Raw genomic sequence first — 53639 nt, forward strand, 5'->3', positions numbered from 1 at the left:
CCGAATATGTGAACGACGTAGACGGGGCCGCCTACAACAAAGACGGCAGGCTCTACGTCCTCCCGTATGAAAACGTCCGCACGGCGTCGGACCCTGACAAGATGCTCCTTCGGTTTCTGCAATCCACCTATGAGGCGGCCGCGGAGACGGGACAGTGGGACCGCGCAGCGCTGGAGGCGGATCCGGCGCGTTGGCGGCGCGGAGGATGAGGTCACCATTCCTCCGGCGTGAAAAAGCCGGGGCGTAAAGTAGTGGGTGGTCTAAAGGCACTCGAATACGAGGGAAAGCCACGATGAATGCAAATCAAGGAATCGACGTTTCGATTCCACCCAGCGGACCGGGTTGCGTTGAATGCGAGGCCAACGGGGGCTGGTGGCTGCATCTGCGGCGGTGCGCCGAGTGCGGCCACATCGGCTGTTGCGACAACTCGCCGGGGCAACACGCCACAGCCCACGCGCACTACAGCGGCCACCCGGTCATCCGCAGCTTCGAACCCGGCGAGGATTGGTTCTTCAACTATCCCGACTCCGCATTTTTCGCCGGTCCGGAACTTGAGCCCCCGGCGCACCACCCGCTCGACCAAACTGTTCCGGGCCCAGCCTCACGTGTCCCGGCTGACTGGCAGCAGCGACTGCACTGACAGGCGCGCAAGGTCGCCGCGGACGCGGACGCTGACGTTCAGCCGTCGGCTTCTAGGATGCGTCGGTGATGCCGGCCAGAAACCAGTCCGGCGAGCGTAGATTCCGCTGTACATGGAAAGTACGCAATGCGGAGTCGGAGTTGAGGCGGACCTGTATCCGCCAGTTTTCAACGGATGCGAGGTGTTCGCTGTCGGTGGCGGCCGAGTCGCTGCCATCCCGCCCGCTTCTGCGCCCGAACCAGTGCGCGGCGCCGGCGTCGGGATCCACGGCCCAGATGCTGCCGTCATATCGGACCGCCAACGGGGCCCCGTCGGGGCTGAAGCGGACGGCGATCTCTTCCAGCGTGTGAATGGCCTCGGCAGTGAGTGTCATCGATGTGTTCTTTCCCGGGTTGTACGGCGCACCGTTGTCATGCAGCCTTCGCGAGGGTTAGCTCGGTATTGTCCTCACTCTTTTAATCGTTTGTGTCCACGGAATAGGTACGCTCGTTTGAAAAGTCTCCACTGACATTTCGCAGTCCCCCTTTGATTGCCGGCCTGCGGGTCCCCGTTACGGGTGCTTCCTGGGAGGCGATGAAATGGTTGCGGATCTCAGGCTTGAATCGCATGCAGAGGATATTCAGAAGGCGCCGAAGCGTGTTGAAGGCTTTCCCTGGGAGACCAGGGAGCGTGGCACTGGGCGGTGGCCGATCGGTGAGGGAACAATGCCGGCGCCCGGCTGAGACCCCGGCATTGTCCGGCTATCGCCTGGTTGCGCTACTTAGCGGGCGTGACGGTGGCTTCGTAGGTGAGGATTTCGGTGCCGTTGCCTTCGTCGCCGTTGTCGGGTGCGACCTTCATGGTGAGGTGGTTCCCGTCGGCGGTCAACTTGAACGGGTTGCGGGTGGCCACGTGCCCGGCCGTGGACCACTGCTGGAACGGAACATCGCGGATCACGCTGCGGGATTTGAGGTCAATCATCGCCATGCCGCCAAGTTCATAGGTGGCTCCGGTGCCCCCGGCCCCCGGAGTCTGCGGGAGATTGGTGATCCCTGCGCACAGCATCTTGGAGCTGGGCACGTACTGGCAGTCCTGATAGTCGATGAAGTAGTTCGGGTTCTGCCACGTCGAGAGCTGCTTGCCTTGGAGATCCCATTCGGCGAAACGGCGCGACCCCCATGTATTGCCTACCAAGTGGCCCGTCTGCTTGTCCATCACGATGCCACCGAAATGGTCTTTGACCTCGAACTGCTTGTGGACGTCGAGGGTGTTCGCATCGACTCGGTAGACGATGGCGCTGCTGCTGGGCCGGTACTGGGCCACAGGGACCCAGACGTTGGTGCCGTCGAAGTCGATGCCGCCCGGGTGGTACATGTCGCCCTCGCCCAGCACTATGTCCTTTTGCAGGTTGCCGGCCTTGTCCATGACGAAAAGGTGGCCAATGCCCTTTCCAGGGGTACGGTCGAACCCGTTCTGCGGAGTCGGGAATTTCTTGGTCGGCTCGATGATCTGGACGGCTGAGAGAAAGATGTGGTCCTGGCTGTAGGCGATTCCCTCGGTATGGAAGGTCGGGAAGTTCAGCTTCAGCTTCGAGGTCTGCTGCCAGTTGGTGCTGCGGTCAACACCGTTGAAGTCGTCGGCCAGGGCCGTGTTCGCTTCATTGTGGCTGCCGGAGTCGGCGTTGTTGCCCTGTTGCTGGTCATTGTTGCCGGCGGCCTGGGCGGCCGCCGTGCCGCCGATCGCGGACGCTGCCAAGATGACGGCAGCGGTGGCCGTGAGGATGCTTCGGGTGCGGTTCTTACTCATGGTGGAGCCTCTCAAAGGGTTGGGGCCTTACAAGAGCTCTCAAAGTTACTTGGCGGTAATTAACGCCCGCTGGCGGGATGATGAACGCTAAGTTGCGACACTGCAGTCCCGGCTCCTGCTCCTTCGTGCACAGCGCAGACACCCGTTGTAATCGACGTTTGCAGGCCGAAACGGTTTCTGCCGTTCAAACGGTTAGAACACGGGACGCCATGTCTCGACGGCGTCGTCACTGACTGCGACAACCTCGCGCCAGCGGTCGAACACCGAGCAGGGGTGGGAGATGCCAAGGTCCACGACGTCGCCGACCTGCAGGCCTTCGGCGTAGTCCACAATGGCATGGTGGTCGAAGAGGCGGGTCAGCGTGGCACCGGCGCCGGCAGACAGGGGGGCTCCATTACGGTACCGGGAAACGATCACGGGCATACCGGCGTCGTATGCCAACTCGCGCTTGCCCGCGTTCAGGACCACACGCCCGGCTTCCGGGGCAGAAATGACCAGCGCCCGAACCACGACGGCCGCGGTGAGGCCGGGGACTGGCGAGACGCCCTGGTAGGTGCCGTGATCGTGCACCACGTAGCAGCCTGAACGGAGCACGTTGACGGAGGAGCTGCGCGGCAGGAACGCGGCCGCACGGTCCTGGAACGCCGAGCCGCCGTTGCTGAAGACCGGAAGCTCCACCTCGAAATCGGGGTGCAGTTCATCGAAAATATCGCGGGCCAAGCGGCAGTGCGAATCGATCCCGGCCAGGTTTTCCTCCGTCCGGGCGTTCGGTGCCACGCCCTCGTAGGCGCTGACGCCGGCCAGGAGCAGGCCGCTGGCGGCACGAATCTCAGCTGCCAACGGCCCGGCCTCGGACTCGCTGCGGATTCCGGTGCGGCCGCCGGGGGTCCCGACGTCGAGCAGAACATTCAGCGGGCGGGGCGAGTCTTCGAACACCTCGGCCAAGGCCCGGACACCCGCCGCCGAATCGGCCAGGCAATAGATCTCCAGCTCAGGCGAGGCCGCCAGCCAGGCACGCAACTGCTCGAGGTGGCCGCGGAACAGCACCTCGTTCGCGATGAGGATCCGGATGGCGCCCCACTCGATGGCTTGGGCGGCCTGCGCCGTGGTCGCCACGGTCACGCCCCAGGAACCGGGCAACTGCCGGCGGACAATTTCACCCGTCATGGTGGTCTTGATGTGCGGGGCCAGCACCATGCCGCGCTCCCGTGTCCAGGCCTCTTTGATGCCGATATTGCGCTCCACGGCGGCAACGTCGAGGAGCATCTGCGGCAAGGTGTGGAGCGGGAGGGCGGCGTCAAGGTGCGGCATGCGGTGCGGTTCTTTCGGGATCGTTCGGAAGCTCGGTACCCGGAGATCCTACCCGGGTTCAGTAACTAGAGAACCTTGGACAGATCGCGGCGAATGACAAGTAGTGGCCACTCGGGCGGTTGCCGGGCGGAGTGAGTATGGTCTTTCACGTGTCGGACCGTTCATGCGCAGGGTTGTGTGGCCGGCTGCCACGAGCTGAGTCCAGGCCATAGGAGGTCAAATCATGTCAGTCATCATTGCCACCAAGGTTTCCGGTGACACGAGCGTTTTCGCCAAGTCCCTCGAGGAGCGGGCGGACGAGTACCGCCAGTGGGGCGAGCGCGGCCGGGCGGCGGGCGCGATCCACCATCAGTTCGCGGTCGGCGACGGGTTTGTCCTCGTGGTCGATGAATGGGAATCGACAGAAGCATTCCAGAAATTCTTCGGTGACCCCGAGATCCAGGCGTTCATCGGCTCGGTCGGCGGCGACCCGAACGTGGCCCCCGAAGTCACGGTCGGGGAATCCGTCGACTCCGCGGACAAGTACTAGCTCAAGATCAGGGCCCTTCCCGGCATGTCGGTCCCCGTCAACGTACAGATTGTTCGCCCGCGCATGCTGGCCGCCGTCCGGCGCGAGGTCGCGCCGGACGAAGTCGGCTCGGCATGGGGGCCTGCGGTGGGCAAGGTCTGGGACTTCATTCGGAGTCAGCCGGGCCTGTGGACGCACGGCCACAACATCTTCGTGTACCACCACCCGAACACGCCCGACGCGCCCCTTTTGTGCGACTTCGGCGTCGAAGTCACGCGCACCTTTCAAACGGCGGGCGAGGTCTACGCAACCGAAACCCCCGCGGGCCAGGCTGCCATAGCCGTCCATCGTGGGCCTTACCACCGCATGGACGCGGCATACAAGGCGATTGAGGAGTGGATGGCGGCGAATCATCGGGAGTCTGCCGGTCACTCCTGGGAGATCTATGGAGATCCGACACCCGATCCAGCCGACACCGAAACGACGATCGTGCACCTGCTGAAGTAGGGCAACGCTTCACCGCGACCACAGTTCGTCGAGCAGCTCGTGCACTTGATCGGGCTGCTCGATGTGGGCAAAGTGGCCGCAGTGCGGGATTATCGCCAGCCGGGTGTGGGGGACCATAACTGCCAACCGGTCCAGATCAGACTGAGGCGTGAACACATCGCTGCCGCCGCGGATCGCCAGCACCGGGCAGGGGATGCTGCGCCACCGGCTGAAATCGTAGTCCGCCGCGGCCCTGGCTGCAGCGGAGAAACTGGCCGGCCGGGCATCCTCGCCGAGGCCGCGGAACACCGCCGGTGGAATGGCTGCGGGGTCTTCGAAGAACGGGGACATCAACGGTCGCATCAGGCGTGTGCTGGCGATGGTGCGGACCAGTGCCGTCCCTGCCGGACCGAGCGCCGCCATGGAGCGCATAGCCAGTAGCATGCCCGCGAATGACGGGAATCTGTAAAGGCCTTGGAGTGGGGCGCGGCATGCGTCGGACACACTGAAGGTGGTGGCCGAAATGGCGGCCACGCTCGCGGTCTGTTCCGGCCATGCCGCTGCCATGTGCAAGGCCAGGAAACCTCCCATGGAATGGCCCACCAGGTTCCACCGCCGGTAACCGAGAGCACTTAGTACCCCGTTGACGGCGTGTGCCATCGCTTCGATGCTGAACCGTTCCAGCCGGGCACCTCTTGTGGATTCGCCCCAGCCCGGCAGATCAATCAGGACACGGTCGTTGGCCGGTGCCCCCGAAAGCGGCATCCCGGAAAGCAGTACCTGGAAGGTCGTCCAGGATCCCGCGGCGCCGTGGAGGTAGACCTCCGGCGTGCCGGAAGCGGCACGCCGTCCCCGGGTACCCTGCTGGACACGGACCATGCAGGGACCCAACTCCGTGGGAACGACATGCCGCTGCAGCGCGGCGGCGCTGTCCTGCTGAACACTCATGGTCACCTTTGCTCCTACTCTCTGAGACTGGTTCGTAGCCACAGAGGTGCCGGATGGGATGTGCCCGTTCCGGCGTCGGAATCCATAGAGGCAGCAGGCGGGACAGTTCAGGGAGTGAGCGGGCCTTGCAGAACGCGGACCGCAAGGGCTTTCTCGCCTTCGATGAATGCTGTTTCTGCGAGATCGGAGCGGCCCCAGAGACCCACGTACATCGCGTGCAGCGGGGCGGAAATGGAGGCCTCGGCTACCCCCAGGCCGAGTTTCCAGGTGCCGGCCCCGGGTACGCGGAAGGTCACTGCCCCTTCCGGCTCCGGCATCCGTCCCAGCCGAAGTTGGCGCGGGGTGAACATTGTCAGGATTTCGTCGATTCCGTCGAGCATGAAATCTGCTGCGAATGAGGGGACCGCCAACCCTGAAGCTTGGCACGCGTCGATGAGGTGGACGGCGTGTTCATGTGCCTGGCGCCGGCGCCAGAACCCGGCTTTGCGCGGCGGTGGGCCAAAGTTCCAGCACGGCTCTTCGGGATCGAGAGCCGACATTGTCCCGAGAAAGGCGTCCGAGCCTTCGAGGAACCATGTTGCGGCTCCGGTGGCCGGCGGTGCGGGTTCCTCGACGAACTTGCCCGAAACGACTACTTCGGCTGCCCAGCGTTCGATTGACCCAAGATGCCCGAAGAGATCCTCGAGCGTCCAGCCCGGACAGGCCGGCACAGGACGAGTCAGAATGTCCTCGGGCTGGCGTGCCAGGACACGTAGGTGGGCCAGGCTGCTGGCCAGCTCGGTAAGGTAGCGATCCGCCGACATATCCCGAGCATAGTGTGCGAGCCGCACATGGTCATGGGTCCACCCATTGCACAGAGGCATCGCGCGATTAGGAAGTAGGCTTACTATGGTGGGAGTATGCCGGACTTAAACGACTGGACGACTCCACGGTTGCTCTCAACTGCAGCGCGATTGGTCGAGCATGCCTGGAATGAGGAGCTTGCCGTCCTGGGCCTGACCCATGCGGGGGTCATAGCGCTGGAAGTTCTCGATGCGGAAGGGTCCATGGTGCAGGCCCGGCTTTCAGCCAAAGTCCGGGTGCAGGCGCAAACCATGGGACAGACACTTTCGAGGCTCGAGGCGCACGGGCACATTACCCGGGAACGAAGTCGCGTGGACGGGCGCTCGCAAAGGGTGGCTGTTTCCGAGTTGGGCAAAACGGCCCTTGCCCAGGCTCGGACGCTTGCCTGGAATCTGGCTCCCGGCGTCGAAATGGGCGTGGAGGACCTGCGCGAAAAGCTGGTGGCCGTTATCCGCCGGCTCGGGTCTGCCCGCTGGGGCGAAGAGGTGCCGGAGGCCGCGTCGACGCCAACAAACAAAAAGCAGTCGGAGCAGGGATAGCGGACCAGCCTGGGGTTCTGCGGTCAGGGAGGCCCGGTACACTGGCGGTGCTGCGGGAAACCCTGCAGCGGAAGATCCCTCTTTTAGGAGTCATCTTGGCTAAATTTCTGATCACCTATCACGGCGCCGGACATCCGGATCCGGCCGAAATGGAAGCTGCCCGGAAGGACTTCATGGCGTGGCTTGGCAATGCCGGTCCGGCGGTCGCAGATCCCGGTGCGCCGGTGGGCTTCGCGGGTCAGGTATCTACCGGGGAACCGGAGGCGGTTGCCGACATCCTCGGCTATTCCATCCTGGAAGCCGACTCGGCCGAGGCCGTGAGCGAACTGCTCGCTTCCCACCCGTTCGTCACTCGCGGCGGAACGCTGCAGATCAACCAGGCCATGGTCTGACCCGCGTCCCGACGCTCACCTAAGCTTCGAAAGGGCCCCTTGCCGATCTGCACTCAAAGCGGATGGCGAGGGGCCCGGCTACGCGATTGCATGCTGCTGCCGTCGCCTCACCACCGTGGCAAACACCACGAGCACGACGACGGCCCCTAGCCCGAGTCGCGCCGCCAACGGGCCGTAGGGTTCGGCGCCGCTGAAATACATCAGGGCCAGCACGGGAGCGATGGCGGTGAACTCGTAGCGACGGCTCAGCACGACGAACGGCAGAAGCAACAGCGCGTACCAGGGGTAGCTGGGCGAAACGATCAGCAGCATCCCTCCGACCATCAAGACCTGCCCGTCCCACGGCCGGGAGACGTCGGTGGTCCGCCACACGTAAATGGCGAGAGCAAGCAGCAACACGAGTGCGGCCGGCCCCGCCCAACTGGCAGGGAGCACCAGCTTCAACAAGGTGAAGCGCGGGCTGTCCTGCCCGTCGTACCCCTCCGAGCGAAGGTATTCGGGCAGATAGCCCAGTACTGCCCAGCCGCTGGCGAGGACATACGGCACGTACGCCACGGCAAACGTGGCCACGGCCACGGCGACGAAACGCACTGGCCGCCGGTACAACAGGGCGGGGGCGCTGATGGCCGGGATGAGTTTGGTGGCCACCGCCGCACCGAAGGCCACCCCGGAACCCAGGGTGCGCCCGCCCACCAGAAGCAGCGCCGCCGCCAAGGCCAGCGCGGTGCCCAACGCGTCCACGTGTGCACCGTTGATGGCTTCAAAGGCGACCAGCGGAGACCAAGCCCACCACACGGCTTGATGCGCGGGCCGTCCGGTGCGGCGGAGGAACGCCAGCAACGCCGCCGTGATGGCGAGGCTGAGCAGGAGCCCGGCCAGCTGGAAGGCGATGAACCCCACCTCGGAACCAGTACTGAGCCGCACTGCCAGAAAATACAACTCTGCGACCGCGGGATAGACGGTGGGCACGGCAGGCCTGTTGATGGCCGTGCACAGGGTGCTGCCGCCGGGAATGTTGGTGGTGGTCTCGGTACCCGTGGGGAAGGGATTGCTATGGCATGTTCCGTCCGGTCCGGCGTCCTGGAACAGCCAGGCCGGCCGCAGCGGCCGCAGCGCCTCGTCCGCCGGAACGTGGGCATATGGAGAGATTCCGGCTTTCTGGACGATGCCGTCCCACGCATAGCGTGCGGAATCGTTGCTGGTGGCCGGCGGTGCGGTGATGGCCGCGGCTCCCACCAGCAGGGAGCCCAGGAGTACGACGGCGGCCGCGTGGCGCGCCGGGATCCGGCGTGCCACCAGTGCCGCCGGGACGAAGACGGTCCACGCCGCCAGCGTGCCAAGGGGCGACACCCATTCCGCTGACGGATCGGTGGTGACGGTCCACCAGACGACGACGGCTAGCAAAGCCACCAGGGCGAGCGCCGCCACCGCAGCCGAAGTCCCAGACGCCCGCCGGGGTGTTGATTCGCTCACCCTTTGATCCTGCATCACTCGCGGGCCGGTAGGCCATGAACCCAAGGGACCGTTTGCGTTTCGTAAGGTCTGGACCGGGACGACGGAAGGGTCGTGGTGGTGTGATCAAGGTATGGACAGATTGACCACTTTCCTCCAACAGCGGATGGAAGCGGTGAACGGACGGTTCTCGTCGCCCTTGCGCAGCAGGCGGCTGACGGTGGTGCTGGGCCGTTGGCTCGGCCTTGCCTTCACTGTGTGTTTCTTGACCGGGCTGTTCAGCCACCTTCTGCAGGATCCGCCGCCTTGGATGCTTTTCCTCACCCGTCCCGCGTGGCTGTACGTGGCTACGCAGGGCATCCACGTCACAACCGGGATAGCGTCCATCCCGCTCCTGGCGGCCAAGCTATGGTCCGTGTATCCCGAACTCTTGCGCTGGCCTCCGCTGAAATCCTTGCTCCATGCACTCGAACGGGCATCGATTGCGCTCTTCGTGGCCGCTTCACTGGTGGAAGTCACCATCGGCTTGCTCAACACTTTCCAGTGGTACCCCTGGCCGTTTTCCTTCAGGGATGTCCACTATTGGCTGGCCTGGGTCATCATCGGATCTTTGGCGCTCCACATCGCTGTGAAGATGCCCCTCATCCTGGCCCATTGGAGCCGTCGATCGGACGCGTCCGCCATCGCCGCCACCACTGAGGGCGGAGTGCCGGACAGTAAAACGGTTCCGGCCGTAAGGCCGGGAACCGGGCACGGCTGGAGCCGCAGGGGTTTCCTGGCGGCGCTGACCGCCGGGACCGGCGTCGTCGTCTTGACGACGGCGGGCCAGTCCTTCGCCTGGCTGTCGGGCCTGAACCTCTTCGCGCCGCGCCGAATGGATACCGGACCGCAGGGAGTACCCATCAACAGGACCGCGGCCCAGGCCGGTGTGGCGGATGCTGCGCTGGCCCCTGACTGGGTGCTGACCGTGTCTTCGGGATTGGTGCAGAAGAAATTCACGCTGGCACAGCTGGCAGCCATGCCGCAGTACAGTTACGGATTGCCCATCGCCTGCGTGGAGGGCTGGAGCCAAGGGGCACAATGGCGCGGTGTCCGGATCCGTGACCTCATGGCAACGGTGGGCGCACCGCCTGATGCCGAATTGCAGATTTCCAGCATGGAGAAGGGCGGCGTCTATGGGCGCTCCTTCATGCCTGCCGCATACAGCCAGGACGAGCAGACACTGCTGGCACTAGAGCTGAACGGCGAACCCCTGGACCTCGACCATGGCTATCCGGCGCGGATCATCGCACCTGGACGCCCGGGGGTCCTGCAGACCAAATGGGTGCATAAAGTGGAGGTGATCTGATGCGGCTACCGTTGGTGCGTCCGCCGGCGCCGGCGGGTCGCAGGACCGTCTGGTGGGTGAGGGCGGCATTGGGCGCCCTGGGCCTTGCGGCCCTCGGTTATGCGCTCTTCGGATTCCTGGCCAATGTGCCACTCGTCCAGCTGATCGGCGTGGCGGCCTGGCTTGCCGTGGCGTTGTTGGTGCACGACGGCGTGCTGGTCCCGCTGACAACGTTGGCTGGCGGCGGATTGTCGCGGCTGACGTATGGGCTAGGCACCGTTCAACAAGGGATAGTGCGCGGCGCACTGCTGGTGGGGGCGCTCGTGACCTTGGTGGGAGGCCCGGTGATCCGCGCCCAGCAGGTGCTCCAGCCAAGCGGTCCGGGCAGCGGCGCCAACGGCACCGTCCTGCAGGGGGACTATGGGCTGGCCTTGGGCGTTTTCTGGGTGGTCCTGGTGGTGGCCGCGGCTGCGGTTGTGGCCGCCGTCGGGCTCTACGGCCGCCGTTCCAAGGTCAGAAAGAACCGGTCCTGAACCGTCCGGGTTGCCACGGCATCCAGCCCCGCCCGGGCCGCATGGGAAGCCAGCGCTTTCGACCCGGCGCGGGCCCAGGGAAAGGCCGCGCTGGCGCGTCCATCTGAATCTTCCAGCACCGCCGGATAGGCCACATCGAGAAAATCCGAGGCTTCGGCCTCTGCCAGCACTTGCCCGCCCGGCGCCAGCAGTGAGGCAACACGCTCCAGAAGCAACCGGATGTTCCCGCCGATGCCGATGTTCCCGTCCAGCAACAGGGCCGAACCCCAACTTCCTTCGTGCGGGACGGGGTCAAAGATGGAGCCAAGGATGGCCGCGCCCCCACGGTCGGTTGCCAGCCGCACGGCGGCGGGGCTCGAATCGACGCCCATGGACGCTAGCCCCAGTTCCCGGGCGGCCTCCAGCATCCGGCCAGGGCCGCAGCCCACATCGAGAACGGGCCCGCGGAGGGTGCGAAGCAGCTCGCGCTCGCCCGCCGTGGCCGGGCCAGACCAACCGAGCATGTTGAAGTGGACCGGCCCGATGGTTTCGCTCCAGGCAGGTTCCGGACGCAGCGTCAGGCAGCCCAGGCCGTGGGGCAGGCTACGGGCGTACGGTTCGTGTCCTCCCTGTCCAAATAGAGCCTGTCCAAATAGAGCTTGGCCAAACAGGGCCTGTCCAGAGAGGGCAAGCGGGCCGGTGCCCGCAGCAAAAGAGTCAGCCCGGGTGCCGGATCCCTTGGGGACTGCCTGGATGCTCATCGCAGGGCACCCCACGTGGGCACGACGCCGGACGGCACCACAAGCGGCATGGCCGCCGTCGGCAGTCCCATGCCCAGGCGCTCGACAGCGCGGGCAAAGGGAGTCCCGATGCATTGTTGCGCGGCAGCCAGGGCGTCGGCGAAGTAGTCCACATCCGTCAAGACGGGCAACAGCCCCACGTCCACGCCAGCGGCGGCCAGCCGGTCCAATTGCTGCGCCCCGGTCTGCGGTGTGGACATTTCCACTCCGCGGAGCAGGCCGCCGTCGGGCCTACACAGGCCCAACGCCCAGAAGCCGCCGTCCGACGCCGGGCCGAACCACGCGCCGCGATGCGGTGCCGGAGCGGAGGTTGCCCAGTCGGCCAGCACTGGGGCCAACTGGTCCCGGCATAGCTGGGGCGTGTCCATGCCCAGGATCAGCAACGGTCCGTCCGTGAGGCCGCAGATCGCCGCCAGCCGTTCGTCCAAGCCTCCGGCGCCTTGGGCGATTACTTCAAAACCCGCAGCGTCCGCATGCTGCGGAGTGCCGGCGAACACCAGCAATCGCCTGGCTGCGGGAAGGGACCGCACTGTTTCCAGCGTCTGGCTCAGGCTGGTCTGGGCCAGGGCTGCGGCCTGCTCCGGGGTGAGCGGGGGAGTGAGCCGGGTCTTTACCCTGCCGGGGACGCATTCTTTGGCAATGACGGCGATGGTGAAGTTCACGGCGTCGCTCCTTGGGCATCGGCCGGTGGCCGATCCGCCGGTCTGCCGTCCTTCGTCTCGGGTGTCCGCCTCGAAGCGGCGGCCAATTGGGTCGCCATGTCTTTGAGGGCCGTGACAGTTCCGCGGAGTGTCCCCGTGACCTTGGACTTCCCCAAGCGGGGCGCATAGTTGACCGGGATCTCGGCCACACGCCATCCGTCGCGGTGGGCCTTGAGGAACATCTCCAGCGGGTAGCCGCTGCGTCGGTCCTCGAGGTCCAGTCCCAGGAGAGCGCTGCGGCGGGCAAGGCGGAGGGGGCCAAGATCCGTGACAGGGATGCCGGTTAGCCGACGCAATTGCCGGCTCAGGGCCATGTTGGCCAAGCGGGCGTGGATCGGCCAGGCACCGCGGGCAGGTCGCCGCGCACCCAACACCAGGTCGGCACGACCAGTGCGGACAAGGTCCAGCATCGGGGCCAGTTGGGCGGGGTCCAGTGAACCATCGCAATCGCAGAAAGCGACGAACTCCGCCGTGGCGGCGAGCAGTCCGGCATGTGCTGCTGCGCCAAAGCCGCGCCTCGGTTCGTCGACGACGGTGGCCCCCAGGCTGGCGGCCAGGGCACCGGAACCGTCGGTTGATCCGTTGTCCACGACGATCGCGCGGTATCCGGGCGGCAAAGCCCCGAGCACCTTGGGAAGGGCCGAACGCTCGTTGAGGCACGGCAGCACCACGTCCACGAGCGTTGTGGGTTGACCGCCGTCGTCGTCACCCGGTCCGTTGGGGATACCGGCCATGCCGATTCCATCGTGCGGACCGCGTGAACCGCTTTGCTCTTTCTCCACCCTTTGACCGTAGAATCCCCAAGCCCGGCGCGACAGGCGGAAATCCTTACGGAACGGGGACGTTTGCCCTCCGGACGCCTAGCTTTGATCGCCGCGCAGCGGTGCCGTGGCGAACTCGCGCATTCCGTCCTCGAAACCCTGCTTGGGGATCCAACCCAGCTCGGCCCGGGCCCGTGCCGAGCTGGCGGTGATGTGCCGGACGTCGCCCAGCCGGAAGTCACCTGTGACCACCGGATCAGGCCCGCCGGCAATAGAACTCAATACTGCGGCCATCTGCCCTACGGTGTGGACCTCCGAGGCGCCGATGTTGTACGCCCTCAGGCTGCCAGGAGCAATCCGGCCTCCCGCCAACGCGTCAATGGACAACAGATTCGCCTCGGCAACGTCCCGGACATGGACGAAACTGCGCCGCTGCCCGCCATCCTCGAACACCCGCACGGCCTCTCCACGTGCAAGTGCAGAGCGGAACAGGCTGGCCACGCCCGCGTAGGGGGTGTTTTTGGGCATCCGAGGGCCGTACACATTGTGGTAACGGAGTGCGACGGCGGTGCCTCCGGTTGAGCGCGCCCACGCGGAAGCCAGGTTCTCCTGGGCCAATTTGGAGGCAGCATAGACGTTCCGTGGATCCATGACCGCGTCTTCGCTGACCAGTGCCGGGAGCAACAGCTCGCCGGTGGCAGGGTCGCGGGGGTCGAAGATTCCGTGCTCAAGATCCTCCACGCGGCGAGGGCCCGGGCGGACCGGCCTGCCGGCCGAGTCGGTATAAGCGCCCTCGCCGTAGACCACCATGGAGGAAGCCATGACAAGTTTGCCGATGCCTGAGGCTGCCATGCCTGCCAGAAGGACGGCCGTGGCCAGGTCATTGTTGCGGATGTAGTCCGGAGCATCGGAGAAGTCCACACCGAGGCCCACTTTGGCGCTCTGGTGCACCACGACGTCGACTCCCGCGAGCGCTTCTGCCACGGCGGAAGGGTCTCCGACGTCGCCTATCTGCAAGGGCACGCCGCGAATTCCCGGCGGTGGATCCGGGTGCACACCCGGATCCAAGGAGTCCAGGATCCGGACCTCCCAGCCGCGCGCCACGGCGGCGTCGACGATATGGCTGCCGATGAAACCGGCTCCGCCGGTGACTAGAATCCTCATGGCCCTGTTCGTTTCGTACCATGGCTGGCCGGGCCGGCGGCTCCCATCACGGTGGCCACCGCGGCGGGCGGCATGAGCGCCATCCGCCACATTCCGCCGTCGTTCGCTGGCTCAGCGCCGGCCAACCCCGCGGACACTGTCCGCACTGCGTCGGACAACACCGAGAGGATCCGCGGCTGCGCGGCCGCCAGCCGGCCCAGAACCAGTTCCGCCGTCACGGGTTCGGAACCGTCGTGCCCCGTGTCGGCATCAGTAATGAATGCCAGTGCGGCGAAGTGCATGTTCAACTCCGCCGCGAGCATCGGCTCCGGGTACTGGGTCATGCTGATCAGCTGCGCGCCGGACTGAACCAGGGCCGCGGACTCGGCCTTGGTGGAGAAACGCGGACCATTGATGACCGCCACGGTTCCCGCCCCGGCGAAGTCTTCGCTCCGGCGCTCGAGGGCGGCGATGAGTGCCGCCCGCAAGGGGGCGCTGTAGGGCTCGGCGGCGGGCAAGTGCTGGACCCCGGTGGGCAGCGAGCCGTCGTAGAAGGTGTCCGGGCGGCCCCAGGTATTGTCCAGGACCTGATCCGGTACCGCGAAAGTGCCGGTTCCGTGGCTGGAAACCAGCCCGCCCACCGCCGCGGAGGAGATAACGGCCTCTACGCCTAGGCTCTTGAGGGCCCAGAGGTTGGCGCGGTAATTGATCTGCTGCGGGGCAACACTATGCCCGCGGCCGTGCCGGCTCAGGAATGCGACCACCGGGCCGCCGTCGCCGCCGGGTCCCTCGGCGTCGGGGACGTCCGGTGCGGGCAGCCGGGCGACTGTGACGGCGCTCGAGGGTGGCCCGAACGGCGTCGGTACGTCCAGTGTGTCGAGCACGACGGCCCCGGGCAGCTTGTACAGGCCGGTGCCGCCTATTATTGCAATCCGTGCACGGGGTGCTGCGTGGTTCTCGGGGAGCAGTGACATGACCCCATCATCCCAACGCCGGCCCTCGCCGTCGCCGGCGAATCCTTACGGATCCCGAACGCGGACGCTGGGACACGGGGACCGCAACCCTAACCGTCTCGCTGGATTTGCAGATAACTGAGTCCGCTCACATCGAGCCAGTACCGTGTGGGCGTCTCCACGAGGCGCAGCAGCACGCCCTCGCATGAAGCGCAGCGCACGACGATCCCAGGCGCGTCAACGTACACCATCGTCTCCCCGAAGACGCGGACCGCGCCGCAGTGCTTGCACCGTCCGATCGCTGCGACGATATCGAAGCGGAACAGTTCCCAGAGCGGTCCTGCCACCGCGTTTCCGTCCAGGTGGGGTATCGCGTTGCCTGCGAGTCCGGCGATGTCCTGATCCTCGAGGCCCTGATCGTTGGCACCGGGAGAATCGGAGCCGTTGCTGCCACTCACCGGGTTCCTCCTGTTCCGCCGAAGCGCTCGGTCTTGATCGCGGCGGCGGGGTAATCCGCTCGCACGAGCCATTCCGCGACTGTTTCCACGAAGACGGTCTGGCCACAGATGAAGACATCTGGGGCGGGGTCGTTCGGCAAGATGTTGGCAAGCAGGGTTTCCGCCGTGAGCCTTTGCGGAGCAGTCGGCCAATCCTTCGGCGCCTTGCGTGTGTAGACGTAGTCGATGACGAGCTTGCGGGATTCCTGGCCCAAGCTTTGGAGTTCTTCCCGATAGAACCCCGATTCGGGCGACTTGAGCGAATAGAGCAACCGGAACTGCGCAGGATTTTCCGATGCATGGTGTGCGCGGATCATGGACATGAGCGGCACAATGCCGGATCCTCCGGCAATCAGCTGAACGGGGTTCTTGTCGGTCGGCTTCCAGACGAACCAGCCGCCGACTGGTCCCCGGATTTCCAACTGGTCCCCGACAGCCAGGTCCCGGACCAGATAGGGGGAGACTTCTCCGTTGGCCAATTCGTCAACGGTGATCTCCAAGGTTTCGTCCATGCCTGCCCTCGCCACGGAGTACGAGCGCACGGCCGAGTACCCGTCGTGGGCTGTGAGGCGGATGTCGATGTGCTGTCCGGCGAGGTTGCCGTTCAGGCCGTTCACCCGCAGCCCTATGGTTCTGGCGGTTTCCGTCTCGGGCATGCTGCTGACGACGTCGGCCACGCGCCATAGTGTGCTCATCGGGCGTACCTCATGAGTAGCGCTCCTCCCGCCACGGGTCGCCGTGGAGGTGCTAGCCGTTGGACTCCCAGAAGCCAGGAACGTCATCCTGCGTCAGCTCGATGCCGTTGATCCACTTTGCGCTCTTCCAGAAGTACAAATGCGGCACAAGGAGACGGGCAGGTCCGCCGTGGGCGCGTTCAAGGGGCTCTCCGTCGAACTCCCAAGCCACCCACGCCCGGCCGCCAAGGAGGTCCTCGAGCGGCACGTTGGTCGTGTATCCGCCGTAAGAGTGGGCAGTCGTGAAACTGAAGCTTGTTTCCACGTTCTCAAACAGAGTATCCAGGGAGACTCCGCGCCACGAGCGGCCCAGCTTGGACCAGCTGGTCACGCAGTGGATGTCCGTATGGATTTCTGTTTGGGGCAACGCCATGAAGGCGGCCCAGGACCAGGCGTGGCGCTGCCCTGCCTCAGTAGTGATGAAGAATTCCCAGTCGTCAGTGGGGATCCGTGGAGCGGGGCCGGCGGTAAGGACCGGGAAGCTGCCGGTCTCGTATTGGCCCGGTGGCAACGCCGGATTGCCGCTCTGCCGTCTTCCATGAAATCCAGAAGAGATGATGCCCACCGTGTACCTCCGATGCGGAGACTCAAGCCGGCTGTGCCCGGTTCCCCCACGATAGGGCAACGGCCGGGCGGGGTCTAGACACTAAGCAAAGCCTGACCGGGTCACGCTCGCTGCAGTAGCTTGGTAGGTGTCGTGCTCGCTCGCGCCGGCGCTGACTCGCGCGAAGTCGTTGGCATAGGAGGCCAAATGAACACCGCTCCACGCGTCAGCATGCAGGACCTTCACAGGGCGGCGGCCGAGGTCCTCCGGCTCAACGATCTGGGCACCATGACCACCGCGGCGCCCAACCTGTATCCCCATATGTGGAGCTGGGACGCAGCCTTCGTGGCTATGGGGCTGGCGCGGGCCAATGTTCCGCGCGCCATTACGGAACTCCGGACCTTGCTGGCTGCCCAGTGGTCGACGGGAATGATCCCGCACATTGTCTTCAGCGAGAACAGTACCGACTACTTTCCCGGTTTTGACCGTTGGGGCACCGGGTCCGCACAAGCCCGACCGTCCGTCGTCAAGAGCAGCGGCATTTGCCAGCCTCCCGTCCACGCGATCGCCTTGCGGCACATCCTCGACCGGGGCAGGGAGAACGGCGGCGCTGACAAGGAAGCTGCAGAGTCTTTCCTCGCCGAATCCTTCGACGGCTGGCTGGCGTGGCATCGGTGGCTTGCCACCGTGCGTGACCCGGACGCAATAGGGCTGATTGAAATCCACCACGGTTGGGAGTCCGGATTCGATAATTCTCCGCGGTGGGACGGGCCCTACGCGCGTGTCCAACCCGGCACCGTCCCGGCCTTCACCCGGCGTGACACGCTGCACGTTGCAGACTCCAGCGAGCGGCCCGACGACAGCGAATACACAAAGTATCTGTGGCTCGTCCAACAGATGGGCTCCGTGGATTACGACGACGCTGCGGTACGGAACGTCGTCGGCTTCCGGGTGCGCGACGCATTCTTTTCCGCGATCATGGCCGCCTCCAGCGATGTCCTGGCCGATCTTGGTGAAGAAATCGGGCGCAGTTCCGACGCCGAGGAGCTGCGGGGGCTAGCCCGGCGCTTCCGCGATGGTGTGGCATCAACGATTGATCCGGTCAGCGGTCTTGCCCGTGACTACGACATCCTGGCCAAGCAGTGGATCTCCACCGACGCTGTCTCCGGATTTGCCCCGCTGGTGTCCGGAGGCGACGGGGAGTTGCTCGCGGCACAGAGGAAAATACTTCTTGGGCCGGACTGGATGGGGCATCCCGGGCTGCGGTTTTCGCTCCCACCGTCGACGTCCCCGTCCAGCGCAGCCTTCCGCCCCCGGACATATTGGCGCGGCCCCGTCTGGCCCTTCCTGAATCTCCTTTTTGGGTGGGCATTGCACCGCGACGGGCAAGAGGAGATCTACGAAACCCTCAAGACCGCATCTCTCGATCAGTTGGCCGACCTCCAATTCGGCGAATACTACGAACCCTTCACCGGAGAACCGCTGGGAAGCCTGAACCAGGCGTGGACGGCTGCCGCCTGCCTTGAGTGGATCGGGCTGGGCTGGCATCCGCGGACTGCGTAGGAGGGGAACGACGCCGTCACCAACCGCCGCGCGTGGGCGTGTGCCCCTTTCGCGCATCGTGGGGCATTGCCATTTCGGCACGCAGGCCCAGGAGCCGGATCGGGCGGCCCGCCTCGATTCCGGTTGCGAGGTCCAAGGCCCGCGAGAGGATTTCGTTCCGGTCGAAGGTCTCCGGAACCTTCTTCCCCAGGGTGGTGGTCAAGAACGGCGCGTAGCGGACCTTCAGGGTCAGCCCGATGACGGGCCGTCCTTCGGCCACAACATCCTCAAGGACATGGGCTGTCAGCTCCCGCACGGCGTCCTCGACTTGGGCCGGATCGGTCAGGTCCTGCTGGAAGGTGGTCTCGCGGCTATGCCCGCGGGCAACCCACGGGGTGTCGTCCACAACGCTGGTCCCGTCGCCCCGTCCGAGCTGTGCATACCACGGACCCATCCTGGGGCCGAACTCCGGGACCAGATCCTGGGGGTCGGAAGCGGCGAGTTCGGCGACGGTGTTGATGCCGAGTTTGGCCAGCCGGGCCGACACCCTGCCGCCGACGCCCCACAGCTCCTTGGTGGGCCGGCCGCCCATGACATCAAGCCAATTCCCCGCGGTGAGGCGGAAGACGCCGGCCGGTTTTCCGAACCCGGTGGCGACCTTGGCCCGGACGAGGGTGTCGCCAATGCCCACGCTGCAATGCAGCTGTGTTCGCGCCAGGACGGCGGCCTGCACCTGGTGGGCATAGGCTTCCGGATCCTCTGTCTCAACCCCTACAAAGGCTTCATCCCAACCCAGCAGCTGCACTGTGGCGCCGGGCTGCGCGCGCAGGGTGGCCATCACCGCTTCAGACGCCGCGAGGTAGGCCTCCTGATCGACGGGCAGGATCACGGCGTCGGGCACTTTCCGCGCGGCAATGCGTAAGGGCATTCCCGAACCCACACCGAACGCCCGGGCTTCGTATGACGCGGTCGACACCACGGCCCGTTCCGTGGGGTCGCCCCGGCCCCCGACAATGACCGGTTTGCCCGCAAGCTCCGGCCGCCGGAGCACTTCGACCGCTGCGATGAACTGGTCGAGATCAACGTGCAGCACCCACGGGTTTCCGCCCACGCCACCGGTTGTCATGTCTGTGCGCGCTCCGCCTCGATGTCGACGCCCGTGACCGGATCGCCCGCGCGCTCGTAGACAAGCCAGACCGCACCCTTCGGGAAGGCCCGAGGCGGCTGGGCGACGGCGAAGGCGCTTGGAATGGTACCTTCCTGGAAGATCCGCTTGCCCGTGCCGGTCAGTGTGTGTGATGCGACATATTTCGGCACGGTGTTGAAGCGGGCCGCGATCGGGTCATCGGCCGGTGCGGTTGGCCAGAACCCGGCGAAGATGTCGTACGTTTTCCGGCCGAGGAGAAGCGCGTCGATGCGTTCGATGCCCGCGCCGATCGCCTCGCCGGACTCCTTATCGAAGTATGGTGCCTGCCAGCCGCCGAACTCGAAGCCGCCCCCGCGATCTTCGTCTGGTCCGCCGGGCGCCTGGTAGACACCGTCAAGGGTGCTGAGCAAGTCGACCACGATGATTCCCATGGTGCGCTCCCTTTCATGACGGCGAGCAGGATATCGCGGAATCGACATCCACACGCCCCATTTTTCGGCGAGCGCAACGGGAAGGCAAGAGCCTGTAGGGAAGTCACGAAATCAATGGATTAAGTGGTGCTTGTCCCCTCGAGTTGGAAATCGTTGCTCAGTCCAGCTCATCGAACAGGCGCGACAGGCAGTCCGTGTAGCTGGTCATGGTGTCCGCGAAAGTGAGAAGTTGGACTCCACTCTTGGTGAAGGCCCCTGCCCTTCCCGCGCCTGTTTCGTCGGCGTGGCAGAGGAGTGGTTCGCAACTTGTTCCGTTTGCGGTGAGTCTTGCGATTCCCCAAGGATGGCTGGGTTCGGCGACGGCGATGCCCGCTGCGTCGAAAGTGTCGCGGAGGACGTATCTTGTGACTGTCCTCCATGACTGCAGGAACTGTGGCTGCAGCTGTTCAATGAGTTCGTCGTCGTTGCTGTCGTAAGCGCGCCCCAAGTCAGTGGACAGCTTGTCCCACTCCTGGGCGTCGCGGACCATAAGGTGGCCGGCCCGGAGACGGGCAATGGTTTCGTTCAACGTCATGGTCAGTCCCCAAACTTTCTGTCGTGTCTGTTCCCGCCAACGAAAGCAGGTCATCAACGGAGAGAACGGACGGGAACCCGGCATGATTCCCGTGCCAGCGGGACTTCCATGGTTATGAGACCACGTCGATCGGTACTTCCAAGACTCCGTCGCCCTCGATCCACGTGCTCCGGGTGCCGAACTGCCTGCTCAACCGTCGCATCCGCTCAGCGATTTTCCCCGCGCTCCCGCTCGCCAGCAGAGTTTGCAGGTGGGTGATGTTCGTCGGATACAGGCGCAAAGTGCGGGGTATGTTTCCATCTGTTTCCACGACGAAGACGAACGACTGATCGTTTCTTTCATCCGGGTCAACCGCGTAATCATCCATAAAGTCGCCGGCGCTGTAGACGATGGGCCGGCCCCGGTAGATTTCGATGCCGCGGAAAATGTGGGCCGAATGCCCGAACACGACGTCGGACCCCGCGTCAATCAACGCCCGGGCCAAACTCTGGTGCGCGGGCGGGACCTTGGACCCCCAATTGGCGCCCCAGTGTGCCGAAACGACTAGTAGCTGGTTGTGGTCTTTCGTCCAACGGACCAAGTCCAGCAATTCCTTCACCCGGCGGTCACCGGTGTCCACAGGGACATAGTGGATTCCCGGAGCTCGGGCGGTTGCCTCCCAGCCCGGTTCATTATCGGTGAAAGCGATAAAGCCGACCGCAGTTGACCTGAGCCGCCGGACCGCCGGTCGACGTGCAGATTCCAGGTCTATACCTGCCCCCGCGTGCAGGATCCCGTGCTCATCGAGCGTCGGCAGCATTTCCAATAGCGCATCGACTCCGTAGTCGAGCACATGGTTGTTGGCCAGCGAGACCACATCAATCGCCGCGGAGCGCAGGCTCTCCACGTTCTTGGCATCCGAGCGGAAGTGATACGTATTGCCGGCCGCAGGCGTTCCGTCGTCCGCCAGAACGCATTCCAAATTTGCGAATCTGATGTCGGCCTGCCGGAGGACCGGGAGGGTGTCGCCCCAAGGATATTCGGGAGCCGCCACCTTGAGCTGGTCGTTAACCAGCCGACCGAGCATGACATCCCCGAGGAGCGCAATCCGCATTCTCCACCTCCAACGTCGCAGGTCTTTGCTATCAGGATGGGCCGGTTCGTCGCCCGGTGCCAGTCAAGCGACAAAGGCGATATCCGCCGCCGAACCCGAAGGGGTGTGGATTCAGCGGTTCTTCCCGCAAAGGCCTCGCGTGGTCCGGATTCGTGGGGAATAGTTGAATCAGGAGGCCGCCCCGCGTGCATTTCTTGCTGCGTGGCGCGGCAGCTTGATGGGAACGTCGCAGGGATGGGAATTTTTCACGACAGGGCTGACGCAGGGCGGCAGTTGGGACAGCGGCTGGCGCATCTGCGTGGCCAAGAGGCAGTCATCCTAGGAGTGCCACGGGGCGGCGTTCCGGTTGCTTTTGAGGTTGCAGTGGCCTTGGACGCGCCGCTGGATGTGATCGTCGTGCGGAAGCTGGGAGTCCCGTCCCAGCCCGAACTCGCGATGGGAGCCATCGGGGAGGATGGCGCATATGCGCTCGAGCGAGGCGTTCTCTCTGCCACTAGGGTCAAACGGGAAGAACTGCGGTCTGTCGAAGCACGCGAGCGGGCTATCCTCGAGGACCGGGTTGCGCGTTTCCGTACTGGCCGGGAACGCGTCGATCTGAGGGGCCGCATCGCCGTCGTCGTCGATGACGGGATCGCTACGGGCTCAACCGCCAGGGTGGCATGCCGCATTGCACGGAACTTGGGGGCCGCCAAGGTGATTCTGGCCGTTCCTGTCGCCTCGGCGGATGTTCTCGCGGGATTGACTGAACCGGACGAGGTGGTGTGCCTTGCTACGCCTCCGCGGCTTACGGCCGTCGGTTACCACTACCGTGACTTCTCACCGACGGGCGACGACGAGGTGGTGTGGCTGCTCACCGCTGCCGCCGAGCGCCTGCAAAACGCCTCTTCAACGGCAGGAGACCGCGGCCTCGATGAGGAGGTCCGGATCCCCTCTGACGGGCTGTGGCTTCAAGGACACCTTCACTTGCCCGGATCGGCTGCCGGCGTGGTGGTGTTTGCTCATGGAAGCGGTAGCGGCCGCCATAGCCCGAGAAATAGATTCGTCGCGAAAACGCTTCAGCGGGCGGGCTTCGGGACCTTGCTCCTTGACCTGCTCAGCCCAGGGGAGGAGCTCAATCGTGCCAATGTGTTCAACATCGAACTGCTTGCGCGCAGGCTGATTGCGGCAACCGGATGGCTTGGCAGAAGGCCGGATACGGCCTCACGCAACGTGGGATACTTCGGCGCGAGTACAGGCGCCGGCGCCGCGTTGTGGGCGGCAGCCGAACTCGGAGAGAAGATCGGCGCAGTCGTCTCAAGGGGAGGCCGTCCGGATCTGGCTGGCGCGAGGCTTGCCTTTGTCCGCGCCCCGACACTCTTGATTGTCGGCAGCGCGGATCACAGGGTGCTCGAACTCAACCGCCGGGCACAAGCCATGATGGGCTGCCCCAACCGGCTGGAGCTTGTCCCGGGGGCCTCCCACCTGTTCGAAGAACCCGGAACATTGGAGGCGGCGGCGATTCTCGCCGTGGACTGGTTTGTTCAGTACCTGCCGCATGGAGAGGGCGGCGCGGGGAACCGAAGCTCTTGATGCAGAGGTCGGGCAGCGGCCCCTTGAACGGCTGATTGCTCCGGGGCTAGCATTGCCGCCACGGGACCCGGCTGTCATTGGCCCAAGACCAGGCAGTCACTGACGTCGATCAAACTCGAGGAGACGGTCATGGGCGAGACAGCGGCGGGGGCGACTTCGGCGGACCTGATGGTCGACCTGATCATCTCGTTGGACGGGTACGCCTCGGCAGTGGGATGGCCCGGCTGGTGGGGTCTGGAGGGGCCGGAATACCTGGCGTGGCTCGATCAGGAGGGGCAGAAGGGCTACACCTTCCTTCTCGGCGCGAACACCTACCGGCTGATGTCCAGGATGTCGGAGGAGGCGGCGGCCCAAGGCTCGGGATTCTCCGAGGATGAGGGCGCCACCCTGACCGGCCTTGCTGCCGCGCCGAAGGTCGTCTTTTCGTCCACGCTGCAGGCACCCTTGACGTGGCCGAACTCGGAGCTGGTCACGGGGGACGCGGTCCAGGCCGTGGCGGAGATGAAACGGACCAAGACCGGGCCGTTGAGCACTCTCGGGAGTCTAAGCCTGTGCCGGTCGTTGCTGACCGCTGGACTCGTGGATAGATTCCGGGTGGTCGTTTTCCCGGTGATTACGGGCAGCACCGGGCGCGAGCGGATCTACGACGGCTATCCGGACGTTTCACTTGAGATGGTGGAGAACAGGACCTTCGACGGTCGACTCCAGCTGCTCGAATACATACCGACGGTGCTCAGCGGTCCGCCGGGCAACGGCCCGGCATAAATCAATCCGAAGGGAAACGGTCATGAAATCGATGATTTTGGTGACAGGCGGGGCCGGTACCCTTGGGCGGCTCGTGGCATCGCGCGCCTGCAGGACGGGGGCCATGCGGTGCGCGTGGCGGGCCGTCATGCACCTCCACCGGAGCAAGGCATCGAATTTGCACAGTGTGACCTCGACACCGGAGACGGGCTCTAAGCCGATGACGCTGCTGACCGCGCGGGCCATGGCCAAGCTTCCGGTCGTTCCAGTGCCGAAGAGCTTCCAGTTCCAGCCGGTGGACCTGTCCGAGGACAGGGCCGACGGCCGGAAGACCTGGGAGGAGTTCCTCGCAGAGCGCGTTCCCGGAGCTGTCCGCAGATGACGCCACCGGTTCAGGCTCAACTTCTCGAATCGTCAACGACCGGCGGGTGCAGTGCGGCGTGCCTGGCCCGCGCCGCCGGCTCAATGCAGTCAACAGCATAGGGTTTGGTGGCCGAGCGCTGCAGCGGATGACGCAATCGCACCTGATAAGCTCCGCTCCGGAACTTCGCGCGGGGATCCATCTGGATAACCAGGAGTGGCTCTTGGCGGGAGGCGTCCACCCGCAGCAGTATTCCGTGCCGAAGACCATCGACGAGCAGCGGGGTCGCCGGCTCGACCGCGGTCTGCTTGAGGAGATGCTGATATTTCGGTCCAGCCGCCAGGAACAGGACTCCATGCGAGAACCCCACGACTTGCAAAGGGATTACTGTGTCAGGCTGCCGGGTGGGCCCGGGTTGCCTTTCGTGTTCCCCGGTTAAGGGGTCCGTGGCTGCCTTCAACGAGCGATCGCATTCCTGGCACCTGGCCCGTGTGCCGACGTCGGCCAAGAGGGTCACAAGCAGCCCTCGCGGGGCGCTGCTCCATTTGTCGGCCACAACGTGGCACCACGCGGGGTGGTACTCCTTGCCGTTCTTCATTACATAGACCTGATCCTCGCCGAGGAGGGGCTTGCCCTCCCGCCGGGCGGCAGGCTCGACAGGTTTGAGAGGGCCGAAGCCTTTGGCGTTCGCGCTGCTTGCGTCGCCGCCCTTGAGATACGTGCGGATCCATGGAGTGAGTGGTCGTTTCGGGCTAGGAATTGCGGGGCCTTCCTGTGCGGAGGGAGTTTTTCCTTCCCTCGTTCCCCCCTACCTAGCTTGATGGCTTATCGCGCAAGTCGCCAGCCCGGACACCGTACCCATCACAAGATTCTGCCCCTTGACATTTCCCTTAGGGGAGGGTGCGAGGGTTGAACACAGGGTGGCGCGCTGCCAGTCGCCCGGCCGCGAAGGGGGATGGGGCGGGGAATAACCCGGCACCACAAATCCGGCAACTCAAGGAGTTGAAAGGCATGGCAAGAACCAGAGAAGTGACTGACGCGTCCTTCGACGCCCAAGTGCTGAAGTCGGCCAAACCCGTCGTCGTGGAATTCTGGGCGGTTTGGTCTGGACCTTGCACCAGGCTTACCCCGGTCCTGGAACAGCTCGCGGTCGAATACGCCGACAAAATCGACGTCGTCAAAGTCAATGTCGATGAGAATCCCGAAACCGCGGGTGCCTTCGGGATTAGCTCTGTTCCGTCGGTGTTCCTGTTCAAGGACGGCGAACGAAGAATCTCCGTGATCGGCGTCGGGGCGAAGCGGTACTTCGAAATGGAATTCGCTGAATACTTGCGCTAGTCCTGCTTCACCCCATGGGCGCCTTCCCCTACAGTGGGAGGTCAATGGGGGATGACGGGGTGCATGGTGCGAATCGGTGAAGCCGCCCAAGCGGCGGGTATGACCAGTAAGGCCTTGAGGTTCTACGAAGAGCATGGGCTGTTGCCGGCTGCGAAACGCTCCGCCAACGGGTATCGCGACTACGCAAGCGAAACCATCAACAGGCTCGACTTCATTCGCCGCGGGCGCGCCGCCGGACTGGCCTTGGCACAGATCCGCGAAATCCTGCTTCTCCGGGATGCGGGCCGCGCCCCTTGCACCGATGTGCGCGACCTCCTAGCCGGTCAGTTGGCCGACCTCGACGCACAAATCGCCGAACTCGTCGCGCTGCGCGCCACCGTCGCCGATTTCCACGCCGTCGCGGCTGCTGCGGACCCGGAGGCGTGCGACGCCGCCCGGATCTGCAGCTACATCTGAAAGACTGCGCCAGAATCAGCAGTTCCTACGAGAGCTTCGCGAAGGTCCACGTCCTGATCCCAGGTTCTTGACCGCGCAGTTGTCGCCAGGGAGGCTTGGCCTATGGCAACTCGATGCGGCCGAGGCATCGCCGCTGGAGCGGCGCTGGCAGTGCTGACCGGATGTGCGCTGCCGGCAGCGCCGCAAAGCAACGTCCCGGCAAGTTCGACGACATCCGCTGCTTCGGGCGTCCCTTTTGCTCTATTCACGCACTGTGGCATCTACGAGGCACAGGTGCAGGGCTCCTTCTTTGTTGCGGACGAACCGCTGGACGACGGCCACGGCAATCCTCCGACGGGCTGGGGCAACCCCTACCAGCCCGGCATCATGACTGTCGAGGGACAGAGAGCTGTCTTCCATGACGACAGCGGCCACACGGTGACCTTCCACGAACGTGCTGGTGCCACGGGCTTCCTGAGAACCTGCTCTTGAGGCTCACCTTGGGCGGAAGACCCGGGCCTGATAGGGACGGCCGGGACGCCGTTGCCAGAGCCGCGCCGGTAGTCGTGCTGGATGCTGACGCGGTACTGAGTCGGTTCGTTTAGACAATGCTGATATCCACTTGGTGTATCGCGTTGTTGCCGTAGCCCAGGCGGTTCCACTCGGCCCGTTCCGGCTGAGTTTGGCCGGTAAGGTCGGTGGCGCGGGCCCGCGCAGCTAGTGTTCCGGGCTCCGGGACTCTGATGATCAGCTCCCACGGCTGCCAGCCGTGCCGCCTGCGTTCGCCGAGAAGGTTGGCCTCCTGCCAGTCTCCGCCGCCCACGCTGACTTCGACCTGGTCTATCGGAGAGGATCCGGACCAGGCCACGCCGCGGATGGCAACGTCACCCCGCGGTGTCTGGTGGGCGGGCGCGGGCTCGGTGATCAGTGCCCTTACCCGTTGGAGCGTCACGGGCTCACGGACAGGTTCGCCGTCGCGGTCCCATTCATACCAGTACTTGTCGTATTGGTAATGGCCACGGAACGGCCCGTCAAGGAGCTCGATGCCTGTCAGCCATTTGACCGACGCCACGGCATACCAGTCGGGAACGACCAGCCGCAGGGGATATCCGTGCTGCACCGGCAGGGGTTCGCCGTTCATCGCATAGGCCAGCAAAAGCTCGGCGCCGTGGCATTGATCGAGCCGGAGGCTGCGCTCGAAGCGGACGGGACCAATGTGGCCTGCCACGGCTCCGCTGTCGGCGCCGCGGAACAGGACCTCCCGCGCACTTGGCTTCAGACCAGCCAGATCCAGCACTTCCGTCAGCGGCACGCCTGTCCATTCCGCGGTGCTCACCGCGCCCAGGGTCCACTTCTCGCCCTCAATCGGTGGCTCGAAGAGCGCGCGTCCGTTGCCGGCACACTCAAGGGTCACGGTGAGGGTCTGCAAGGGAAGATTGTGCAGATCATTCAGGCTGAGACTGAGCTCCCGCTCCACGAGGCCTCCTACCGTGAGCCGGAAGCTAGAAGGGTCGAGGAGCGGGATGTGAAAGTGATTGCGCACGTAAAAGTGGGCATTGGGCACCATGGCGCCGCTGATCAGCGCGGGAATCAGGGTCTCGCAGTTGAGTGGATGCGCTCGCTGGACAACCAGGCCGGCGTCGATGGCCTGCTGGCAGGCATCCGCGGGATCGATCACCGACGGTGACTCGCCCATGAGCGCATGCGCGGCGGAGTCGCCGCCAGCGACGACGCGAGCCCAAGTCGAGGCGGGGAGGATGTCCAGATGGCCTATCTCCTGGAACACCTGCATGAACTCAAGCAGGTGATTCTCGTCGCTGGCCTCAGCGATTAAGTACAGCGAGTGCTCGGCCTCTACGACGGCCTCGCCTTGGATCTGCACGCCGTACCGTATGGCGTTCGAGCGGCTCAGGTGATTCAAGAACTTGGCCCCAGTGTAGGGGTCTTGCGCGGGGCATCGCTCGGCCGAATGGTGGTGACGGACAACGAACAGAGCCATGGTCATTCCTTCGCTGCCCCCGATTTTACCACCCACCGTCCCGGCCTGGGCTCAGTGCTTCAGCACTTCCTCGGTAGCCGCATTCTGCGGGCGCGCACGCTGAACCAAGAAGTGAAGGTCAACCAGACTTGCTCGAGGTCGGTCCAACTGCGGTCATTATCTGACGCGCCTATCATTGTCCCAGGGGGTGCGGACACTGCTTTGCGGAGGGAAGAAATGAGCCCTGAGCCACAGCCGAATTGGCGCGACCACGGAGTCAAAATCATTCCAGGTTCGCAGCTCGATCCGAATACGCCGCAGACGCCTGGCATGGCAAGGGCGGCGGCAATCACACTTGCCCGGGCGGGGGCCAGCAAACTGTGGGCAGGCACGGTCACTATTGATGCCAATGCCAAAACCGGGCCTCACCATCACGGAGAACTGGAAAGCGTCATCTACGTTGTCAGCGGCCGGGCACGCATGCGATGGGGAGGCAGCCTGGAGTTTGTCGCAGAGGCCGGTCCGGGCGACTTCATTTTTGTTCCGCCGTTCGTACCCCATCAGGAGATTAACGCGAGCAAGACTGAAGTTCTCAGTTGCGTACTTGTACGCAGCGGGCAGGGTCCCATAGTCGTCAACCTGGATATCGAGTCCGTTGAACCCCCGGAAGTAGTCCAGTGGATCGATCCCATTCATCCGGCTCCCTGAATCGACACATGTTGGTGAGTGAAGTGAAGCGATTCCTCGTGATGCTGCTGGCCGCGGCCCTGTGGTTGTGCGGATGCGCCGGTCCGGGAGGTCCGGACGCGGGGCATACCGGTGTTGTCACCGGCGTCGTCCTGACCGCCCCGGTATGTCCCGTCGAACGTGTCGGTCAGGAGTGTCCGCCGCGCCCCGTCTCAGGGGCCGCGGTTGTCGCCTTGGACGGGGAAGCTGTCCGGGGCTCGACACGGACCGACGGCACCGGTGCCTTCCATCTCACGCTGCCTGGCGGTCGTTACGTGATCAAGGCGAGCAACATCGGCGGTTACCATTCGACGGCGACCCAGACGGTGTTCATTTCGGAGACCCCCGTTCATGTCACCTTGGTTGTCGACAGCGGGATTCGCTAAGCGGGCTACTCGGCAGACGGTCGTTTTCGTTGTTGTTTCGTCGCCGCCCGGTGTTCCTTTGCGACCCGGTGCCGGCGCTTCGAGCTCCGGGTAGGTTTGCTCGCCCGGCGGGCAGCCGCTTCGGGAGCAAGACCCTCCGCCACGAGGCGCGAGAGCTTGGCCAGTGCGATTTCGCGATTCCGCAACTGGGACCGCTGCTCGGAGGCAGTCACGGTGATCACCCCGGCGATGAGACGGGGTCCAAGACGCGTGACCAGCAGAAGCCGTTGGTCATCGGAAAGCGCTGCGGAGCCGGCGACATTCCATGACAGTTCAACGCGGCTGTCCGAGGTGTTGACGTGTTGACCGCCTGGCCCTGACGAGCGGGAGAACCGCCAGCCGAGTTCCGACGTCGGAATCGTGAGCGCAGGCGACACTTCGAGATCCATGCTGCAAGCGTTTCACGATATCGGCGGGAACAAAGCCCGCCGCGTGGTTCTCAGCTTCCGGAGGCCTTCGCCGCTTTGATGGCGGCCTTGGCAGCCTGCTTGTTGGCGCGAACTTTTCTCAGCGACTCCGGATCCACGATGTCGGCGACAGAAAGAAAAGCGCTCTCCCGGCCGTATGCGCCGGCAGCTTCGCGCCAACCTTGTGCCTGGAGTCCGCGCTGCTTCCCGAGCAACGCCAGGAAGATTTTTGCCTTTTGCTCTCCGAAGCCGGGCAATTCCTTCAACCTGCGGAGCACCTCCTGGCCGTCGGGCTCGTCCTGGGTCCAGATGGCGGTCGCGTCTCCGTTCCAATCGCGCTGAACGACTGCGGCCAGATCCTGGACGCGGCCGGCCATGGAGCCGGGGAAGCGGTGGACGGACGGCCGCTCCTTGAAGACCTCGACGAAGCCTGCCGGGTCATATTCAGCGATCGCGGCAGGGGACATGGATCCGATACGCGTCCGGATCTTTTCGGGTCCGGCAAACGCAGATTCCATGGTCACCTGTTGGTCGAGCAGCATGCCGATGAGAAGTGCGAACGCGTCATCGCTGAGCAGTTGGTCGGCGGCGGGGTCGCCGGTAATGTGCAGTTCCATGCGCCCATCCTCCCACCTGCTTTGATTCGCGTCATGGTGGCCGACTCAGCAGTCTGATTCCGTCTTCGTCTGTGAGCTCCCCGGCAACTCGCGCCGTTCGAGGGTCTGCCCATAGGGCACGTCCCGGCTGATTGCGACGGTGTACATCGTGAATCCGTGCTGCGTAACAAGGATCCCGTGACGTCGCTCCTTGCAGGCGTGTTCGCGGGCGATTTCGACGGCGGTGTTCAGGTCGTTCTCGATGGTGTCAGGGTCGTGGGCGGTGATTTCCAGGACGACGTCCGAGTGGCGTTTGATCATCGTGGGCTCTTTCTCGGTGGGAAGTACCGGGCTCTCAGCGTCACGGGCTTCCGGGCCGGGTGCGCCCGGGGAGGCGGAAGACGGTGGTTCGAGAGGGGCTGCCCGGCATTCTGTGATGGGGCGGTTGCTGGCCGTAGAGTCCGGCGGGCTTGATCGGCGGAAGGATTTTCCTGCGGATCTGTAGCCAGTGTGGATGATCGGCGGCTCGGGCACAAGTTGAAATGCCGAAAAACTTCGCCGTGTCGGCGAGTTGCATCCGCGGAGGAAATTCCGCGGGAGCGGGTGTCTGGCTGTCCTAGGACGGGGAGGGCCACGCGCCAGAGCTGGCTTGTGCCCTAGTGTCGAGTCAAGACCACCGAGTTATACCGAGGGAGTACCGATGCGAATTGCAGTGACAGGTGGAAGCGGAAAACTGGGCCGGCACGTAGTGCGCCGGCTCAACGGGGACGGGCACCAGGTGTTGAACCTGGACCGTACGGGCGAAAGGAACCCGGGTCTGGCGATTGTCGACCTGCGTGACTATGGCCAGGTACTGGATGTGTTCCTGGGGCTGGACGACCGGCATAGTGGCTTCGACGCCGTCGTACATCTGGGGGCCATTCCAGCCCCCGGCATCATCCCGGATGCTGCCACGTTCGAGAACAACATGCTTTCGACGTACAACGTCTTTCAGGCGGCCCGCCGGGCCGGCATCAAAAAGGTTGTCTACGCCTCAAGTGAGACGGTGCTGGGACTGCCGTTCGACGTCGACCCACCGTATATTCCGGTGGATGAGGAATACCCGGCCCGACCGGAAAGCACCTATTCGCTCGTGAAGCATCTAGAAGAGCAGATGGCCATCGAGTTGACGCGCTGGGATCCCGAGCTGAGCATCGTGGGGCTGCGGTTCTCCAACGTCATGGACGCGGAAGACTACGAACGGTTTCCGTCCTTCGACGCCGACGCCAGGCTGCGCAAGTGGAACCTTTGGGGTTACATCGATGGCCGCGACGGGGCACAGGCTGTGGCCCGGGCCCTTGAAAACGGCAAGCCGGGGTTCGAAGCATTCATCATCGCGAACGCGGACACGGTCATGAGCCGGTCCAGTGCCAGTCTGGCTGCGGAGGTGTTCCCCGCCGTGAAGGTGACCAAGGATCTAGAAGAGCACGAGACTATGCTTTCCATCGACAAGGCGAGGCGACTCCTGGGCTTCGAGCCTGAACACACTTGGCGCACCTACCATTCGAACCGCACCACCCCCGTCGAGGATTGAGGAACAGCATGCAATTCCGCACTTTGGGCAACAGCGGCGCGGTGGTTTCCAACTATGCGCTCGGAACCATGACATTCGGGGCCGAGGCTACCGAGGAAACGTCCCACGCCATCCTGGACAGCTACGTCGCGGCCGGCGGCAACTTCATTGACACCGCCGATGTTTACAGCGCTGGTGTATCGGAAGAGATCATCGGCCATTGGCTGGCCGCACGGACCGATGCGCGGGACCGCGTGGTGCTGGCCACCAAGGGCCGCTTCCCCATGGGGACGGCGCCGAACGACGTCGGCACTTCCCGACGCCACCTCACGCGGGCGTTGGACAACTCGCTGCGCCGCCTCGGCGTGGAGCAGATCGACCTCTACCAAATGCACGCGTGGGACCCCATCACACCGTTGGAAGAGACGCTGCGGTTCCTGCACGACTCCGTCAGCAGCGGCAAGATCGCCTACTACGGTTTTTCCAACTTCCTGGGGTGGCAATTGACCAAGGCCGTCCACGTCGCCAAGGCCTTTGGCTGGAGCGCACCGGTGACCTTGCAGCCGCAGTACAGCCTGCTGGTCCGCGAGATCGAATCGGAGATCGTTCCGGCCTCGCTGGATGCTGGAATCGGGCTGCTGCCGTGGTCTCCCTTGGGGGGCGGTTGGCTCTCTGGCAAGTACAAGCGCGACGTGCCGCCCACCGGTGCGACCCGCCTTGGTGAAAACCCGGAACGCGGCATGGAAGCGTGGCGGGCCCGCAACGACGACCCCCGCACTTGGGACGTCATCGGGACAGTGGAAAAGATCGCAGGGGACCATGGCGTCAGCGCCTCCCAGGTTGCCCTGGCCTGGTTGGCGGACCGGCCTGCCGTGACCTCCGTGATCCTCGGCGCCCGCACCACCGAACAGCTAGCAGACAACCTGGCTGCGGCAGACCTGGAACTCAGCCCCGAGGAAACCGACCGGCTCACGCAGGCCAGCCAACCGCGCGTCGGCGTCTACCCGTACGGTCCGATGGCGCAGAACCAGCGCAGCCGGAAGATCGAGGATGGAAGATAGAGGTCCATTGCCCACGAGGCGGGACAGGCGTTGAATGTGGCTTATGGTCGACTGGGTCCTGATCTCCAACCTCGGCACCGCTCTCGGTACGACCGTTCTTGCCGTCGCGACATTCATTTCCACGCGCTCGGCCAACCGATCGGCGCGGCTGGCCGAGCGCGCCCTGCTGAATGGATTGCGCCCCATCCTGCTGCCCTCCAACTGGTCTGACGCCCCGCAGAAGGTGCGGTTCATGGAAGGCAAGTGGATGGTGGTGCGCGGTGGCCATGCTGCTCTCGAGATCAGCGACAACGCCGTGTACCTGTTGATGTCTGTGCGCAACGCCGGTGCGGGAGTGGCGATCCTGCACGGTTGGCACCTTCCGCCGGACTCCAGGGCTCCGTTGTCACCGGTGGAGGAGTTCCACAGGCTGACCCGGGACATCTACGTCCCGGCCAACGACGCCGGATTCTGCCAGGTCGCGATCCGGGACCCGGAGTCGGCCGACTTCCGCAACGCAACTGCGGGAGCGGCCGGCGAGGGCTTCGCCGTCGACGTGCTTTACGGAGACGCTGAAGGTTCGCAGCGCGTTGTCTCCCGCTTCTTCATCACCCCGGGACCCGCGGGGCACGACGACGACGTCGATTGGCTGCTGATGGTCTCGCGCCATTGGAACCTGGACTTGCCGGCGCCACGCGGCTGAGTCCGGGTACGACGCCGGACGTGTCCCGGCGGTCCTAGCCGGCTTCGCTCTGGATGCGGTCCCTGACGCTTTGGGGCATGGTGGAGCATGCGTCGTTGTCGGAGCGCTGGTCGGCATGGCTGTCGGCGGTGTCCGTGATGCCGATTGTCGCGACGGCCCCCTGCCATCCGCCCAGGCCAACGAGCTGCCGGGGGACCCAGACGTTTGCAGCCCCATTCACGAGGTTCCACACCGCGGGGTCGACGCCCGTGCCAAGGTAGATGCCTCCGTTGGGGTCCCTTTTGACCAGATCCGGCAGTGGGAGGACGCCCATCAGCTGCGCCGACTGGTAATCGGTCATGTTCCACGGCGGCGTTCCGAAGTAGTACCAACTGGCAGCACAGACGCCGTACAGATGGGGACCGAACTGGGCATAGTTCAGATAGAGCTCCAAGGTCCGCTGAGGGCTCAACGTGTAACTGAACTGGGTTGCCAGGACGGCTTCAATGCCCTTGCGCACGGCGTTTTGGTCATCCCAGAGGAAAATGTTCTTGACCAGCTGCTGGGGGATGGTGGAACCGCTCGGGTCGGGCTTTCCCTGGAAATACGCCTGTGCCCTCGCCTGGAGGTCTCCGAGGTCGAAGGCCCCGCTGCGTGTGCCGAGCTGTTCGTCTTCATGGGCGATGGTCGCCGCCAGCAAGTGCCGGCTCATGTGGTTGATCGAGACGAACTGGTAGACGTTCGGCTCACCCGCCTCCAGCATGTAAGCGGTACGGGTCGGGGTCACGCCCATGCTGAACATGAAGGCAATAATTTGGACCAGAACGAGCGGGGCGATGAGCGCCAGGAGGAGTTTGCGGCGCCACTTCCGTTTGGATCGCTTGGCCTTTTTGGCGTCTTGGGGAACCGGCTGCGGGGCCGGATCCGGCTCCGACCCGGGCCGCGCCGACCCGTCTTGCATTGCTCTCCCTAGCTCGGAAGGGACAGGCACCGGGTAGCTGATGACTTTTGCACGCGCCGGTTCCGGGCGGCCCGCTGAAGGGCGGCGCCCGGGCTGCGGACGCCGAGGGGAGGTCGGTGGTGTGGGGGTGTCCATCGGTCTGCCTTCGCTTCTCGTCCCGCGCGATTACCCCCGGGAGGGGTAGAGGATGGCACGAAAGTCTACCGGGCCTTGCTGGTTGTTCCGTTCAGCCAAGTAGTCCGGTCCCCATCCCTTAGGGTGCGGGGGAACATTGTAAGTACACTTACCGAAGTCATCACGAGCGAATATCGGAGCGGCAATGACTTCTGCACGGACCTTTGAATCGATTGTCATTATTTTCAATCCCAACAGCACCGGGGATGCGCGCAGACTGGCTGAGGGTCTTCTCGGCGAGCTGGAGGGTCTTCTTAGCTACCCGGTGGACATCAGGCTTCAGCCGACCGCCCATGCCGGTCATGCAGTGGAGCTGGCACGGGATGCTGTGAGCGGCGGCGGGGACGTGCTGGTGGTTTCCGTCAGTGGTGACGGCGGCTACAACGAGGTGGTCAACGGTGTGATGCAGGGAGGCAATCCCCGGGCCGTGTGCGCGGTGCTGGGGGCGGGCAATGCCAATGATCACCGGCGGAGCACCGGCACCCAGCCGCTGGGGGAAGCGATCGCCGCGGGCAGGGTGCGGAGCATCGATTTGCTGCGTGTGCACGCAGGCGGGGAAGCGGATTCGCCCGGGGAGTACGCGCACTCCTATGTCGGTTTCGGGCTGACGCCGGTGGTGGCGATGGACTTGGAAAAGGGCGGCAAGGGGGCCCTGAAGGAAATGGTCTCCGTGATTCGGACCTTCTCGAAGTTTGAGCCCTTCGACATACGCCTCCCTGACGGCACGCGGCGCAGCCTGGACAGCCTCGTCCTCGCGAATATTCCGGAGATGGCGAAGTATGCCACGCTCAGCGACGCGGACGACAAGCTTGCTGACGGCAAATTCGAAGTGGTCGTCTTTGCCCACATGCCGAAGTGGCGGGTCCTCTTGACCGCGCTGCGGGCCGCTACGAAGGGGCTGGGGGACCAGCCCAGCGTGAGCAGCTACTCGTTCACCACCCTCAAGCCCCTGACATACCAGATCGACGGTGAAGTGAAGTCCGTTGACGCGGACATGCCGGTCAGGATCGAGTGCGCCCCGGCAGCCCTCTCCACCCTGGGGTAGGAAGGCGCGGGACCTTGCCTGCCGCTAAGCATGCTGATTAACTCAGAGGCGAAGCGCCGGACTGGCGCTACCCTCGATTGCAAAGGAGACGCACCATGGGACTTCTCGCTTTTCTTCTGCTGGGCCTGATCGCGGGCGCCATCGCAAAGGCCATTCTTCCTGGAAGGCAAGGCGGCGGCTTGCTGCTTACCCTTCTTCTGGGAGTTGTCGGGGCGTTTCTAGGTGGCTGGATCGGATCCCTTGTCTTCGGTGGCGGACTGGGAGACTTCTTCGATCTGAGGACCTGGCTGCTGTCCATCCTGGGAGCCATCATCGTGCTGCTGATCTTCGGCGCTTTCAGAGGACGTCGGAGCAGGGTCTAGACGTACTAGGCGCTTGCGACGTCGTCGATCTCGAAAGCTAGTAAGCGACGAGCCGCCGCCGAAGGGACACCGTCCCCAAAGCGAGTCCGACTGCTGCCGTCGCCAGCAGCACCGCGAGGTCCCGGCCCAGGTTGTCGGTCGATTGGTAGAAGATCGCGGCCTCCAAGGCATCCACCCCGTAAAACGTCGGTGTGAAGTGCGCTATGGCCTGGATCCACTCCGGCAGGAACGCGGCAACACTGATTCCTCCGCTGAGGAAAAACAGGTAGATCGAAAGGTTGATGCCGGCCCCGGCAACGGCTGAGAAGCGCCGCAGTGCACCACCCAAAGCCGTGCCGAGCCCAGCGGCCGCTAGCGCGATCAGTCCAATCGCGGCCAGCGCCGGCAACCAATACCAGCCGGCAGGCCGCAGGACCCCAAAGGCGAACGACAAGACCAGGACAACCGCCGCCACGAGCATGGTTGTTACCCAGCACGCCAGGATCTTGCCGGCGATGAGCGACCCGCGGCCGATCGGCGAGAGCAACAGCGCTTTGATGGTCAGGTCTTCGAACTCGCGGGCGGCGGCCAACCCGCCATTGACGATCCCCATGATCGTGAGTAGGAGCACAAGGATCGGCACGAGCTGAAACTGGACCAGGTCGACGTCGTGCGGCCTCAGGTCCGATTCGGCGACACCGACCATGATCGGCGTGTCCGGCTGGCCGGCATAGAAGTTGGTAATGGCAGCCGGAACTGACCGGCGCAGATCGTTCGTGAAGTCGAGGTTCAGGTTGTTGATCCGCACGCTGACGGGGTCGGGCCGCTGTGCCCGGTAGTCGTCGTCGAACGTGGCGGGTACGGTCACGACCGCCGCAACTTGGAGCGTGTCGAGCAAGTGAGTGGCCTCAGCGGAAGTCGCCCGCTGGACGCGGAAGACGTCCGAGGCCTCAAGGATCGTGACGAGTCGCTGCGCCTGCGGCCCGCTGTCCTCAACCACCAGAGCGACCGGGTTCCGGCCGACCGCCCCGGCCACCACGAAGATGATCAGCAGGAACGCGACGGGCGGCAGCAAGCTGGCCAGAATCGCCGACGGCGTCCGGAACCAGGTCAGGATGTCTTTCGCCGCGATGGCGAGTACGGCACGTCCGGCGGCCATCAGTGCCTCGCCTCCCGCCGGCCGAACACGAGGGCCGCGCACCCGATGGCCGCCAAGCTGAAGGCTGCCAGCACGATGGCGTCCACAGCCAGGCCTTGCGGGGCCGTCTGGTAACCGTGGAAGGCGTGCTGGAAGGCGGCGATCGCATAGGTGAGGGGCGATATCGCTGCGATCCCGCCGGGGATGGCGCCCAGCCAGTTCGCCGGCCCGAACGGTCCGCTCAGGAAGAACAGGGGAAGGACGGCCGCGATGGATAAGGGGATTGCCTGTTGCCGGCGGCGGACCAGGGTCCCGACGAGGACGCCGAGGGCGAGGAACGCCGCCAGAATCAGGAGTCCGAAGCCCAACACCTCGAAGGGATGGAGCGGATGGACCCCGATAAAAAGGACCACGACGACGAGTAGCAGCAACGCGGACGCCGCCGCGAGGACTGCGGCTCCCAGGACCTTGCCCACCCCGATGGTCAAACGGCTCACAGGCGCCAGCGCGAGTTCCTTGATGGTCCCGAGTTCGTAGTCCCGCGCGGTATTGACGCTGCCTTGCAGTTGGGACGCGAGCATCAGGCCGGCAACCATGATGCTCACCGCGAGATACGGAATGTAGCCCGTGTCCTGGGCTTGGACGTCGGATTCGCGGGCGGTCACCACCACCTGGTCGGGGAAAGCGTCCGCGTAGAAGGACGTGATGGACAGCGGAACGGCCCGCCGGATGTCGTTGGTGAAGTCGACGTTGAGGTTGTTGACTTCCACCGGAATCTCGATTCGCGCTCCGGCGGTGAGGGCGGCGTCGAACTCTTGTGGCACGGTGACGACGGCGACAATGCTGCCGGAGCGGATCTCCCGTTCTGCATCGGCCGGGGACGCGGTGTGGATGATGAACGAATGCGCTCCGTCCATGGCCTGGACGAAACGTTCGGCCAGCGGTCCGTGGTCATTCATCACGACGGCGATCGGTGCCTGGCCGCCGCTGATCGCGAAGAGCAGGAAGAGAAGCAAGAAGTTAATCGGGATCAGGACGCCGATAATGGCGAAGAGCGGCTCGCGGAGGGTGAGGCGGATGTCCGTCGCCGCCACGGCCCGGATCACACGCAGGTCATGGCGGAGGCTCATTCCCGGAGCTCCTTGCCCGTCAGGCTCAGGAAGACCTCGTCGAGGCTCGGTTCGCGGCTCTGGATCTCCTCCAGGCTCATGGACCCGACGACGGCGGTCACCACTTTGCCGGTGACGTCGGCACCGCCCTCTACACTGACCTTCAGCGAGCCGTCGGAAGCAATTGCCGAGACAACGCCGGGGAGCGCAAGGACCTTTCGAACGATGTCCTCGCCGGGCGCCGGATGTGTGCGCATTTCAAGCACGGTGTCACCGAAGCTGCGCCTCAGTGTGGACGGCGAATCGAGCGCCACCAGCCGTCCCCGGTCGATGATGGCAAGGCGATCGCACAAGACGTTTGCTTCCTCAAGGTAGTTGCTCGTGATGAGTACGGTGGTGCCGTGATCCTTGAGCTCGAGGATCCGGTCCCAGAGGGCATGCCTGCTCTGCACGTCGACTCCGAGGGTCGGCTCGTCGAAATAGAGCAGCTCGGGTTCGTGAAGCAACGCCCGGACCAGGGCAAGGCGTCGTTTCATACCGCCGGAGAAGGTGGAAACGCGGCTCTTCCGGCGCTCCACCAACTGCGCAAGCTCAAGTAGCGAGGTGATCTTCCTATCGAGACCATGCTTGGGCACGTCGAAGAGGTCGGCATGAAACCGGAGGTTGGCATCGGCCGTGAGTTCCTCGTAAAGCGCGTTCTCCTGCGGTACTGTCCCCAGCGAGCGCCGGATCCCGCGCGGATCCTTCAGCAGGTCGATGCCCAGGACCCTGACCGAGCCGGAGCTTGGGCGGCTGAGGCCGCTGATCATGTCGATGGTGGTCGTTTTGCCGGAGCCGTTGGGCCCGAGAAGGCCGAAAATCTCCCCGCGCTCCACCTGCAGGCTGAGGTCGTCGACGGCGGTAAGGGAGCCGAATCGCTTGGTCACGCCTATGAGCTCAATGGCCGTTTCAGTCATGCCTTTTCCACCCCGAACAGCGGGAGGGGAACGCGGTCGCGATCCGATGCGCAGACTTAATTGGCGGCGTCACGGCTCCATGATGGGGCGGTGCCGAACAAAATACAAGCGCTCCCGCTGACTCATCGAAGTAGTGGCAAGGAGTGCGGCGAAGCCCGATGCGCCCATCATGGGGCGAGGAAATTACGGGAAATTGTATACAGTAGTCAAAAGACGGAGTAGGGTGATGGATATCACGCAGTACGGCTGGCTACCCTGCTGCCCCAACACACTGAAGGAACCGCAATGACGCGCACCACCCGATTCAGGGCACTAACACTTTCCTTGGCCGCCATAACGTTCGTGGCACTGGCAGGCTGTTCCGAGGGCGCGAGTACGACGACGTCCGGTACTCAGAGCCCTGCCATCGATACCACCGCGGTGAAAGCCGTCATCGACCAGGCGAAGGCGGCGCCTTCGTTTTCCGCACCGGGTCCGGCTTTCGATGCTTCCAAGGCCAAAGGGAAAGTCGTGGCCAACATCAGCTTGAACAGCACAGTTCCGTTCAACCAGATTGTTGACGCAGCGATGGGAGACGCGGGCAACGCTGTCGGAGTGAAGGTGGTTCAGTTCACCAACCAGGGGCAGGTGTCGCAATGGATCCAGGGAATGGATAGCGCCATCGCCCAAAAGGTCGACGCGATCGTGCTCGAAGGCTCACCTGACCCGAAGCTGCTCGGACCGCAGATTGCGGCGGCAAAGGCGGCGGGGATTCCTGTCATCAGCACCCACCTTTACGACGAGTCCTACATCGGTTCGGCAAAGAAGGATCTTCCTGATGTGACGGCCTTCGTGGACGCGCACCACTACCGGGCGGGGACGTTGATGGCCGACTACGCGATTGAGCAATCGGGCGGTCATGTGAACGCCTACTTTGTCGCCTCCAACGAAGTCCAGCCCAGCGCCGGAATCGCGTCCGCATTCAGCGACGAACTCAAAGCCCGCTGCCCTGACAGTTGCAAGGCCAAGGTGGTGAATATCCCGATTTCGAACTGGGCGACCGATGTCCCCACTCAGGTCCAGGCTGCGCTGCTCAGTGACCCGACCATCAACTATGTTGTCCCGGTCTTCGACGGAATGACTCCATTGCTTGGCACCGGCATCACCCAGGCTGGTAAGACAGACAGCGTCAAGATAGTTGCCTACAACGGAACAGCTTCGGTACTGAGCATGATCCAGGCGAAGAACCTGGTGGCAGCCGAGATCGGCGAACCCCTCGAATGGCTGGGATGGGCCAACATGGACCAGGTCCTTCGCGTCCTCACCGGAACGGCCCCGCTTGCTAGTGAAAAGACTCCGTTGCGGCTCTTCGACGCAAGCAATGTCAATGAGACTGGAACACCTGCGAACCAGAAGAACGGTTACGGGGATCCGGCGAAATTCCAGGACGGATACAAGACCCTCTGGGGCGTGAAGTAATGCCAGCCGTTCTGCAGATCAGCAACCTGGCCAAGACCTTCGGCGGAGTCAAAGCGCTGCAAGGAGTTGACCTCACAGTCAACGCAGGCGAGATCCACGGGCTTCTAGGCCAGAACGGTTCCGGGAAGTCCACGCTCATCAAAGTGCTCGCCGGCTTCCACGAACCGGATGCCGGTGGCCGGTTGCTGGTGAACGGAAACGAAGTCAGGCTCCCGCTTGCCCCCGGAGACTACAAGGCGCTGGGGATGAGGTTCGTCCACCAGGATCTAGGCCTCATCTCCAGTCTGAGTGTTCTGGAGAATCTATTTCTCGACGAGATCTCCACTGGAAACTCCGCGGGCATCCGCTGGAGGTCCTGGCGCCGGATCGCCAATGAGCTGTTCAGGAAGTACAAGGTCGAGTTAGATCCTTCTGCTGCGGTCAGCACGCTCCGGCCTGTCGAACGGGCGCTGCTGGCGATTGTCCGGGCGGTTTCCGGTGCGCCCCGCAACGGTCTTCTGGTCCTTGATGAGCCAACGGTGTTCCTGCCGCAGGATGACACGGAGATGCTCTTTGATCTGACCCGCAACGTCGCTGCGGGCGGGGCCGGCGTGTTGTTTGTCTCGCACGACCTCGAAGAAGTGAAGCGCCTTACGAACCGATTCACCGTATTCCGGGACGGCCGCGTGGTCGGCAACGGCGCGACGGAGCAGACCAGCCGCGAGGAATTGGTCAAGTTGATCGTAGGCCACGAACTCAAGGCCGTGTCGCACCGCAGTGCCGCGCAGATCGCGGCCACCAAGCCAGTCGCGGTCATTGACGGGCTCAAGGGTGGCCTCGTCGCCGAGGCATCCTTCGCCGTTCATGAGGGAGAAATCCTCGGCGTGACAGGTTTGTCAGGATCCGGATTCGAGGACGTTCCCTACATTCTGTTCGGCGCGGCCAAAGCCGAAACCGGGACACTGGCCCTGAACGGATCGCCCGTTCGTTTGCGGGGCCAAAACCCTACCAGCGCCTTCCGGTCAGGCATGGCGCTTGTTCCGGCCGACCGGCCTCGCGACGGGGCGATTCTTTCCCTCTCGGTCCTGGACAACGTCAGCATGCAGACCATGGACCAATTCCAGAAGGGCCCCATCCTTCGCCGATCCCGCATGCGCGAGGAGGCCAGGAAGGTTCTTTCCGCCTTCCAAGTACGGCCCAATGATCCGGCCCTGCCTTGTTCAAGCCTGTCAGGCGGCAACCAGCAAAAAGTACTTATGGCCAAATGGCTCCAGACTCGACCGTCACTGCTGATGGTCCATGAACCGACACAGGGCGTCGACGTCGGCGCCCGCGAAGAAATCTTCAGCGTATTGCGGTCAGCGACCGCAGAAGGGATGGCTGTGCTATGCGCGAGCAGCGACCACGAACAACTGGCATTGATCTGCGACCGCGTCCTGGTATTCAGGCAGGGACGGATAGTGGCGGAATTGACCGGAAGCCACGTGAACAAGGAAGAGATCTCGGAGCAGTCGTACGCAGTGGACCAGGACGCCCAACCGGCGGAGGCCTCATGACCCTTCTCAAAGGCGGGGGCCGGCTCAGCCTGGTTCAGCGCATCGCACTGCCCGGGGCATGGCTGTTGCTCATCATAGGTTTCGGCATCGCCAATCCCCACGTCTTCCTGACCCCGGCGACGTTCCAGACGATGTTCGGCTCCCAAGCCGTCCTCCTGGTCCTGACACTGGCCTTGATCGTTCCCCTCACCGCAGGCGACTATGACCTTTCGGTCGGTGCCGTGCTCACGCTGTCGGCCATGATGATCGCTATCCTGAACGTCCAATACGGCTGGCCCATCTGGGCCGCGATCATGGCAGCCCTCGCGATGGGCCTGCTGGTCGGCTTCCTCAACGGCATCATCATGGTTTTCTTCGGGATTGAATCCTTGATAGTCACGCTCGGTATGGGTACTCTGCTCGGCGGAATCACCCTCTGGGTCAGCAACTCCGCAACCATTTCGGGAATCTCCCACACGCTGGTCGACTGGGTCATCGTAAAACGCTTCGGCGGCATCTCCTTGGCGTTCTTTTACGCCATCGGCTTGTGCGCCCTGCTCTGGTGGATCATGGAATACACTTCAGTCGGACGCCGGCTGCTCTTCGTCGGGCGCGGCCGGAACGTCTCCAAGCTCAGCGGTGTCCGCGTCGGTCGCGTCCGGGTCGGCGCGCTGATGGGGTCCTCGACCCTGGCTGCTGTGGCGGGAGTCCTCTACGCCGGGACTTCAGGCGGCGCCGATCCCACCTCAGGCACGAACCTCCTGCTCCCTGCTTTCGCAGCGGCGTTCCTGGGTGCGACGAGCATCATGCCCGGCAGGTTCAATCCGTGGGGGACCGCCATTGCCGTGTACTTCCTGGTCACCGGAATCACAGGTCTGCAGTTGATGGGGATCCAGTCCTACGTTCAGCAACTCTTCTACGGCGGTGCCCTGCTTGTAGCGGTCGCCTTGTCCCAGCTGTCCCGACGCCGCGTTCCATTGGACAACGGATGACGCGCGTCATTGAAGCTGCAAAGGATCTGCTCGCCGTTCTCGAAGCAGAGCCTTCAGCGGACACCGTGGAGGACATGATCGCCCTTCAGGCACTGGCGCTGGGGAACAAGACCGCTGTCGTGGTCACGCTCACCCGACCGGCCCAGCACAACGCCCTGACCCTCGCCGGCTGGCAGCGCCTGGGCGCGGTCTTCACCGATCTACGCGATGACCCCGCCGTGCGGGTCGTCATCGTGAAGGGCGCCGGGGGACGAGCCTTCGGTGCGGGCGCCGACATTTCGGAGTTCCCGGCACAGCGGCTAGGGACCGCCGCAGCAGACCGCTACAACGCAGCGATCGCCGTGGCCCTGCAGGCGATCCAGTCCGTGCCCTTTCCGGTGATCGCCATGATCGATGGCCTGGCCGTCGGCGGCGGATGCGAACTCGCAACCGCCTGCGACGTCCGCTTGGCCAGCAACGGCTCGCTTTTCGGTATTCCGATCGGCAGGCTCGGGGTGACGTTGGGGCTCACCGAGACACGCGCCGTCGCCGGCCTCATTGGAGCCGCCAACCTCAAATACCTGGTCTACAGCGGCGCCCTTGCGACGGCGGACCAGGCCTTGGCCTGGGGTCTTGTTCAAAAGGTCGTCGAGACTGGAGAACTCAGTGCCGAGACCGCCCGCTTGGCATGGAACATCGTCGAAAGCTCGGAAGTCACGATGAGGGCTACCAAACAGGTAACGGCCCTCGCCGCCGACCCGGCGGTCACGGATGGGCATGAATTGATCCGGGAACTGCACGCCCAGGCCTACGAGGGAAACGATCTCCGCGAAGGAATCGACGCCTTTCTCACGGGCCGGACCCCGAATTTCACTGACGGAAGGATCCCCGCTCATGGCCGCGCTTGACGGTTTGAAAGTCATTGACCTTACCCGCTATCTTTCGGGTCCGACGCTGACGATGCTTCTGGCTGATCTTGGGGCCGACGTCATTAAGATCGAAACCCTCCCGACCGGGGATCCGGCCCGCCAGTCCGGCCCGTTCCACGGGGATGAAAGCGTCTACTATCTCGCTTCGAACCGGAACAAGCGTTCGTTTGCCGTGGACCTCCGCCAGGCGGAAGGCCGGGACCTGCTGCTGGGGCTCATCGATGACGCAGATGTCTTCGTCCAGAACTTCCGTCCGGGAACGGCCGAACAGATGGGTCTGGGCTCCGAACTGCTTCGGGCCCGCAATCCGCGGCTGATCTACGTCAATATCAGTGGATTCGGTACGAAGCCGCCAGGGGACGCGCTGCCCGGATTCGATCAGACGGCACAGGCGATGTCCGGCCTCATGAGCGTAACGGGTACGCAGGAGACCGGCCCGTTGCGCGTGGGGATCGCCATCAGCGATTCGGCCACGGGTGTCTTCGCGGCCGTGGGCGTACTCGCGGCGCTGCACGAGCGCGACCGCACGGGCTCGGGTTCGGTCGTTGAATCCTCGCTGATGGAGTCCACTCTGACACTGATGTCCTACCAGGCCCAGAAGTATCTCAGCCTTGGAATCGTTCCGGGACGTGACGGGAACGACCATCCGATCATGTTCCCGCAGGGGACGTTCAAGACCCGGGATGCCTCGGTGACCCTCGCCTCGGGGAACGAGAAGATGTGGCGGCGTCTCTGCGCCGTGTTGAACCTGGATGGCCTGGCCGAGGACGCCAGATTCGCCGACAACGCCGGCCGCATGGCCAACCGCGTCGAACTCCGCCGCCTCATCGAGGATGCCTTGGCGGAGCGGGGCGCGGAAGAGTGGATCCCGCTCATCAACGACGCCGGAATCCCCTGCGGACGGGTGCTGGACCTGGAGCAAGCCCTTAATCACCCGATTACTGCGGCTTTGGGCATGGTGCAAACGGTTGAACACCCTGAACTGGGTACCATGAAAGTGCTTGGCCAGGCTGTCAAGGTCCAGGGCAGCGAAGACGGCTGGCTGCGCCGCCCCGCACCGATGCTGGGCGAACACACGGTGGAAATCGCGGCCGAACTTGGCGTCCCGGCATCCGAAATCACCCGCCTGATGGAAGCCGGCATCATCACGGGTCCGGTCCACGTCCACCCGGACCCGGACAGGGCCAGCAATGGCGGACTATGAACCCGACACACGATCAGGAGACACCATGAGTGCTGAAGCAACGGCCGGCACGAGCAAAGTCCTGGTCCCGACCATGGCCGACGCCGTCGTCCAGCGGTTGAGGGCCCTGATCGTGTCGGGCGAGTTCCGTCCCGGGGAACGGCTCGTTGAGGAACGCCTGTCGGAAATGTTCGGTGTCAGCCGTCCTCCGCTGAGGGAGGCCTTGCGGATACTTCAACGGGACGGACTGGTCCAGAGCCTGCCCCGCCGGGGCTTCATCGTCATCCCCATCACGGCCGAAGATGTCCGGGAGATCTATTCTCTTCGCTTCGCCCTGGAGCGGATGGCCGTGGAACTGGGTATGCCCGTCCTGGACCGGAGCCGGCTTCAACCCATGCGCGATGCGCTCGAAGACATGCGGGTCGCGGCGGAAGAAATGGACGATGAAGCTGCGGTCCAGGCCAACAGCCGTTTCCACCTTGCCTTGGTCTCCCTGCCGGGCCACAAGCGGCTCATCAATACCTACGAAGGACTCCGCCTTCAGCTCGAACTGTGCATGGGGTACAACCTGAAGTTCCGTGAACAGATGTTCGGTGACCGCAAAGACATGCACCCCCGCCATGCCCAATTGCTGGAAAGCATCGAAACGGGTGACAAGGAAGCCGTCTTGTACGAGATTGCCCATCACGGCAACGCGTCTCTCCTTGAAAATCTCGATGATCTGATTGGCACTGGAGGGTGACCACCACCCCGGTGACCCTGCGCGATCTCGCTGCGCAGGTGCGGTCGGGACACTTGGCGGGTGACGCCCTTGTGAAGTCTGCGGTGGAGCAGATCGAACGCCGCAACGGCCCGCTTAACGCCCTGGTCTCCAGTCGAAGCGCCGATGCCCTGGCAGAGTCCGCTCATGCGGACTGGACCCACCGTCCGCTTGCCGGCATTCCGTTCACGGTGAAGGACATGCTCGCGACGGCAGACCTGCCGACCACCTGCGGATCCAGGACTCTTGAGGATTGGAGCGCTGGAGTCGACGCAACTGCCGTGGCCAGAATGCGTGCCGCCGGCGCCGTCCTCATGGGCAAGTCCAATTGTCCGGAGTTTGCCCTGGGCGTGGACACGAACAACGAGTTGTTCGGCAGGACGTTCAATCCGCTCGGAGAGTGGACGCCTGGGGGATCCAGTGGCGGTGAAGCCGCCGCGATTGCCGCCGGAATGTCATTTGTGGGCCTCGGGAGCGACTACGGCGGCTCGATCCGTTGGCCGGCCCAGTGCACCGGACTCGTCGGTCTGCGTCCAACGGTGGGGCGAGTCCCCAGATCGGGGGAGCAGCCAACCCTTCCCGGCGCCGATCCGCTGGGAGTGGAGGCATTGTCCTTCCAAGACGCAGTCCAGGTCATCGGCCCGCTGGGCCGGAGCATCGATGACCTGCACACAGCGCTTTCCGTCATCAGCGGCCCGGACGGCATCGACCCGATCGCAGTCGACGAGCCTCTCGGGGACTACCGCGAAGTGGACCCGCGTGACGTCGAAGTCCGCTGGGGTACCCATGTTGGCAACGTCCCGGTGGACCCCGAGGTTGTGCGGACCGTCCTTTTCGCGGTCGAAGCACTCAGGTCATTAGGAACGCGCGTCCAGGAGGGCCTGCCCGATGCCGTCAACGACGGGCTTAGGGTCTATGACCTGCTCCGTGCCGCAGACGCCATGGGCACCATTGCCGCCGTCAATACTGCGCGCCCGGGACTCATTGGCGCCCCGGTCCGGGCCATGCTTGAAAATCGGACGGCGCCCGGCAGGGCCGAACAGGCCGAGCTGTGGGAGCACCGCAACAAGATAGTCGCCAAGCTTCGTCAGTGGCTCACCGGGGAGCGGGCCCTCATCCTGCCTGTGAGCGTTGACATTCCCCGGGACCTGCGCGGAGATGTAGCGAACTTCCCCTTGCTGGCGCCGAGCCGGGCCATCAGCCTTTTCGGCTTCCCGGCCTTGTCAGTGCCCGTCGCCACGGCCCGCTCCGGAGCGCCCATCTCCGTCCAAGTCGTCGCGCCACGTTTCAGGGAGGACCTCGCACTCGCGATCGGCGCGGCGCTGGAACAGGCGTCCGGTTGGGGGCGCACCAAAACACTGAAGAACAGGATTCCGGATGCGAACTGACGTGCATGTATGCCAGATGCGAACCCCTGCCGATGTCTCGGAGATCGCCAAGCTCTTCGACGCCGGAACCATCGATCCCGCCGACGTCGTCGCCGTCGTGGGCAAGAGCGAGGGGACCGGCCTCGGCCGGGACGTCGGCCGGGAGACCGCCGACCTGGCAATCCGGACACTCCTCGCCCGGCGGACCGGATGCAGCCCGGCTGAGATCGCTGACCGGGTCTGCATCGTGCTTTCCGGCGGCAGCCCCGGGGTGATCACGCCCCACGTTGCCCTCTTCACGCGGACAGCCGACCCTGCGCCGAAACCGCACAAGGGCAGTCCGCGCCTCGTCGTCGGGCTGTCGCATTCCGAGGAAATCCTCCCCGAGGAAGTCGGGCGGATGGGCCAGATCTCCAAAGTCCGGTCGGCCGTCAGCGCTGCCATGCAGGATGCCGGGCTGACGGATCCGTCCGATGTCCACCTCGTCCTCGTCAAGGCGCCGTCCCTGACCGCCGAGTCGATCGCCGACGCGAACGCCCGTGGCCACGAAACTGTCACCAGGGACGTCTCCATCGGAGCCGAGGGTGCCATCTGCTACTCCAACGACGGATCGGCGCTTGGCGTCGCCCTCGCTTTGGGTGAGGCAGAAGACGTTCAAGTACACGATTCGATGGTCCGCAGGGACTGGTCGGTGTTCTCGGACGTCGCCATGACTTCTTCCGGGGGCGAGAAGACTCATGCCGAAGTTCTGTTGCTTGGGAACTCAACCGACTCGTCCAGCCCACTGCGTATCGGGCACCGATCAATGCGGACCATCATCGACGCATCTGCCGTAAGCGGTGCCCTCGAATCCGCAGGAATAGGTCCGGGCTGCGACGTCAGCGAAACCTCAAAAGCTGTTGTGTACGCCTTGGCCAAGATGATCATGCCCGAAACAGCCGAGCTGGACGGCCGACGCATCACCATGCTGGACGATCAGGTCGGGTACCACGTCGCCAAGGCAATGGGAGGCTTTCTCCTGGCCTCGCTGACCGGCCACACCACAGTATTCGTCAGCGGTGGTGAGCGAAATTCACATCAAGGTCCTCCCAATGGCAACCCGCTGGCCGTCATTGTGAAGGCGACGGAATAGCGGAACAAAGGGCTCGCTGCTGTTGCACCCTGTCTACGCATTGGGGCCCATTTCAAAGGAACCGATATGAACTCGCCTGAAAGCGCTAATAGTCCCGAACTGACCTGCTACTTGGGAGAACGAGCAAACGGAGGCCCTCCCACGAAGGCAGATGGTTTCGTCACCGATTGGGCGGGCCTTCATGCCGGCGAGCAGGTCCAGGTGTACCGGGATGCAGAGATGTTGACGGCGGGAACCGTGGACGCAACCATGCCCGACGGCACCGGTGTCTGGCTCATGCAGCACAAAGGACTCGGTCGGCGCCTCTATCTCCGATGCGAAGACCTTCGAATCGCGAGGCCTCGATATTCATAGGCCGGACGCTGCGTGACTAAATGACGGCTCGTGCGCGCAATCCGAACGTGGAGCGTGGAGGTGCATGTGAACTGACTCACAAGGCTGCAACCTGCTCGCAACCCTCCCGCCCCTAGGCTGAGGCCAACGCTCCATCGACCTGCTCGCAACGGGGACTCGCGATGGTTGGGTTTCGGCCCGGGCGCCCAAAAATAATGCTCCATTTGCTCCACGCTTTAACGACGCAAGGATTTCGCCAATGACGACGACAATGCAAGCAGCCGTAGTAACTGAATTCGGTCAAGACCTTCAGATCCAGTCCCTTCCTCTTCCTGTTCCTGGCCGGGGGGAAGCGCTGGTGAGGGTCTTGACCACCGGTGTGTGCCACACGGACCTGCACGCCGCGGAGGGGGACTGGCCGGTCAAGCCTTCACCGCCGTTCGTGCCCGGCCATGAAGGCGTGGGTGAAGTGGTTGCCCTCGGTGAGGGCGTCACCGACCTCGCCGTCGGAGACCTCGTGGGCAACGCCTGGCTTTGGTCCGCCTGTGGCGATTGCCAGTTCTGCCGGACTGGGTGGGAAACGCTGTGCGAGGCCCAGAAGAACGCGGGCTACAGCGTCGACGGCTCCTTTGGTGAGTACATGCTGGTGGACAGCCGGTTCGCCGCGAGGATTCCTGAAGGTTCGGACCCGGTGGAAGTTGCCCCGGTGCTGTGCGCGGGAGTCACGGTCTATAAGGGATTGAAAATGACGGAGGCCAAGCCCGGCCAGTGGGTCACCATTTCCGGGATCGGCGGCCTGGGGCACATCGCCGTCCAGTACGCGGTGGCCATGGGCCTGCGGGTTGCCGCAGTGGACATCGCCGACGACAAGCTCGCCCTCGCCAAGAAGCACGGCGCCGAGCTCACGGTCAACGCGCTGCACGAAGATCCGGCGGAAGTCATCCAGCGGGAAACCGGGGGCTGCCATGGTGTCCTGGTCACGGCGGTGCATCCTTCGGCGTTCGGGCAGGCGATCGGCATGGCCAGGCGTGGCGGGACCATCGTCTTCAATGGGCTCCCGCCGGGCGACTTTCCTGCGCCGATCTTCGAGATTGTGCTCAAGGGCCTGACCGTTCGTGGCTCGATCGTGGGAACACGCCAGGACCTTGAGGAAGCGCTGGACTTTTACGCGCAGGGCAAGATCCACCCGACCGTGTCCACGAGGGAGCTCTCCGAGGTGAACGCGGTCTTTGACGAAATGAAGCATGCCAAGATCGACGGCCGCGTGGTCATCAAGTACTGATCGAATTCAGCCGCGAAGGAAGCCGGGACTTCGGCTCATTCATCTGCAGTGCCCCTGAACGGTCCCGCGATGGTCGAGGCCGTTCAGGGGTCTCCGCACCCAGTTCATGGGGGTAGTGGTCGGCGGCCGACTGTTCGCACAGGCAGTAAATCGTGTGCATTTCAACAGAACAGCTTAGTGAGACCTAAGGAGCTTAGCTATGTCCAACGCCCGCACCGAAGCATCGTACAGGCCACCCCAGCGCGGCGATGCCCTCGAAAATCTTCTCCATGAGGACCGGAAGTTCGCGCCCACTGCCGAGTTCGCCGCGGACGCGGTGGTCGGCGCCGACGTGTATGAGGAGGCGGCTGCGGACCGTCCGGCGTTCTGGGCGAAGCAGGCCCGGGAGCTGCTGGACTGGGAGACGGACTTCAGCCAGGCCCTGGACTGGTCCGAGCCGCCGTTCGCGAAGTGGTTCGTCGGCGGGGAAATCAACGCCGCGTACAACGCCCTGGACCGGCACGTGGAGAACGGGCTCGGTGACCGGGTGGCGATCCACTTCGAGGGCGAGCCCGGCGATACCCGCTCCTACACCTACGCCCAGCTGACCGACGAGGTGAAAAGGTGCGCGAACGCGTTCGAGTCCCTCGGGGTGGCGAAGGGGGACCGGGTGGCCGTGTACCTGCCGATGATCCCGGAAGCGGTGATCACGATGCTGGCCTGTGCCCGGATCGGGGCCGTGCACTCGGTGGTGTTCGGCGGTTTCTCCGCCGACGCCCTGCGTTCGAGGATCGATGACACCCAGGCCAAGCTCGTGGTCACCGCGGACGGCACCTACCGGCGCGGCAAGCCCAGCCCGCTCAAACCGGCCGTGGACCAGGCCCTGTCCAAAGAGGGACACACGGTGCGGAACGTCGTGGTGGTCAGGCGCAACGGCCAGCCCGTGGACTGGCACGAGGGCCGGGACCAGTGGTGGGAGGACACCGTCGGCGCCGCCTCGGGCGAGCACACCGCCGTCGGGCACGATGCCGAACACCCTTTGTTCATCCTGTACACCTCCGGGACCACGGGCAAGCCCAAGGGCATCCTGCACACCACCGGTGGCTACCTGACCCAGACCGCGTACACGCACAGGGCGGTCTTCGACCTGCACCCGGGGACGGACGTGTTCTGGTGCACCGCCGACGTCGGCTGGGTCACCGGCCACTCCTACGTCGCCTACGCACCCCTGGTCAACGGCGCCACCCAGGTCATGTACGAAGGCACCCCGGACTCCCCGCACCAGGGCCGCTGGTGGGAAATCGTGGAAAAGTACAAGGTCTCCATCCTCTACACCGCCCCCACGGCGATCCGGACGTTCATGAAATGGGGCCGGGACATCCCCGCAAAGTACGATCTGTCCTCGATCCGGGTCCTGGGGTCCGTGGGCGAGCCCATCAACCCCGAGGCCTGGATGTGGTACCGGGACGTCATCGGCTCCAACGCCGGCAAGAACGGGGAAAAGAAGGCCCACCCCGCCCCGATCGTGGACACCTGGTGGCAGACCGAGACCGGCGCCCAGATGATCGCCCCCCTGCCCGGAGTCACGGCGACCAAGCCCGGCTCCGCGCAGGTGGCGCTGCCGGGCATCGCGATCGACGTCGTGGACGAGGCCGGGGAGTCCGTCCCGGACGGGCACGGCGGCTACCTCGTGGTCCGCGAACCCTGGCCCGCGATGCTGCGCGGCATCTGGGGGGACCCGGAACGGTTCAAGGAGACCTACTGGTCCCGCTTCGAGGGCATGTACTTCGCCGGGGACGGGGCCAAGAAGGACGAAGACGGCGACATCTGGCTCCTGGGCCGGGTCGATGACGTCATGAACATCTCCGGGCACCGGCTCTCCACCACCGAAATCGAATCCGCGCTCGTCTCCCACCCCTGGGTCGCGGAGGCCGCCGTCGTCGGGGCCTCCGACGAAACCACCGGCCAGGCCGTCGTCGCGTTCGTGATCCTGCGCGAGGACGCAGTAAACGACGGCGACGCCACCGTCGCCGAACTGCGCAACCACGTCGGCAAGGAAATCGGCCCCATCGCCAAACCCAAGCACATCCTCGTGGTCCCCGAACTGCCCAAGACCCGCTCCGGGAAGATCATGCGCCGCCTCCTCAAGGACGTCGCCGAAGGCCGCGAACCCGGCGACGCCACCACCCTCTCCGACCCCACCATCATGGCCCAGATCGCGCAGTCGCTGAAGCCTTCGTTGTAAGATCGCACCACAGATGGGCCCTGCCGGATTCCCATGAGGGAATCCGACAGGGCCGATTACTGTTCCGGGATCACTGATGCCGATGGTTCCAGGACTACCGTCCGCCGGCGATGGACACCCTGCTTGGGCTTTCGATGGCGCCCATTAGTTTGTCGGTGACATCCTCGATCCCGCCGTGGCCATCAACCTTTCTCAGTATGCCGCGCTCGGCATACTTGGCCACTACGGCTTCGGTCTGCTCGTGGTAAAGGTCCAGCCGGTGGCGGATTATGGCTTCGTTGTCGTCGCTGCGACCCGTCTCCTTCGCGCGGCCCAGCAGGCGGTGGACCAGTTCGTCGTCATCGGCGGTCAGTTGCAGGACGACGTCCAGTTGTTGCCCGCCCCTGGCGAGGACCTGGTCCAGGTAATCAACCTGCGCCGTGGTGCGGGGGTAGCCGTCCAGCAGGAAGCTGTCCTCGACGTCGTCCTGGCAGAGGCGGCTGCGCACCATCTCGTTGGTGATCGTGTCGGGGACAAAGTCACCGGCGTCCATGTACCTCTTGGCTTCGATGCCAAGGGACGTCCCGCCCTTCACATGGGCGCGGAAGATGTCGCCGGTGGAGATCGCCACGACGCCGAGGCGTTCGGAGAGACGTTCCGCCTGCGTGCCTTTACCGGAACCGGGCGGGCCAATCATCAGCATTCTCGTCATTCAAGTTGCCTTTCGTTGAGTCGTTGTTGAAAGCTCGCGGGGTTGTCCGTCAGGCTCTAGAAGAAGCCGAGCTTGTTTTCGGAGTGGCTGACTAGGAGGTTTTTGGTCTGCTGGTAGTGGTCCAGCATCATGGCGTGGTTTTCGCGGCCGATACCGGAGGACTTGTAGCCGCCGAATGCGGCGCCAGCCGGGTAGGCGTGGTAGTTGTTGACCCAGACGCGGCCGGCCTGGATTTCCCGTCCTGCCCGGTAGGCGACGTTTCCGTTGCGGGACCAGACGCCGGCTCCTAGGCCGTAGAGGGTGTCGTTGGCGATACTGATGGCGTCGTTGTAGTCCGTGAAGCGCGCGACGGAGACCACCGGGCCGAAGATTTCCTCCTGGAAGATCCGCATTTTGTTCTGGCCCTCGAAGATGGTGGGCTGCACATAGAACCCGCCCGCAAGGTCGCCGTCAAGCTCCGTCCGTGCACCGCCGCTGAGGATCTTTGCGCCCTCTTCGAGCCCGATGTCGATGTAGGAGAGGATTTTCTCCATCTGGCCTACCGATGCCTGGGCA

The 53639-nt window shown here is 64.3% G+C and carries 62 protein-coding genes (2 of these 62 cut by a window edge); 33 read left to right on the forward strand and 29 right to left on the reverse strand.

Features of this window, described 5'->3' with window-relative positions:
• Together ACSKT0_RS11490 and ACSKT0_RS11495 are read left to right on the forward strand one after the other, a co-directional pair.
• On the forward strand, positions 1 to 209 hold the final stretch of the coding sequence (locus ACSKT0_RS11490) for a DUF5996 family protein (protein WP_437773864.1). Its footprint begins 718 nt before the window's first position; only the last 209 of its 927 coding nucleotides appear in the window; its start codon lies beyond the left edge, outside the window; the stop codon is at positions 207 to 209.
• 83 nt (positions 210 to 292) lie between these two features.
• A complete protein-coding gene (locus tag ACSKT0_RS11495) occupies positions 293 to 640 on the forward strand; it encodes a UBP-type zinc finger domain-containing protein (RefSeq protein WP_437773865.1) in 348 nt (115 codons plus the stop codon).
• Between the two features lie 52 nt (positions 641 to 692).
• On the opposite strand, the gene ACSKT0_RS11500 is transcribed toward ACSKT0_RS11495, so the two are convergent.
• From ACSKT0_RS11500 to ACSKT0_RS11510, 3 genes are all read right to left on the reverse strand, one after another.
• On the reverse strand, positions 693 to 1013 hold the full coding sequence (locus ACSKT0_RS11500; protein WP_437773866.1) for a hypothetical protein: 321 nt from the start codon (positions 1011 to 1013) through the stop codon (positions 693 to 695).
• Between the two features lie 383 nt (positions 1014 to 1396).
• Complete coding sequence (locus ACSKT0_RS11505; RefSeq protein ID WP_437773867.1) at positions 1397 to 2425, reverse strand: DUF6454 family protein; 1029 nt, start codon at positions 2423 to 2425, stop codon at positions 1397 to 1399.
• Between the two features lie 192 nt (positions 2426 to 2617).
• A complete protein-coding gene (locus ACSKT0_RS11510; protein WP_437773868.1) occupies positions 2618 to 3736 on the reverse strand; it encodes an alanine racemase in 1119 nt (372 codons plus the stop codon).
• A 223-nt stretch (positions 3737 to 3959) separates the two neighbouring features.
• On the opposite strand from ACSKT0_RS11510, the gene ACSKT0_RS11515 reads away from it, so the two are divergent.
• Together ACSKT0_RS11515 and ACSKT0_RS11520 are read left to right on the forward strand one after the other, a co-directional pair.
• Positions 3960 to 4265: a hypothetical protein gene (locus tag ACSKT0_RS11515; RefSeq protein WP_059388952.1), complete on the forward strand. Its 306-nt coding sequence runs from the start codon at positions 3960 to 3962 to the stop codon at positions 4263 to 4265.
• 24 nt (positions 4266 to 4289) lie between these two features.
• The gene (locus ACSKT0_RS11520) at positions 4290 to 4751 is read left to right on the forward strand and encodes a GyrI-like domain-containing protein (protein ID WP_437773869.1); all 462 of its coding nucleotides are present in this window, start codon (positions 4290 to 4292) and stop codon (positions 4749 to 4751) included.
• 9 nt (positions 4752 to 4760) lie between these two features.
• Here ACSKT0_RS11520 and ACSKT0_RS11525 read toward each other — a convergent pair whose 3' ends face one another.
• Both ACSKT0_RS11525 and ACSKT0_RS11530 read right to left on the reverse strand, forming a co-directional pair.
• Positions 4761 to 5678 (reverse strand): alpha/beta fold hydrolase, encoded by a 918-nt coding sequence (locus ACSKT0_RS11525; RefSeq protein ID WP_437773870.1) that lies wholly within the window; start codon positions 5676 to 5678, stop codon positions 4761 to 4763.
• A 107-nt stretch (positions 5679 to 5785) separates the two neighbouring features.
• Positions 5786 to 6481 carry a maleylpyruvate isomerase family mycothiol-dependent enzyme gene (locus tag ACSKT0_RS11530; RefSeq protein WP_437773871.1) on the reverse strand — a complete coding sequence of 232 codons (696 nt, stop codon included), beginning with the start codon at positions 6479 to 6481 and terminating at the stop codon, positions 5786 to 5788.
• A 96-nt stretch (positions 6482 to 6577) separates the two neighbouring features.
• Between ACSKT0_RS11530 and ACSKT0_RS11535 the strand changes: the two genes are divergently transcribed.
• Together ACSKT0_RS11535 and ACSKT0_RS11540 are read left to right on the forward strand one after the other, a co-directional pair.
• Complete coding sequence (locus ACSKT0_RS11535; RefSeq protein WP_437773872.1) at positions 6578 to 7060, forward strand: MarR family winged helix-turn-helix transcriptional regulator; 483 nt, start codon at positions 6578 to 6580, stop codon at positions 7058 to 7060.
• Positions 7061 to 7155: 95 nt separating this feature from the next.
• Positions 7156 to 7452, forward strand: a complete 297-nt coding sequence (locus ACSKT0_RS11540) for a hypothetical protein (RefSeq protein WP_437773873.1) — start codon at positions 7156 to 7158, stop codon at positions 7450 to 7452.
• A 78-nt stretch (positions 7453 to 7530) separates the two neighbouring features.
• On the opposite strand, the gene ACSKT0_RS11545 is transcribed toward ACSKT0_RS11540, so the two are convergent.
• On the reverse strand, positions 7531 to 8925 hold the full coding sequence (locus ACSKT0_RS11545; RefSeq protein WP_437773874.1) for a glycosyltransferase 87 family protein: 1395 nt from the start codon (positions 8923 to 8925) through the stop codon (positions 7531 to 7533).
• Positions 8926 to 9046: 121 nt separating this feature from the next.
• Here ACSKT0_RS11545 and ACSKT0_RS11550 point away from each other — a divergent pair, with 121 nt between their 5' ends.
• Together ACSKT0_RS11550 and ACSKT0_RS11555 are read left to right on the forward strand one after the other, a co-directional pair.
• A complete protein-coding gene (locus tag ACSKT0_RS11550; protein ID WP_437773875.1) occupies positions 9047 to 10252 on the forward strand; it encodes a molybdopterin-dependent oxidoreductase in 1206 nt (401 codons plus the stop codon).
• Positions 10252 to 10764, forward strand: coding sequence for a hypothetical protein (locus ACSKT0_RS11555; protein ID WP_437773876.1), 513 nt, complete (start codon positions 10252 to 10254; stop codon positions 10762 to 10764). Before ACSKT0_RS11550 ends, ACSKT0_RS11555 begins: the two co-directional genes overlap by 1 nt.
• On the opposite strand, the gene ACSKT0_RS11560 is transcribed toward ACSKT0_RS11555, so the two are convergent.
• From ACSKT0_RS11560 to ACSKT0_RS11595, 8 genes are all read right to left on the reverse strand, one after another.
• Positions 10725 to 11504 carry a methyltransferase domain-containing protein gene (locus tag ACSKT0_RS11560; protein WP_437773877.1) on the reverse strand — a complete coding sequence of 260 codons (780 nt, stop codon included), beginning with the start codon at positions 11502 to 11504 and terminating at the stop codon, positions 10725 to 10727. The two genes, ACSKT0_RS11555 and ACSKT0_RS11560, sit on opposite strands and share 40 nt — an antisense overlap.
• The gene (locus tag ACSKT0_RS11565) at positions 11501 to 12205 is read right to left on the reverse strand and encodes a TIGR04282 family arsenosugar biosynthesis glycosyltransferase (RefSeq protein WP_437773878.1); all 705 of its coding nucleotides are present in this window, start codon (positions 12203 to 12205) and stop codon (positions 11501 to 11503) included. The genes ACSKT0_RS11560 and ACSKT0_RS11565 overlap by 4 nt, the downstream gene beginning before the upstream one ends.
• The gene (locus ACSKT0_RS11570) at positions 12202 to 13026 is read right to left on the reverse strand and encodes a glycosyltransferase family 2 protein (protein ID WP_437773879.1); all 825 of its coding nucleotides are present in this window, start codon (positions 13024 to 13026) and stop codon (positions 12202 to 12204) included. The genes ACSKT0_RS11565 and ACSKT0_RS11570 overlap by 4 nt, the downstream gene beginning before the upstream one ends.
• A 78-nt stretch (positions 13027 to 13104) precedes the next feature.
• Positions 13105 to 14169, reverse strand: coding sequence for an NAD-dependent epimerase/dehydratase family protein (locus ACSKT0_RS11575; protein ID WP_437773880.1), 1065 nt, complete (start codon positions 14167 to 14169; stop codon positions 13105 to 13107).
• Positions 14166 to 15122, reverse strand: a complete 957-nt coding sequence (locus ACSKT0_RS11580) for an MTAP family purine nucleoside phosphorylase (RefSeq protein WP_437773881.1) — start codon at positions 15120 to 15122, stop codon at positions 14166 to 14168. Before ACSKT0_RS11580 ends, ACSKT0_RS11575 begins: the two co-directional genes overlap by 4 nt.
• 89 nt (positions 15123 to 15211) lie before the next feature.
• On the reverse strand, positions 15212 to 15559 hold the full coding sequence (locus ACSKT0_RS11585) for a DUF6510 family protein (protein ID WP_437773882.1): 348 nt from the start codon (positions 15557 to 15559) through the stop codon (positions 15212 to 15214).
• Positions 15556 to 16293: an FAD-binding oxidoreductase gene (locus ACSKT0_RS11590; RefSeq protein WP_437773883.1), complete on the reverse strand. Its 738-nt coding sequence runs from the start codon at positions 16291 to 16293 to the stop codon at positions 15556 to 15558. The genes ACSKT0_RS11585 and ACSKT0_RS11590 overlap by 4 nt, the downstream gene beginning before the upstream one ends.
• Positions 16294 to 16345: 52 nt before the next feature.
• Positions 16346 to 16897, reverse strand: coding sequence for a molybdopterin-dependent oxidoreductase (locus ACSKT0_RS11595; protein ID WP_437773884.1), 552 nt, complete (start codon positions 16895 to 16897; stop codon positions 16346 to 16348).
• Between the two features lie 186 nt (positions 16898 to 17083).
• Here ACSKT0_RS11595 and ggh point away from each other — a divergent pair, with 186 nt between their 5' ends.
• On the forward strand, positions 17084 to 18439 hold the full coding sequence (ggh, locus tag ACSKT0_RS11600) for a glucosylglycerate hydrolase (protein WP_437773885.1): 1356 nt from the start codon (positions 17084 to 17086) through the stop codon (positions 18437 to 18439).
• A 16-nt stretch (positions 18440 to 18455) separates the two neighbouring features.
• On the opposite strand, the gene ACSKT0_RS11605 is transcribed toward ggh, so the two are convergent.
• The 4 genes from ACSKT0_RS11605 to ACSKT0_RS11620 form a co-directional block, all read right to left on the reverse strand.
• Positions 18456 to 19544, reverse strand: coding sequence for a DNA polymerase IV (locus ACSKT0_RS11605; RefSeq protein ID WP_437773886.1), 1089 nt, complete (start codon positions 19542 to 19544; stop codon positions 18456 to 18458).
• On the reverse strand, positions 19541 to 19996 hold the full coding sequence (locus ACSKT0_RS11610) for a dihydrofolate reductase family protein (RefSeq protein ID WP_437773887.1): 456 nt from the start codon (positions 19994 to 19996) through the stop codon (positions 19541 to 19543). Before ACSKT0_RS11610 ends, ACSKT0_RS11605 begins: the two co-directional genes overlap by 4 nt.
• A gap of 157 nt (positions 19997 to 20153) precedes the next feature.
• Positions 20154 to 20570, reverse strand: coding sequence for a hypothetical protein (locus tag ACSKT0_RS11615; protein WP_437773888.1), 417 nt, complete (start codon positions 20568 to 20570; stop codon positions 20154 to 20156).
• A gap of 112 nt (positions 20571 to 20682) precedes the next feature.
• Positions 20683 to 21663, reverse strand: coding sequence for a CapA family protein (locus ACSKT0_RS11620; protein WP_437773889.1), 981 nt, complete (start codon positions 21661 to 21663; stop codon positions 20683 to 20685).
• A gap of 234 nt (positions 21664 to 21897) precedes the next feature.
• Here ACSKT0_RS11620 and ACSKT0_RS11625 point away from each other — a divergent pair, with 234 nt between their 5' ends.
• From ACSKT0_RS11625 to ACSKT0_RS11635, 3 genes are all read left to right on the forward strand, one after another.
• Entirely contained in the window at positions 21898 to 23232 is a 1335-nt protein-coding gene (locus tag ACSKT0_RS11625; protein ID WP_437773890.1) for a phosphoribosyltransferase family protein, read from the forward strand.
• Between the two features lie 129 nt (positions 23233 to 23361).
• Positions 23362 to 23997, forward strand: coding sequence for a dihydrofolate reductase family protein (locus ACSKT0_RS11630; protein WP_437773891.1), 636 nt, complete (start codon positions 23362 to 23364; stop codon positions 23995 to 23997).
• A gap of 22 nt (positions 23998 to 24019) precedes the next feature.
• On the forward strand, positions 24020 to 24358 hold the full coding sequence (locus ACSKT0_RS11635) for a hypothetical protein (protein WP_437773892.1): 339 nt from the start codon (positions 24020 to 24022) through the stop codon (positions 24356 to 24358).
• Between the two features lie 16 nt (positions 24359 to 24374).
• On the opposite strand, the gene ACSKT0_RS11640 is transcribed toward ACSKT0_RS11635, so the two are convergent.
• A complete protein-coding gene (locus tag ACSKT0_RS11640) occupies positions 24375 to 24935 on the reverse strand; it encodes a hypothetical protein (protein WP_437773893.1) in 561 nt (186 codons plus the stop codon).
• Positions 24936 to 25348: 413 nt separating this feature from the next.
• Between ACSKT0_RS11640 and trxA the strand changes: the two genes are divergently transcribed.
• The 3 genes from trxA to ACSKT0_RS11655 all read left to right on the forward strand — a co-directional run bounded on the left by trxA (position 25349) and on the right by ACSKT0_RS11655 (position 26602).
• Positions 25349 to 25675, forward strand: coding sequence for a thioredoxin (gene trxA, locus ACSKT0_RS11645; protein WP_437773894.1), 327 nt, complete (start codon positions 25349 to 25351; stop codon positions 25673 to 25675).
• 66 nt (positions 25676 to 25741) lie between these two features.
• Positions 25742 to 26131 (forward strand): heavy metal-responsive transcriptional regulator, encoded by a 390-nt coding sequence (locus ACSKT0_RS11650; protein WP_437774016.1) that lies wholly within the window; start codon positions 25742 to 25744, stop codon positions 26129 to 26131.
• 102 nt (positions 26132 to 26233) lie between these two features.
• Positions 26234 to 26602: a hypothetical protein gene (locus tag ACSKT0_RS11655; RefSeq protein WP_437773895.1), complete on the forward strand. Its 369-nt coding sequence runs from the start codon at positions 26234 to 26236 to the stop codon at positions 26600 to 26602.
• Between the two features lie 109 nt (positions 26603 to 26711).
• Here ACSKT0_RS11655 and ACSKT0_RS11660 read toward each other — a convergent pair whose 3' ends face one another.
• A complete protein-coding gene (locus ACSKT0_RS11660) occupies positions 26712 to 28109 on the reverse strand; it encodes a sulfite oxidase (RefSeq protein ID WP_437773896.1) in 1398 nt (465 codons plus the stop codon).
• A 216-nt stretch (positions 28110 to 28325) separates the two neighbouring features.
• Between ACSKT0_RS11660 and ACSKT0_RS11665 the strand changes: the two genes are divergently transcribed.
• Entirely contained in the window at positions 28326 to 28796 is a 471-nt protein-coding gene (locus tag ACSKT0_RS11665; protein WP_437773897.1) for a cupin domain-containing protein, read from the forward strand.
• 8 nt (positions 28797 to 28804) lie between these two features.
• Positions 28805 to 29200, forward strand: a complete 396-nt coding sequence (locus tag ACSKT0_RS11670; protein WP_437773898.1) for a carboxypeptidase-like regulatory domain-containing protein — start codon at positions 28805 to 28807, stop codon at positions 29198 to 29200.
• Positions 29201 to 29205: 5 nt separating this feature from the next.
• Here ACSKT0_RS11670 and arfB read toward each other — a convergent pair whose 3' ends face one another.
• From arfB to ACSKT0_RS11685, 3 genes are read right to left on the reverse strand one after another with little or no spacing between them, the layout of a single operon-like run.
• Positions 29206 to 29628, reverse strand: coding sequence for an alternative ribosome rescue aminoacyl-tRNA hydrolase ArfB (gene arfB, locus ACSKT0_RS11675; RefSeq protein ID WP_437773899.1), 423 nt, complete (start codon positions 29626 to 29628; stop codon positions 29206 to 29208).
• 50 nt (positions 29629 to 29678) lie between these two features.
• Positions 29679 to 30263, reverse strand: a complete 585-nt coding sequence (locus tag ACSKT0_RS11680) for an HhH-GPD-type base excision DNA repair protein (protein WP_437773900.1) — start codon at positions 30261 to 30263, stop codon at positions 29679 to 29681.
• A 45-nt stretch (positions 30264 to 30308) separates the two neighbouring features.
• A complete protein-coding gene (locus ACSKT0_RS11685; protein WP_437773901.1) occupies positions 30309 to 30563 on the reverse strand; it encodes a hypothetical protein in 255 nt (84 codons plus the stop codon).
• Between the two features lie 379 nt (positions 30564 to 30942).
• On the opposite strand from ACSKT0_RS11685, the gene ACSKT0_RS11690 reads away from it, so the two are divergent.
• Genes ACSKT0_RS11690 through ACSKT0_RS11700 form a run of 3 tightly spaced genes read left to right on the forward strand, consistent with a single transcriptional unit; the run spans position 30943 to position 33537 of the window.
• The gene (locus ACSKT0_RS11690) at positions 30943 to 31815 is read left to right on the forward strand and encodes an NAD-dependent epimerase/dehydratase family protein (protein WP_437773902.1); all 873 of its coding nucleotides are present in this window, start codon (positions 30943 to 30945) and stop codon (positions 31813 to 31815) included.
• Between the two features lie 8 nt (positions 31816 to 31823).
• The gene (locus ACSKT0_RS11695; RefSeq protein ID WP_437773903.1) at positions 31824 to 32855 is read left to right on the forward strand and encodes an aldo/keto reductase; all 1032 of its coding nucleotides are present in this window, start codon (positions 31824 to 31826) and stop codon (positions 32853 to 32855) included.
• A gap of 43 nt (positions 32856 to 32898) precedes the next feature.
• Entirely contained in the window at positions 32899 to 33537 is a 639-nt protein-coding gene (locus ACSKT0_RS11700; protein WP_437773904.1) for a hypothetical protein, read from the forward strand.
• Between the two features lie 34 nt (positions 33538 to 33571).
• On the opposite strand, the gene ACSKT0_RS11705 is transcribed toward ACSKT0_RS11700, so the two are convergent.
• Positions 33572 to 34477 carry a biosynthetic peptidoglycan transglycosylase gene (locus tag ACSKT0_RS11705; protein WP_437773905.1) on the reverse strand — a complete coding sequence of 302 codons (906 nt, stop codon included), beginning with the start codon at positions 34475 to 34477 and terminating at the stop codon, positions 33572 to 33574.
• Positions 34478 to 34796: 319 nt separating this feature from the next.
• On the opposite strand from ACSKT0_RS11705, the gene ACSKT0_RS11710 reads away from it, so the two are divergent.
• Positions 34797 to 35696, forward strand: coding sequence for a diacylglycerol/lipid kinase family protein (locus tag ACSKT0_RS11710; protein ID WP_437773906.1), 900 nt, complete (start codon positions 34797 to 34799; stop codon positions 35694 to 35696).
• A gap of 95 nt (positions 35697 to 35791) precedes the next feature.
• A complete protein-coding gene (locus ACSKT0_RS11715) occupies positions 35792 to 36058 on the forward strand; it encodes a GlsB/YeaQ/YmgE family stress response membrane protein (RefSeq protein ID WP_437773907.1) in 267 nt (88 codons plus the stop codon).
• 37 nt (positions 36059 to 36095) lie between these two features.
• On the opposite strand, the gene ACSKT0_RS11720 is transcribed toward ACSKT0_RS11715, so the two are convergent.
• The 3 genes from ACSKT0_RS11720 to ACSKT0_RS11730 are packed head-to-tail and all read right to left on the reverse strand — an operon-like array spanning position 36096 to position 39240.
• Positions 36096 to 37196, reverse strand: a complete 1101-nt coding sequence (locus ACSKT0_RS11720) for an ABC transporter permease (RefSeq protein ID WP_437773908.1) — start codon at positions 37194 to 37196, stop codon at positions 36096 to 36098.
• Positions 37196 to 38305 (reverse strand): ABC transporter permease, encoded by a 1110-nt coding sequence (locus tag ACSKT0_RS11725; protein WP_437773909.1) that lies wholly within the window; start codon positions 38303 to 38305, stop codon positions 37196 to 37198. The genes ACSKT0_RS11720 and ACSKT0_RS11725 overlap by 1 nt, the downstream gene beginning before the upstream one ends.
• Positions 38302 to 39240 (reverse strand): ATP-binding cassette domain-containing protein, encoded by a 939-nt coding sequence (locus ACSKT0_RS11730; protein WP_437773910.1) that lies wholly within the window; start codon positions 39238 to 39240, stop codon positions 38302 to 38304. Before ACSKT0_RS11730 ends, ACSKT0_RS11725 begins: the two co-directional genes overlap by 4 nt.
• Before the next feature lie 285 nt (positions 39241 to 39525).
• Here ACSKT0_RS11730 and ACSKT0_RS11735 point away from each other — a divergent pair, with 285 nt between their 5' ends.
• From ACSKT0_RS11735 to acs, 11 genes are all read left to right on the forward strand, one after another.
• Complete coding sequence (locus tag ACSKT0_RS11735; RefSeq protein ID WP_437773911.1) at positions 39526 to 40698, forward strand: sugar ABC transporter substrate-binding protein; 1173 nt, start codon at positions 39526 to 39528, stop codon at positions 40696 to 40698.
• A complete protein-coding gene (locus ACSKT0_RS11740; RefSeq protein ID WP_437773912.1) occupies positions 40698 to 42233 on the forward strand; it encodes a sugar ABC transporter ATP-binding protein in 1536 nt (511 codons plus the stop codon). Before ACSKT0_RS11735 ends, ACSKT0_RS11740 begins: the two co-directional genes overlap by 1 nt.
• On the forward strand, positions 42230 to 43204 hold the full coding sequence (locus ACSKT0_RS11745) for an ABC transporter permease (protein ID WP_437773913.1): 975 nt from the start codon (positions 42230 to 42232) through the stop codon (positions 43202 to 43204). The genes ACSKT0_RS11740 and ACSKT0_RS11745 overlap by 4 nt, the downstream gene beginning before the upstream one ends.
• Complete coding sequence (locus ACSKT0_RS11750) at positions 43201 to 44091, forward strand: enoyl-CoA hydratase/isomerase family protein (RefSeq protein ID WP_437773914.1); 891 nt, start codon at positions 43201 to 43203, stop codon at positions 44089 to 44091. The genes ACSKT0_RS11745 and ACSKT0_RS11750 overlap by 4 nt, the downstream gene beginning before the upstream one ends.
• Entirely contained in the window at positions 44078 to 45316 is a 1239-nt protein-coding gene (locus tag ACSKT0_RS11755; RefSeq protein WP_437773915.1) for a CaiB/BaiF CoA transferase family protein, read from the forward strand. Before ACSKT0_RS11750 ends, ACSKT0_RS11755 begins: the two co-directional genes overlap by 14 nt.
• 25 nt (positions 45317 to 45341) lie before the next feature.
• The gene (locus ACSKT0_RS11760; RefSeq protein WP_437773916.1) at positions 45342 to 46037 is read left to right on the forward strand and encodes a GntR family transcriptional regulator; all 696 of its coding nucleotides are present in this window, start codon (positions 45342 to 45344) and stop codon (positions 46035 to 46037) included.
• Positions 46034 to 47443, forward strand: a complete 1410-nt coding sequence (locus ACSKT0_RS11765) for an amidase (protein WP_437773917.1) — start codon at positions 46034 to 46036, stop codon at positions 47441 to 47443. Before ACSKT0_RS11760 ends, ACSKT0_RS11765 begins: the two co-directional genes overlap by 4 nt.
• On the forward strand, positions 47433 to 48554 hold the full coding sequence (locus ACSKT0_RS11770) for a ring-opening amidohydrolase (RefSeq protein WP_437773918.1): 1122 nt from the start codon (positions 47433 to 47435) through the stop codon (positions 48552 to 48554). The genes ACSKT0_RS11765 and ACSKT0_RS11770 overlap by 11 nt, the downstream gene beginning before the upstream one ends.
• 66 nt (positions 48555 to 48620) lie before the next feature.
• Positions 48621 to 48908 (forward strand): hypothetical protein, encoded by a 288-nt coding sequence (locus tag ACSKT0_RS11775; protein ID WP_437773919.1) that lies wholly within the window; start codon positions 48621 to 48623, stop codon positions 48906 to 48908.
• A 238-nt stretch (positions 48909 to 49146) separates the two neighbouring features.
• Positions 49147 to 50169: an alcohol dehydrogenase AdhP gene (gene adhP, locus ACSKT0_RS11780; RefSeq protein WP_437773920.1), complete on the forward strand. Its 1023-nt coding sequence runs from the start codon at positions 49147 to 49149 to the stop codon at positions 50167 to 50169.
• A 199-nt stretch (positions 50170 to 50368) separates the two neighbouring features.
• A complete protein-coding gene (gene acs, locus ACSKT0_RS11785) occupies positions 50369 to 52393 on the forward strand; it encodes an acetate--CoA ligase (RefSeq protein WP_437773921.1) in 2025 nt (674 codons plus the stop codon).
• Positions 52394 to 52487: 94 nt separating this feature from the next.
• Here acs and ACSKT0_RS11790 read toward each other — a convergent pair whose 3' ends face one another.
• Together ACSKT0_RS11790 and exaC are read right to left on the reverse strand one after the other, a co-directional pair.
• Positions 52488 to 53075, reverse strand: coding sequence for an adenylate kinase (locus tag ACSKT0_RS11790; protein ID WP_437774017.1), 588 nt, complete (start codon positions 53073 to 53075; stop codon positions 52488 to 52490).
• Between the two features lie 65 nt (positions 53076 to 53140).
• Positions 53141 to 53639, reverse strand: the 3' end of a protein-coding gene (exaC, locus tag ACSKT0_RS11795) for an acetaldehyde dehydrogenase ExaC (protein ID WP_437773922.1). It continues 1025 nt past the right edge of the window; only the last 499 of its 1524 coding nucleotides appear in the window; the start codon falls outside the window, past its right edge — the gene reads right to left on this strand; the stop codon is at positions 53141 to 53143.

The sequence above is a fragment of the Arthrobacter sp. KNU40 genome (assembly GCF_051515115.1).
Taxonomy (GTDB): Bacteria; Actinomycetota; Actinomycetes; order Actinomycetales; family Micrococcaceae; genus Arthrobacter.

Excerpts from the sequence above, each read along its gene's own strand:
- ACSKT0_RS11495 (WP_437773865.1), top strand. The coding sequence starts at position 293 with ATGAATGCAAATCAAGGAATCGACGTTTCGATTCCACCCAGCGGACCG.
- ACSKT0_RS11500 (WP_437773866.1), bottom strand. The coding sequence starts at position 1,013 with ATGACACTCACTGCCGAGGCCATTCACACGCTGGAAGAGATCGCCGTC.
- ACSKT0_RS11505 (WP_437773867.1), bottom strand. The coding sequence starts at position 2,425 with ATGAGTAAGAACCGCACCCGAAGCATCCTCACGGCCACCGCTGCCGTC.
- ACSKT0_RS11510 (WP_437773868.1), bottom strand. The coding sequence starts at position 3,736 with ATGCCGCACCTTGACGCCGCCCTCCCGCTCCACACCTTGCCGCAGATG.
- ACSKT0_RS11515 (WP_059388952.1), top strand. The coding sequence starts at position 3,960 with ATGTCAGTCATCATTGCCACCAAGGTTTCCGGTGACACGAGCGTTTTC.
- ACSKT0_RS11520 (WP_437773869.1), top strand. The coding sequence starts at position 4,290 with ATGTCGGTCCCCGTCAACGTACAGATTGTTCGCCCGCGCATGCTGGCC.
- ACSKT0_RS11525 (WP_437773870.1), bottom strand. The coding sequence starts at position 5,678 with ATGAGTGTTCAGCAGGACAGCGCCGCCGCGCTGCAGCGGCATGTCGTT.
- ACSKT0_RS11530 (WP_437773871.1), bottom strand. The coding sequence starts at position 6,481 with ATGTCGGCGGATCGCTACCTTACCGAGCTGGCCAGCAGCCTGGCCCAC.
- ACSKT0_RS11535 (WP_437773872.1), top strand. The coding sequence starts at position 6,578 with ATGCCGGACTTAAACGACTGGACGACTCCACGGTTGCTCTCAACTGCA.
- ACSKT0_RS11555 (WP_437773876.1), top strand. The coding sequence starts at position 10,252 with ATGCGGCTACCGTTGGTGCGTCCGCCGGCGCCGGCGGGTCGCAGGACC.
- ACSKT0_RS11560 (WP_437773877.1), bottom strand. The coding sequence starts at position 11,504 with ATGAGCATCCAGGCAGTCCCCAAGGGATCCGGCACCCGGGCTGACTCT.
- ACSKT0_RS11575 (WP_437773880.1), bottom strand. The coding sequence starts at position 14,169 with ATGAGGATTCTAGTCACCGGCGGAGCCGGTTTCATCGGCAGCCATATC.
- ACSKT0_RS11580 (WP_437773881.1), bottom strand. The coding sequence starts at position 15,122 with ATGTCACTGCTCCCCGAGAACCACGCAGCACCCCGTGCACGGATTGCA.
- ACSKT0_RS11590 (WP_437773883.1), bottom strand. The coding sequence starts at position 16,293 with ATGAGCACACTATGGCGCGTGGCCGACGTCGTCAGCAGCATGCCCGAG.
- ggh (WP_437773885.1), top strand. The coding sequence starts at position 17,084 with ATGAACACCGCTCCACGCGTCAGCATGCAGGACCTTCACAGGGCGGCG.
- ACSKT0_RS11605 (WP_437773886.1), bottom strand. The coding sequence starts at position 19,544 with ATGACAACCGGTGGCGTGGGCGGAAACCCGTGGGTGCTGCACGTTGAT.
- ACSKT0_RS11610 (WP_437773887.1), bottom strand. The coding sequence starts at position 19,996 with ATGGGAATCATCGTGGTCGACTTGCTCAGCACCCTTGACGGTGTCTAC.
- ACSKT0_RS11615 (WP_437773888.1), bottom strand. The coding sequence starts at position 20,570 with ATGACGTTGAACGAAACCATTGCCCGTCTCCGGGCCGGCCACCTTATG.
- ACSKT0_RS11620 (WP_437773889.1), bottom strand. The coding sequence starts at position 21,663 with ATGCGGATTGCGCTCCTCGGGGATGTCATGCTCGGTCGGCTGGTTAAC.
- ACSKT0_RS11625 (WP_437773890.1), top strand. The coding sequence starts at position 21,898 with ATGGGAATTTTTCACGACAGGGCTGACGCAGGGCGGCAGTTGGGACAG.
- ACSKT0_RS11630 (WP_437773891.1), top strand. The coding sequence starts at position 23,362 with ATGGGCGAGACAGCGGCGGGGGCGACTTCGGCGGACCTGATGGTCGAC.
- ACSKT0_RS11635 (WP_437773892.1), top strand. The coding sequence starts at position 24,020 with ATGAAATCGATGATTTTGGTGACAGGCGGGGCCGGTACCCTTGGGCGG.
- ACSKT0_RS11640 (WP_437773893.1), bottom strand. The coding sequence starts at position 24,935 with ATGAAGAACGGCAAGGAGTACCACCCCGCGTGGTGCCACGTTGTGGCC.
- trxA (WP_437773894.1), top strand. The coding sequence starts at position 25,349 with ATGGCAAGAACCAGAGAAGTGACTGACGCGTCCTTCGACGCCCAAGTG.
- ACSKT0_RS11655 (WP_437773895.1), top strand. The coding sequence starts at position 26,234 with ATGGCAACTCGATGCGGCCGAGGCATCGCCGCTGGAGCGGCGCTGGCA.
- ACSKT0_RS11660 (WP_437773896.1), bottom strand. The coding sequence starts at position 28,109 with ATGGCTCTGTTCGTTGTCCGTCACCACCATTCGGCCGAGCGATGCCCC.
- ACSKT0_RS11665 (WP_437773897.1), top strand. The coding sequence starts at position 28,326 with ATGAGCCCTGAGCCACAGCCGAATTGGCGCGACCACGGAGTCAAAATC.
- ACSKT0_RS11670 (WP_437773898.1), top strand. The coding sequence starts at position 28,805 with ATGTTGGTGAGTGAAGTGAAGCGATTCCTCGTGATGCTGCTGGCCGCG.
- arfB (WP_437773899.1), bottom strand. The coding sequence starts at position 29,628 with ATGGATCTCGAAGTGTCGCCTGCGCTCACGATTCCGACGTCGGAACTC.
- ACSKT0_RS11680 (WP_437773900.1), bottom strand. The coding sequence starts at position 30,263 with ATGGAACTGCACATTACCGGCGACCCCGCCGCCGACCAACTGCTCAGC.
- ACSKT0_RS11685 (WP_437773901.1), bottom strand. The coding sequence starts at position 30,563 with ATGATCAAACGCCACTCGGACGTCGTCCTGGAAATCACCGCCCACGAC.
- ACSKT0_RS11690 (WP_437773902.1), top strand. The coding sequence starts at position 30,943 with ATGCGAATTGCAGTGACAGGTGGAAGCGGAAAACTGGGCCGGCACGTA.
- ACSKT0_RS11695 (WP_437773903.1), top strand. The coding sequence starts at position 31,824 with ATGCAATTCCGCACTTTGGGCAACAGCGGCGCGGTGGTTTCCAACTAT.
- ACSKT0_RS11700 (WP_437773904.1), top strand. The coding sequence starts at position 32,899 with ATGGTCGACTGGGTCCTGATCTCCAACCTCGGCACCGCTCTCGGTACG.
- ACSKT0_RS11705 (WP_437773905.1), bottom strand. The coding sequence starts at position 34,477 with ATGCAAGACGGGTCGGCGCGGCCCGGGTCGGAGCCGGATCCGGCCCCG.
- ACSKT0_RS11710 (WP_437773906.1), top strand. The coding sequence starts at position 34,797 with ATGACTTCTGCACGGACCTTTGAATCGATTGTCATTATTTTCAATCCC.
- ACSKT0_RS11715 (WP_437773907.1), top strand. The coding sequence starts at position 35,792 with ATGGGACTTCTCGCTTTTCTTCTGCTGGGCCTGATCGCGGGCGCCATC.
- ACSKT0_RS11720 (WP_437773908.1), bottom strand. The coding sequence starts at position 37,196 with ATGGCCGCCGGACGTGCCGTACTCGCCATCGCGGCGAAAGACATCCTG.
- ACSKT0_RS11725 (WP_437773909.1), bottom strand. The coding sequence starts at position 38,305 with ATGAGCCTCCGCCATGACCTGCGTGTGATCCGGGCCGTGGCGGCGACG.
- ACSKT0_RS11730 (WP_437773910.1), bottom strand. The coding sequence starts at position 39,240 with ATGACTGAAACGGCCATTGAGCTCATAGGCGTGACCAAGCGATTCGGC.
- ACSKT0_RS11735 (WP_437773911.1), top strand. The coding sequence starts at position 39,526 with ATGACGCGCACCACCCGATTCAGGGCACTAACACTTTCCTTGGCCGCC.
- ACSKT0_RS11740 (WP_437773912.1), top strand. The coding sequence starts at position 40,698 with ATGCCAGCCGTTCTGCAGATCAGCAACCTGGCCAAGACCTTCGGCGGA.
- ACSKT0_RS11745 (WP_437773913.1), top strand. The coding sequence starts at position 42,230 with ATGACCCTTCTCAAAGGCGGGGGCCGGCTCAGCCTGGTTCAGCGCATC.
- ACSKT0_RS11750 (WP_437773914.1), top strand. The coding sequence starts at position 43,201 with ATGACGCGCGTCATTGAAGCTGCAAAGGATCTGCTCGCCGTTCTCGAA.
- ACSKT0_RS11755 (WP_437773915.1), top strand. The coding sequence starts at position 44,078 with ATGGCCGCGCTTGACGGTTTGAAAGTCATTGACCTTACCCGCTATCTT.
- ACSKT0_RS11760 (WP_437773916.1), top strand. The coding sequence starts at position 45,342 with ATGAGTGCTGAAGCAACGGCCGGCACGAGCAAAGTCCTGGTCCCGACC.
- ACSKT0_RS11770 (WP_437773918.1), top strand. The coding sequence starts at position 47,433 with ATGCGAACTGACGTGCATGTATGCCAGATGCGAACCCCTGCCGATGTC.
- ACSKT0_RS11775 (WP_437773919.1), top strand. The coding sequence starts at position 48,621 with ATGAACTCGCCTGAAAGCGCTAATAGTCCCGAACTGACCTGCTACTTG.
- adhP (WP_437773920.1), top strand. The coding sequence starts at position 49,147 with ATGACGACGACAATGCAAGCAGCCGTAGTAACTGAATTCGGTCAAGAC.
- acs (WP_437773921.1), top strand. The coding sequence starts at position 50,369 with ATGTCCAACGCCCGCACCGAAGCATCGTACAGGCCACCCCAGCGCGGC.
- ACSKT0_RS11790 (WP_437774017.1), bottom strand. The coding sequence starts at position 53,075 with ATGCTGATGATTGGCCCGCCCGGTTCCGGTAAAGGCACGCAGGCGGAA.